At 45.7% G+C, this 57,266-nt stretch carries 50 protein-coding genes, 1 tRNA gene and 1 pseudogene; 16 read left to right on the top strand and 36 right to left on the bottom strand.

The features are described 5' to 3' along the window. Window positions 1-70: 70 nt before the first annotated feature. The 3 genes from QUA33_RS16130 to QUA33_RS16120 form a co-directional block, all read right to left on the bottom strand. Entirely contained in the window at window positions 71-592 is a 522-nt protein-coding gene (locus QUA33_RS16130; protein WP_333149462.1) for an HAD family hydrolase, read from the bottom strand. A gap of 233 nt (window positions 593-825) precedes the next feature. Beyond that, window positions 826-1,035 carry an acetyltransferase gene (locus QUA33_RS16125; protein WP_333094800.1) on the bottom strand — a complete coding sequence of 70 codons (210 nt, stop codon included), beginning with the start codon at window positions 1,033-1,035 and terminating at the stop codon, window positions 826-828. Window positions 1,036-1,062: 27 nt separating this feature from the next. Next, window positions 1,063-2,229 (bottom strand): zinc-dependent alcohol dehydrogenase, encoded by a 1,167-nt coding sequence (locus QUA33_RS16120; protein ID WP_333149460.1) that lies wholly within the window; start codon window positions 2,227-2,229, stop codon window positions 1,063-1,065. Window positions 2,230-2,975: 746 nt separating this feature from the next. Here QUA33_RS16120 and mutS point away from each other — a divergent pair. After that, window positions 2,976-5,603, top strand: coding sequence for a DNA mismatch repair protein MutS (gene mutS, locus QUA33_RS16115; protein ID WP_333149458.1), 2,628 nt, complete (start codon window positions 2,976-2,978; stop codon window positions 5,601-5,603). 191 nt (window positions 5,604-5,794) lie between these two features. Here the strand turns inward: mutS and QUA33_RS16110 are convergent, their stop codons facing one another. The 14 genes from QUA33_RS16110 to QUA33_RS16045 all read right to left on the bottom strand — a co-directional run bounded on the left by QUA33_RS16110 (window position 5,795) and on the right by QUA33_RS16045 (window position 22,927). After that, entirely contained in the window at window positions 5,795-6,505 is a 711-nt protein-coding gene (locus QUA33_RS16110) for a hypothetical protein (protein ID WP_333149456.1), read from the bottom strand. Between the two features lie 29 nt (window positions 6,506-6,534). Beyond that, window positions 6,535-7,212: an actin-binding WH2 domain-containing protein gene (locus tag QUA33_RS16105; protein ID WP_333149454.1), complete on the bottom strand. Its 678-nt coding sequence runs from the start codon at window positions 7,210-7,212 to the stop codon at window positions 6,535-6,537. A gap of 415 nt (window positions 7,213-7,627) precedes the next feature. Next, window positions 7,628-7,698 (bottom strand) — tRNA-Gly (locus QUA33_RS16100). A 151-nt stretch (window positions 7,699-7,849) separates the two neighbouring features. Continuing rightward, window positions 7,850-9,868 (bottom strand): excinuclease ABC subunit UvrC, encoded by a 2,019-nt coding sequence (gene uvrC, locus QUA33_RS16095; RefSeq protein ID WP_333149452.1) that lies wholly within the window; start codon window positions 9,866-9,868, stop codon window positions 7,850-7,852. A gap of 116 nt (window positions 9,869-9,984) precedes the next feature. Beyond that, entirely contained in the window at window positions 9,985-10,737 is a 753-nt protein-coding gene (locus QUA33_RS16090; RefSeq protein WP_333149450.1) for an amino acid ABC transporter ATP-binding protein, read from the bottom strand. Window positions 10,738-10,792: 55 nt separating this feature from the next. After that, window positions 10,793-11,992, bottom strand: coding sequence for an amino acid ABC transporter permease (locus QUA33_RS16085; RefSeq protein ID WP_333098453.1), 1,200 nt, complete (start codon window positions 11,990-11,992; stop codon window positions 10,793-10,795). Window positions 11,993-12,008: 16 nt separating this feature from the next. Next, on the bottom strand, window positions 12,009-12,608 hold the full coding sequence (locus tag QUA33_RS16080) for a hypothetical protein (protein WP_333149448.1): 600 nt from the start codon (window positions 12,606-12,608) through the stop codon (window positions 12,009-12,011). Window positions 12,609-12,658: 50 nt separating this feature from the next. Beyond that, the gene (locus QUA33_RS16075) at window positions 12,659-13,873 is read right to left on the bottom strand and encodes an ABC transporter permease subunit (protein WP_333149446.1); all 1,215 of its coding nucleotides are present in this window, start codon (window positions 13,871-13,873) and stop codon (window positions 12,659-12,661) included. Window positions 13,874-14,173: 300 nt separating this feature from the next. Then, a complete protein-coding gene (locus tag QUA33_RS16070; RefSeq protein WP_333149444.1) occupies window positions 14,174-15,259 on the bottom strand; it encodes an amino acid ABC transporter substrate-binding protein in 1,086 nt (361 codons plus the stop codon). 321 nt (window positions 15,260-15,580) lie between these two features. Next, complete coding sequence (locus QUA33_RS16065) at window positions 15,581-15,808, bottom strand: hypothetical protein (RefSeq protein WP_190656515.1); 228 nt, start codon at window positions 15,806-15,808, stop codon at window positions 15,581-15,583. Window positions 15,809-16,120: 312 nt separating this feature from the next. Continuing rightward, complete coding sequence (locus QUA33_RS16060) at window positions 16,121-21,226, bottom strand: PAS domain S-box protein (RefSeq protein ID WP_333149443.1); 5,106 nt, start codon at window positions 21,224-21,226, stop codon at window positions 16,121-16,123. 203 nt (window positions 21,227-21,429) lie between these two features. Next, entirely contained in the window at window positions 21,430-21,831 is a 402-nt protein-coding gene (locus tag QUA33_RS16055; protein ID WP_015178455.1) for a fasciclin domain-containing protein, read from the bottom strand. 306 nt (window positions 21,832-22,137) lie between these two features. After that, window positions 22,138-22,563 (bottom strand): hypothetical protein, encoded by a 426-nt coding sequence (locus QUA33_RS16050; RefSeq protein ID WP_333149441.1) that lies wholly within the window; start codon window positions 22,561-22,563, stop codon window positions 22,138-22,140. Window position 22,564: 1 nt separating this feature from the next. Beyond that, window positions 22,565-22,927, bottom strand: coding sequence for a hypothetical protein (locus QUA33_RS16045; RefSeq protein WP_333149439.1), 363 nt, complete (start codon window positions 22,925-22,927; stop codon window positions 22,565-22,567). Between the two features lie 6 nt (window positions 22,928-22,933). Here QUA33_RS16045 and QUA33_RS16040 point away from each other — a divergent pair, with 6 nt between their 5' ends. Next, window positions 22,934-23,104, top strand: coding sequence for a hypothetical protein (locus QUA33_RS16040; protein WP_333149437.1), 171 nt, complete (start codon window positions 22,934-22,936; stop codon window positions 23,102-23,104). 76 nt (window positions 23,105-23,180) lie between these two features. On the opposite strand, the gene QUA33_RS16035 is transcribed toward QUA33_RS16040, so the two are convergent. From QUA33_RS16035 to QUA33_RS16025, 3 genes are read right to left on the bottom strand one after another with little or no spacing between them, the layout of a single operon-like run. Further along, window positions 23,181-23,624 (bottom strand): Hsp20/alpha crystallin family protein, encoded by a 444-nt coding sequence (locus QUA33_RS16035; RefSeq protein WP_333098469.1) that lies wholly within the window; start codon window positions 23,622-23,624, stop codon window positions 23,181-23,183. A 14-nt stretch (window positions 23,625-23,638) separates the two neighbouring features. Beyond that, a complete protein-coding gene (locus QUA33_RS16030) occupies window positions 23,639-23,851 on the bottom strand; it encodes a hypothetical protein (RefSeq protein WP_333149435.1) in 213 nt (70 codons plus the stop codon). A 26-nt stretch (window positions 23,852-23,877) separates the two neighbouring features. Next, the gene (locus QUA33_RS16025; protein ID WP_333149433.1) at window positions 23,878-24,165 is read right to left on the bottom strand and encodes a hypothetical protein; all 288 of its coding nucleotides are present in this window, start codon (window positions 24,163-24,165) and stop codon (window positions 23,878-23,880) included. A gap of 185 nt (window positions 24,166-24,350) precedes the next feature. On the opposite strand from QUA33_RS16025, the gene QUA33_RS16020 reads away from it, so the two are divergent. From QUA33_RS16020 to plsY, 4 genes are all read left to right on the top strand, one after another. After that, the gene (locus tag QUA33_RS16020; RefSeq protein WP_333098473.1) at window positions 24,351-25,145 is read left to right on the top strand and encodes an MlaE family lipid ABC transporter permease subunit; all 795 of its coding nucleotides are present in this window, start codon (window positions 24,351-24,353) and stop codon (window positions 25,143-25,145) included. 63 nt (window positions 25,146-25,208) lie between these two features. Continuing rightward, window positions 25,209-25,601: a DUF3119 family protein gene (locus tag QUA33_RS16015; protein ID WP_333098475.1), complete on the top strand. Its 393-nt coding sequence runs from the start codon at window positions 25,209-25,211 to the stop codon at window positions 25,599-25,601. A gap of 59 nt (window positions 25,602-25,660) precedes the next feature. Beyond that, window positions 25,661-26,992 carry a DUF3086 domain-containing protein gene (locus QUA33_RS16010; RefSeq protein WP_333149431.1) on the top strand — a complete coding sequence of 444 codons (1,332 nt, stop codon included), beginning with the start codon at window positions 25,661-25,663 and terminating at the stop codon, window positions 26,990-26,992. Window positions 26,993-27,098: 106 nt separating this feature from the next. Beyond that, window positions 27,099-27,779 carry a glycerol-3-phosphate 1-O-acyltransferase PlsY gene (gene plsY / locus QUA33_RS16005; RefSeq protein WP_333149429.1) on the top strand — a complete coding sequence of 227 codons (681 nt, stop codon included), beginning with the start codon at window positions 27,099-27,101 and terminating at the stop codon, window positions 27,777-27,779. A 97-nt stretch (window positions 27,780-27,876) separates the two neighbouring features. On the opposite strand, the gene QUA33_RS16000 is transcribed toward plsY, so the two are convergent. After that, window positions 27,877-28,662 (bottom strand): calcium-binding protein, encoded by a 786-nt coding sequence (locus QUA33_RS16000; RefSeq protein ID WP_333149427.1) that lies wholly within the window; start codon window positions 28,660-28,662, stop codon window positions 27,877-27,879. Between the two features lie 177 nt (window positions 28,663-28,839). Between QUA33_RS16000 and QUA33_RS15995 the strand changes: the two genes are divergently transcribed. Both QUA33_RS15995 and QUA33_RS15990 read left to right on the top strand, forming a co-directional pair. Then, complete coding sequence (locus QUA33_RS15995; protein ID WP_333149425.1) at window positions 28,840-31,203, top strand: bifunctional serine/threonine-protein kinase/ABC transporter substrate-binding protein; 2,364 nt, start codon at window positions 28,840-28,842, stop codon at window positions 31,201-31,203. A gap of 117 nt (window positions 31,204-31,320) precedes the next feature. After that, on the top strand, window positions 31,321-33,768 hold the full coding sequence (locus QUA33_RS15990) for a bifunctional serine/threonine-protein kinase/ABC transporter substrate-binding protein (RefSeq protein WP_333149423.1): 2,448 nt from the start codon (window positions 31,321-31,323) through the stop codon (window positions 33,766-33,768). Window positions 33,769-33,804: 36 nt separating this feature from the next. Here QUA33_RS15990 and proC read toward each other — a convergent pair whose 3' ends face one another. The 8 genes and pseudogenes from proC to der form a co-directional block, all read right to left on the bottom strand. Then, the gene (proC, locus tag QUA33_RS15985) at window positions 33,805-34,650 is read right to left on the bottom strand and encodes a pyrroline-5-carboxylate reductase (protein ID WP_333073056.1); all 846 of its coding nucleotides are present in this window, start codon (window positions 34,648-34,650) and stop codon (window positions 33,805-33,807) included. A 206-nt stretch (window positions 34,651-34,856) separates the two neighbouring features. Continuing rightward, window positions 34,857-35,474 carry a cell division protein SepF gene (locus QUA33_RS15980; protein ID WP_333065646.1) on the bottom strand — a complete coding sequence of 206 codons (618 nt, stop codon included), beginning with the start codon at window positions 35,472-35,474 and terminating at the stop codon, window positions 34,857-34,859. Between the two features lie 117 nt (window positions 35,475-35,591). Continuing rightward, window positions 35,592-36,257 (bottom strand): YggS family pyridoxal phosphate-dependent enzyme, encoded by a 666-nt coding sequence (locus QUA33_RS15975; protein ID WP_333149421.1) that lies wholly within the window; start codon window positions 36,255-36,257, stop codon window positions 35,592-35,594. A gap of 72 nt (window positions 36,258-36,329) precedes the next feature. Beyond that, the gene (pipX, locus tag QUA33_RS15970; RefSeq protein ID WP_333058020.1) at window positions 36,330-36,599 is read right to left on the bottom strand and encodes a transcriptional coactivator PipX; all 270 of its coding nucleotides are present in this window, start codon (window positions 36,597-36,599) and stop codon (window positions 36,330-36,332) included. A gap of 42 nt (window positions 36,600-36,641) precedes the next feature. Then, window positions 36,642-37,100, bottom strand: a complete 459-nt coding sequence (gene acpS / locus QUA33_RS15965; RefSeq protein WP_333149419.1) for a holo-ACP synthase — start codon at window positions 37,098-37,100, stop codon at window positions 36,642-36,644. 497 nt (window positions 37,101-37,597) lie between these two features. Then, entirely contained in the window at window positions 37,598-38,593 is a 996-nt protein-coding gene (locus tag QUA33_RS15960) for a CbiQ family ECF transporter T component (RefSeq protein ID WP_333149417.1), read from the bottom strand. Window positions 38,594-38,771: 178 nt separating this feature from the next. After that, a pseudogene (locus QUA33_RS15955) lies at window positions 38,772-39,011 on the bottom strand (four helix bundle protein); the annotation flags it as partial. Between the two features lie 231 nt (window positions 39,012-39,242). Further along, window positions 39,243-40,604: a ribosome biogenesis GTPase Der gene (gene der, locus QUA33_RS15950; protein ID WP_333065638.1), complete on the bottom strand. Its 1,362-nt coding sequence runs from the start codon at window positions 40,602-40,604 to the stop codon at window positions 39,243-39,245. 356 nt (window positions 40,605-40,960) lie between these two features. Here der and QUA33_RS15945 point away from each other — a divergent pair, with 356 nt between their 5' ends. Then, window positions 40,961-41,548 (top strand): acireductone dioxygenase, encoded by a 588-nt coding sequence (locus QUA33_RS15945; RefSeq protein ID WP_333149415.1) that lies wholly within the window; start codon window positions 40,961-40,963, stop codon window positions 41,546-41,548. 92 nt (window positions 41,549-41,640) lie between these two features. On the opposite strand, the gene QUA33_RS15940 is transcribed toward QUA33_RS15945, so the two are convergent. From QUA33_RS15940 to QUA33_RS15925, 4 genes are all read right to left on the bottom strand, one after another. Further along, entirely contained in the window at window positions 41,641-42,459 is an 819-nt protein-coding gene (locus tag QUA33_RS15940) for a hypothetical protein (protein WP_333149413.1), read from the bottom strand. 428 nt (window positions 42,460-42,887) lie between these two features. Beyond that, complete coding sequence (locus tag QUA33_RS15935) at window positions 42,888-43,361, bottom strand: DUF732 domain-containing protein (protein ID WP_333149411.1); 474 nt, start codon at window positions 43,359-43,361, stop codon at window positions 42,888-42,890. 209 nt (window positions 43,362-43,570) lie between these two features. Beyond that, the gene (locus QUA33_RS15930) at window positions 43,571-44,185 is read right to left on the bottom strand and encodes a cupin domain-containing protein (RefSeq protein ID WP_333149409.1); all 615 of its coding nucleotides are present in this window, start codon (window positions 44,183-44,185) and stop codon (window positions 43,571-43,573) included. 152 nt (window positions 44,186-44,337) lie between these two features. After that, window positions 44,338-44,904 (bottom strand): sigma-70 family RNA polymerase sigma factor, encoded by a 567-nt coding sequence (locus QUA33_RS15925; protein ID WP_333149408.1) that lies wholly within the window; start codon window positions 44,902-44,904, stop codon window positions 44,338-44,340. 623 nt (window positions 44,905-45,527) lie between these two features. On the opposite strand from QUA33_RS15925, the gene QUA33_RS15920 reads away from it, so the two are divergent. The 3 genes from QUA33_RS15920 to QUA33_RS15910 all read left to right on the top strand — a co-directional run bounded on the left by QUA33_RS15920 (window position 45,528) and on the right by QUA33_RS15910 (window position 50,036). After that, window positions 45,528-46,742 carry a DUF4331 domain-containing protein gene (locus QUA33_RS15920; protein ID WP_333098500.1) on the top strand — a complete coding sequence of 405 codons (1,215 nt, stop codon included), beginning with the start codon at window positions 45,528-45,530 and terminating at the stop codon, window positions 46,740-46,742. A 123-nt stretch (window positions 46,743-46,865) separates the two neighbouring features. Continuing rightward, window positions 46,866-48,272, top strand: a complete 1,407-nt coding sequence (locus QUA33_RS15915; RefSeq protein WP_333149407.1) for a tetratricopeptide repeat protein — start codon at window positions 46,866-46,868, stop codon at window positions 48,270-48,272. Between the two features lie 261 nt (window positions 48,273-48,533). Further along, window positions 48,534-50,036 (top strand): HoxN/HupN/NixA family nickel/cobalt transporter, encoded by a 1,503-nt coding sequence (locus tag QUA33_RS15910; RefSeq protein WP_333149406.1) that lies wholly within the window; start codon window positions 48,534-48,536, stop codon window positions 50,034-50,036. Between the two features lie 120 nt (window positions 50,037-50,156). On the opposite strand, the gene QUA33_RS15905 is transcribed toward QUA33_RS15910, so the two are convergent. Both QUA33_RS15905 and QUA33_RS15900 read right to left on the bottom strand, forming a co-directional pair. Next, the gene (locus QUA33_RS15905; RefSeq protein ID WP_333040283.1) at window positions 50,157-50,594 is read right to left on the bottom strand and encodes a DUF6918 family protein; all 438 of its coding nucleotides are present in this window, start codon (window positions 50,592-50,594) and stop codon (window positions 50,157-50,159) included. Between the two features lie 370 nt (window positions 50,595-50,964). Further along, window positions 50,965-51,147, bottom strand: coding sequence for a hypothetical protein (locus QUA33_RS15900; protein ID WP_333149405.1), 183 nt, complete (start codon window positions 51,145-51,147; stop codon window positions 50,965-50,967). A gap of 371 nt (window positions 51,148-51,518) precedes the next feature. Between QUA33_RS15900 and QUA33_RS15895 the strand changes: the two genes are divergently transcribed. From QUA33_RS15895 to QUA33_RS15885, 3 genes are all read left to right on the top strand, one after another. Beyond that, the gene (locus tag QUA33_RS15895; protein WP_333149404.1) at window positions 51,519-53,159 is read left to right on the top strand and encodes a Ycf66 family protein; all 1,641 of its coding nucleotides are present in this window, start codon (window positions 51,519-51,521) and stop codon (window positions 53,157-53,159) included. A gap of 329 nt (window positions 53,160-53,488) precedes the next feature. Further along, a complete protein-coding gene (cobQ, locus tag QUA33_RS15890; RefSeq protein ID WP_333149403.1) occupies window positions 53,489-54,955 on the top strand; it encodes a cobyric acid synthase CobQ in 1,467 nt (488 codons plus the stop codon). Between the two features lie 61 nt (window positions 54,956-55,016). Then, window positions 55,017-55,253, top strand: a complete 237-nt coding sequence (locus QUA33_RS15885) for a 2Fe-2S iron-sulfur cluster-binding protein (RefSeq protein WP_006634188.1) — start codon at window positions 55,017-55,019, stop codon at window positions 55,251-55,253. Window positions 55,254-55,304: 51 nt separating this feature from the next. Here the strand turns inward: QUA33_RS15885 and QUA33_RS15880 are convergent, their stop codons facing one another. Next, a complete protein-coding gene (locus tag QUA33_RS15880) occupies window positions 55,305-56,639 on the bottom strand; it encodes a hypothetical protein (RefSeq protein ID WP_333149402.1) in 1,335 nt (444 codons plus the stop codon). A 96-nt stretch (window positions 56,640-56,735) separates the two neighbouring features. Between QUA33_RS15880 and QUA33_RS15875 the strand changes: the two genes are divergently transcribed. Beyond that, window positions 56,736-57,197, top strand: a complete 462-nt coding sequence (locus tag QUA33_RS15875; RefSeq protein WP_333149401.1) for an SDR family NAD(P)-dependent oxidoreductase — start codon at window positions 56,736-56,738, stop codon at window positions 57,195-57,197. Window positions 57,198-57,266 lie beyond the last annotated feature (69 nt).

Here is a 57,266-nt window from a genome sequence, read left to right as displayed (position 1 = left end):
AACTTTTGTTACATCTGTGGAAAAAATCCTGAAAGAATTTGGAGAAAACTATGTAATTAATTTTGTCTAGCTACTTATCGTAAGGAGTATCAGCTAACATCACAGTCTGACTCGCTTCCATCTGCAATTTGCTCAAAGCAGCTTCCACAATATCCGGTTCCGGTTTAGAAGCTTCCGCGTCACTCGATGTCGTCGCTCGATCCAATAAATCGTCAACTTGTGCAGCTTTCAGCAAACCGGAAAGTTCTTCAGTGGTAGCTGAAGTCGCAATAATTAGCCGCAATCCTTCTTGCTGCATTTTTAACAGCAAATCCCGCGAACCGGGGGTTGGAGAAAGTTCGGGAGCAAAGCGGTTAATAATCAGTTCTTTGCGCCGCTGTGCAATCTTTTTCCCGTCGCCTGCTTCGTCGGAAAGCCCTGATACCATTTTGGGTATAACTTTGTCGCCTCCCATACCAATTAGCGGGCGAACTTTCTCGAACGGCACCTCGTAGCCGTAAGCCACAAATGACTCTACCCAAGCTTGAGCGTGGGCGTCATTGCTGAGCGTGAGAGTACCGTCTATATCGAGAATTACTGCTTGCAATTGCATAACTTATTTGTTGTTAGTTATTAGACTTATTCCAAAAAACTATTTTGTAGTAAAAACTTTAGTCCACAATTATTTAATTAGTCAATCGGAGACGGAAGTCCCCACTACGAACCTTTAGACAGGGACTTCAGTCTCACAGCGATTTTTAGGGTTAAGTTGACACCTATGTGCCCTGTTCCTACCCCTAGCTTCCCCTCCCCCCTTGTTAAAGGGGATGGGGAGAATCAGTGGAATCAATGAGTTTGATAATTTTCCTCAGTCCAGCAGCGCGGCAGAGCTTCACCGGAAGGAAAGACTAAATTACTTTTTGGAAAAGTTGCTTTCTCTTGCTCTTCTTGACCAGCTTGATTTTTTCCCGGAACTTCTTGTTTTGTAGGGCTGATTAAAGCATCTACATCGAGGATTTCTATCAAGTCGCCTGATTCTTTTTCTTGTAAAAGCATAGTTTTTCCGTGAAGGGTAAATGCGAGTTAGGGTTTGAGGACAACTTTGATGCAGTTGTCTTTTTTGTTTTTGAAAATGTCGTAGCCGTGGGGCGCTTCATCCAATTTCATTCGGTGCGTAATTACGAATGACGGGTCAATTTCGCCTTTTTGAACGCGATCGAGCAAAGGCCGCAAATAGCGGTGAACGTGCGTCTGTCCCATTTTCAGGGTCAAACCTTTGTTGAAAGCTGCACCTAATGGCACTTTGTCAACGAAGCCGCCGTAAACGCCGGGAATTGACACTGTGCCGCCCTTGCGACACGCGACGATCGCTTGTCGCAGCGCCGTAGGTCGATCGCTCTCCAACCGCACGGCTTGCTTGGCTTTGTCGTACAAAGCGTCGAGACCGGTGCCGTGGGCTTCCATTCCCACCGCGTCGATGCAGGCGTCGGGCCCGCGTCCCCCCGTCATTTCGGTGACGGCTTCCCCGGCGTCCATTTCTTCGTAGTTGATGATTTCAGCTTTCGCCGCGGCAGCCATTTGCAAGCGTTCCGGTACGCGGTCGATCGCAATTACTCGATCGGCCCCCAGCATAAACGCGCTTCTGATCGCAAATTGTCCGACTGGCCCGCATCCCCAAACAGCTACAGTATCCCCCGGCTGAATGTCGCAGTTTTCAGCCGCCATGTAACCGGTAGGAAAGATATCGGTGAGGAACAATACTTGTTCGTCAGAAAGTCCGTCGGGAATTTTTAAAGGGCCGACATCTGCAAACGGAACCCGCGCGTATTCTGCTTGTCCGCCTGCATAACCGCCCGTTAAATGCGAGTAGCCAAACAGTCCCGCCGGCGAATGACCGAACATTTTTTCAGCCAGCCCAGCATTGGGGTTGGAGTTGTCGCACAGCGACCACAAATCGCGGTTGCAAAAGAAGCAACTGCCACAAGAAATAGTAAAAGGAATGACGACGCGATCGCCCTTTTTTAAGTTCTTGACTTGGCTGCCGAGTTCGACTACTTCCCCCATGAATTCGTGCCCCATGATGTCGCCCGATTGCATTGTCGGGATGAAGCCATCGTAGAGGTGCAAATCTGAGCCGCAGATTGCTGTAGACGTGATTTTAACTATCGCGTCGCGCGGGTTGATAATTGTTGGGTCTGGTACGTTATCAACTCGCACATCATTTGCTCCGTGCCAGCAAAGAGCTTTCATTATTTCGTTCTCCTCTAGTTAACTACTAGCTAGCAGATTTTTGCTTCTAAATCTTAAATTTACTACGCCGATAAATTACCTGCCGGGATGGTTTAATTTTAAGGATATAAAATATATTATCTCTCTATCCGAGGTATAATTTAAAAATCTATCTTCCGGCTGTTTTAAATAACAAAAATGTAAAGTTTATCCCCCAACTAAAGTGCGGAGGATTTAACGTTCTTCTGTTAACGCCCAACTGTTATACCAACCGCGCCCGACAGTTGGCAAGTTCTTAATTGCTGAAACCGTTGCCGAAAATTGCTTCTTCCTTCTCTCATAGATAACTAAAGCCTTCTTCCTTCTCTCCTAGATAACTAAAGCCTTTTTGCTTCTTCCTTTTCCCTTCTTCTTTCTTCCTCCAACATCTGCTATAACAGCTAACAACTACATAGCTGAGATTGTTTTTGTCGATCGCCGATCGCTCTCCTCTCACAATAAATAATAATTTCGCACTTGATCTCACTAGGGCGGAGGCTTAAGCTCACATTAGATAAAAAGCGACCCAAAAATTCTCAACTACAAGCAGGTTTATCGATTATTAAGTACGGTGCGTGACTTTTGTATAGCTCAACACTGTTCCCCAATATGGAGAATCACGCACCCTGCTTAAGGAGGATTAATCGTCAAATATTGTATATTAGTTATAGCTAAAAGCCGAGCTTGCGCTAAAGTTGTTAAAGATTAAAATTTATCGATCGCCTTTTATGCCTTACACTGCATCTACCCCAACAGACCCCACTCAACCCAACATCCGCAATGCCAACCACCGCCTACTAGAATTCACCAAGCTGACGCCGATGATGCAGCGGTATGTGGAAGTGAAAGAACAGTATCCCCACGCACTTTTATTGTTTCGAGTCGGAGATTTCTTTGAGTGTTTTTTCCAAGATGCAGTTACTATTTCGCAGGAATTAGAACTTGTTTGTACTAGCAAAGAAAGCGGCAAGGAAATTGGCAGAGTGCCGATGACAGGAGTGCCGCACCACGCCCTCGACCGCTACACTTCAATGTTAGTAGAAAAAGGCTATGCTGTGGTAGTTTGCGACCAAGTAGAAGATGCCTCAATTGCTGCGAAAGAAGGCCGCCAAGTCAAGCGAGAAATTACCCGCATTCTCACTCCGGGAACCTTGACTGATGACGGAATGCTCAAACCCAGGCAAAATAATTTTTTAGCCGCAATTGTGATAGCGGGGGAACATTGGGGATTGGCTTATACAGATATTTCTACGGGAGAATTCGTCACTACCCAAGCCGACACTTTAGAACAATTAACCCTAGAATTGCTGCGCTTGCAGCCTTCGGAAGTCTTGGTACCGACTAATGCGCCGGATTTGGTGACTATGTTGAGACCCGGAGAGAAATCCGAGCATTTACCCGATTGTTTGCCGAATTCGTTTTGCTATTCTTTGCGATCGCAAATTCCGTTTACTTTGCCCGAAGCAAAACAGAGAATCCTGCAAAAATTCAAAGTGCGATCGCTTGAAGGTATGGGATGCGGCCATTTGCCCCTCGCAGTGCGCGCCGCCGGGGGTTTGTTGCAATATCTCGAAGAAACTCAAAAGGAAAAAGCAGTTTCTTTGCAAAGATTGCATACTTACACTCTCACGGATTTTCTCATACTCGACTACCAAACCCGCCGCAATCTCGAAATTACTCAAACGGTGAGAGATGGGGTTTTTCACGGTTCGCTGCTGTGGGCTATAGACAAAACCAGCACCGCAATGGGAGGCCGCGCTTTGCGCCGCTGGGTGCTGCAACCTTTGCTCAACATTAAAGGCATTTGCGCCCGACTTGACACGATTCAAGAATTAGTAGAAAATAACGGCTTGCGCCAAGATTTTCAGCAGTTGCTTCGCCAAATTTACGACATCGAAAGACTGACAGGCCGCGCGGGTTCTGGAACAGCTAGCGCGCGGGATTTGGTCGCTTTAGCTGATTCTCTGGGAAAACTGCCGCAATTAGCCTCGATCGCAGCCCAAGGACGATCGCCATATTTGAAAGCGCTGCAAAATGTACCGCCAATTTTAGAAGAATTAGCAACTAAAATTCACGATCATTTAGTTGACGAACCGCCGATTCATTTAAAAGAAGGAGGCTTGATTCGAGCGGGAATCAATCCCATGCTAGATGAAATGCGCCACACTGCATCAGCCGACCAAGAATGGATTGCAAATTTAGAAGCAACCGAGAGAAAGCGCACGGGAATTTCTAATCTAAAAGTAGGCTACAATAAAGCTTTCGGCTATTACATCAGCATTACCAAATCAAAAGTAGACCAAGTGCCGAAGGACTACACCCGCAAGCAAACTCTCACCAATGAAGAACGCTACAGCACTGAAGAATTAAAAGAAAGGGAAGTGCGAATTCTGACAGCGCGGGAAGATTTAAATCAATTGGAATACGATATTTTTGCTCAAGTGCGATCGGAGGTAGGAGAACACGCCGAAATTATTCGCAACGTTTCCCGCGCCGTGGCGGCGGCCGATGTTTTGTGCGGTTTAGCAGAAGTAGCAGTTTACCAGAATTACTGCCGCCCGACTATGACAGAAAGTAGGGAAATTAAAATTATTGAAGGTTGTCACCCGGTGGTGGAAAAGTCTTTGCCGCCCGGATTTTTTGTACCTAATTCTGCTTTTTTGGGTCGGGAAGAATCGCTAAACCGCCCAGATTTAATTATTTTAACCGGCCCGAATGCTAGCGGGAAAAGCTGCTACTTGCGGCAGGTGGGTTTGATCCAGTTAATGGCGCAGATGGGCAGTTATGTGCCTGCGAAAGCTGCGAGTTTGGGAATTTGCGATCGTATTTTTACCCGCGTCGGCGCAGTAGACGATTTGGCAACGGGTCAATCTACGTTTATGGTGGAAATGAACGAAACTGCAAATATTCTCAATCACGCCACGCCGCAATCATTAGTTTTGTTAGATGAAATTGGCAGGGGAACGGCGACGTTTGACGGCCTTTCTATTGCTTGGTCTGTGGCCGAATATTTAGCAACTGAGATTCGGGCGCGGACAATTTTTGCCACTCACTATCACGAGTTAAATGAGTTAGCTTCTATTTTGGATAATGTCGCCAATTATCAGGTGACAGTCAAAGAATTGCCGGATCAAATCGTATTTTTGCACCAAGTTCAGCCGGGAGGCGCTGACAAATCTTACGGAATTGAAGCGGGCAGATTGGCTGGTTTACCGCCGTCGGTGATTGACAGGGCGAGACAGGTGATGAAGCAGATTGAGAAACACAGCAAAATTGCGATCGGGCTGCGGAAAGGTGTTAAAAAAGATGGCAAAAAACAGTCGGAGGGCGAACAGTTGGATATTTTTGATGATTAAAATTTACGGTGGTAAAAAAGTTGTAGTAACTTCTATATTGCACCATTTTCAATAAGCCTTTCAGGGGCGGGCAGGATACCCACCCCACAAGAAAATTTAATTTTTGTGGAACAGCCATCCTGCCCGTTCTTGAGCATGGTGCAAGATCTCAGTTACTACTTTTACAACAAACCAGGAACGCTGCAACAAATCTAACGTCCATTTTGCAACTTTCTTACCTCTTTGTGTACGCTCATCCCAATTTCCAAAGCCTCATTTAGCAACCGCCCGTATTCAGTCGCCCGATCGCTCACATCCAGCGCCATCAAAGCAGCTAAATTACTTTCAATATTAGCAAATAGCTCGTAACGGCGACCGATAAATTGCTGATTATCCCTGAGAATTCTTTCTGTTTTCAAAGCACAGACTAAACTTTCTCTAGTAATTTTTAATGCTTCAATTGCATCTCCTCGGTTAATTAAATTGGCTTGTAAATTGCCAGCATCCGTTAGGCGATCGATAATATCTAAAGCCTGAATTACCTCATGATACTTCTCAACTTCATCCAGCAGACCCGCCAGCGTTGCCAGAGGCTTTGCCTTAACCCATTTATAGACATTCCAAGCAACAGTAATCGCCAGCGACAAACCCAAAGTTATTTGTAAAACCCGGACAAATATCTCTGAATCGCTAAATAAACCAACATTATGTTTATTAGCCAGTAAAGCAACAGGCAGCGAAACAACTAATGTCACGCAAAATATCAGCAACTCATTCACCAAAAGAGAAAACAGCTTTTTGCCGTCCCGGAGCGCAGCAGGTCGGTAAAAATCCGCTGCAAAACCGTCGCTCAAAGCTATTCCACTCAAATCCTCCAACTCCTTCTCAGAAATTTTTAACTGTTCCAAATCCGCTTCTATCACTCTTCAAAATCTCCTTTAATTGGGATTAATTACGATCCTCCCAAAGACATAATTGATTGCCACAGACTCATATAAAAATTGCTTTCTCGGTCTCGGAACAGTTGAAAAGCCATTCCCGGCGACCCCAAAAACGGTCTCAGCGTCCATCCCAACTGAGTCCCAACAAACGCATAAAGTCCCAACCAAAAGCGCAAAATATTTAGCCTGATGTCTTTGCCTTCCGCATCTTGTTCTGAAAGAAAGTGCATTCCTTGATAAATGAAACTTACTCCCAAAAATCCTGTGATTGCCATGATAGCAACATTCAGCAACAGATAAAAATTGTAATTGGTACTGCTTATGAGGAAAAACAAACTAACAGGTGCAAATCCAAACAGCAAAACGCTAATCATCGCCATCGCTGTCATCAACAATGTCAAATACTGCTCAAAAGTTCGTTTTGAACCAAACATCACATTAAAAAAGTAAAGTGTGGGAAAGCAGATAATCAGCGTCAGCAAGTAAAGTGCTGGCAACTTAATTGCTGAAACCAGACATTGCATCCACGTACTAGATGCACCTAATATCGCTCCGTAAATGGCAAAAAATACGGTACTAGAAATCAACAAACCGAAAATTTTAGATTTGAGCTTTACACCTTGGCGAATTTCTTCAAGAAATTGTTGCCGTTCCCGCAGCAAATACATTACTACTGAAAAATATTTCACGGGCTCTCCTTGTGACTGATGCGACTCCGAATCAGTCATAACTCAAGCTGAGTTCGATCGGCAATCTTGCCAAACCAGGGCACTCTATGTTAACTAATTATTCTTGTACCCAGCTCACCGCAAGCTGAGAGGTGGAGGCGTTTTGAGAAATACTTGCCAAGCTAAACGGCTCAAACTGAATACAGTTATGCTTTGTATTCAATTTGTATTCATTTGTCTCCAAATTGTCTCCAAAAATGGCAATCGGGTAGTCATTGGATATTCACTTGATACTCAGTTTGGTCGTTCCGTAGTCAAATTGTATCCAATTTGTATCCAATTTCTAGTCAACTAGACCCCTGACAAACCGCAAAAATCAGCAATAAAAAACCTCAAACCGTTGATTTATCGTAGGTTTGAGGTTCTTATGGACGCAAGCGGGCAGCGGGAATCGAACCCGCATAGTTAGCTTGGAAGGCTAAAGTTTTACCACTAAACTATGCCCGCGCACAGAAACTAAACATACCACAAGCCTCTGGGAATTGCAAGAGATCTGTTCAAAAATTTTGAAGAGCTTCCTCACACTGGCTGAATCGGGACTTGCGCGCCGATCGCCCCCTCGCCCCAAAACTCCCCGTCTCCTATGCTGCGTAAGACTTTACGGGTGGAAATAATCGTAAATTTGCTGCGCCAGACGCGGGCCAATCCCAGAAACTTCTGCCAACTGTTCGGGAGTCGCTAAACGGAGATAGTCGATCGACCGAAAATGTGCCAACAATTGTTTTTGTCGGTGGTGTCCCAATCCGGGAATTTCATCAAGGCGCGATCGCTTCATTCTCTCGCTTCTTCGATCGCGGTGAAAACTCACAGCAAATCTGTGCGCCTCATCCCGCACCCGGCGCAATAATTGTACGCCCGGTTGCTCAGAATTAGTTGGCAGCGGCAAAGATTCCCCCGGCAAAAATATCTCCTCTCGCTGCTTGGCCAAACTGACAACGCGCAACTCTTCTAGCAAATTCATCTCCCGCAAAACTGCCACAACGGCTGACAGTTGGCCTTTGCCGCCATCTATCATGATTAAGTCTGGTTTGTCGGAAATAGCAGGAGAATCTGAAGATAAATTGCTGAGTTCTTTCGGTTCTTCTAAATCGCTAAACCCATCTTCCATCTTCCCTCTTTCTTCTTCCTTCAATCCCCGGAATCTGCGACCGATAACTTCTGCTAAACTAGCAAAATCATCAGAATGACCCGATTTAATTTCAGGATTTTTAATTTTGTAATGGCGGTAGTGTTGATTGGCCGGCAAACCGTCAATAAATACGACGCGGGAAGCTACGGCGTCAGAACCTTGAATGTGAGAAATATCGTAACCTTCAATGCGGCGAGGAACTTCTGGCAAATCCAGAATTTCGGCTAAATCTTGCATTGCTTGAGAATTGCGATCGCTCAATCTTTGCATTCTCGCCAATTCATACTCAGCATTGCGTTCCACCATCTCAATCAACTCAGCCTTAGTTTGCCGTTGCGGCGTCAAAATCGTAACTTTTCGTCCCTTACGGTTGCTCAACCAATCTGCCAATATTTCCGCTTCTGGCAATTCGTACTGCACTGAAATTTCGCTGGGAATTTCTACAGATTCGACATTTTGATAGTGTTCTTCCAACACCCGCTGCAAAATCGCTCCGGCCTCTACCCCCCCTCGTTCCCCCCCTTGCCAAGAGGGGGAGGAAATAGAAAGTTGAGATAACTCTTGATCCCCCTTTGCAAGGGGGGGTTGGGAGGGTATTTCCGCCATAAATCCCAATCTTCCGACCAATTGACCGGCCCGAATTTGGAACAATTGAACGCAAGCGTGCTGGGTGTCGGCCGCAAGTGCGATCGCATCCCTGGAAACCGTATCGTCGGGCAAAGACACTTTTTGACCCGCACTCAAAGACTGCAAACCCTTAATTTGGTCGCGAATTCGCGCCGCCGTTTCAAAGTTTAAATCTTCTGCTGCCTCTTCCATTTGGGGCTGCAAAATATCGAGCAATTCCTCAGTCCTTCCCTGGAAAATCATCGCTACTTTTTGGATGATTTTTCGATATTCTTCCGGCGAAGTTAACCCTTGACAAACGCCAACGCAGCGGCCGATGTCGTAGTTCAAACAGGGACGGTCTTTAAACAGCGGTTGAGGGCGCTGCCGCAGCGGGAAAATTCGCTTAATTAAATGTAGCGTACTCCGCAGCGCCCCTGTATCGACGTAAGGGCCGTAATAGCGGTCTTTTGCACTACCTGCGCGGCGTTTGCGGGTGATAAAAATGCGCGGGTATTCTTCTGACCAAGTTATGCACAAATAAGGATATTTTTTATCATCTTTGAGGAGGACATTAAAGTAAGGTTGGTGCTGTTTTACGAGGTTTGCTTCTAAGGCTAAAGCTTCTGCTTCGGTGTCGGTGGCGATGAATTCAATTTCGCGCACTTGCTGCACCATCATCGCGATGCGGGGACTGAGATTTTGGCTTTCGCGGAAGTAGGAACGGACGCGGTTTCGGAGTTTTTTGGATTTACCGATGTAAAGGATGCGATCGCTCTCATCGCGCATTAAATATACACCAGGAACCGCCGGAATTTCTTTGAGGCGACTTTCTAGGCGTTCCGAGTCTTTAACTAACGGCAGAGTTTTTGTGGATGGCATTGCAAGCTATCTCAGCAAAATAGAGACTGATTGTACACTCTTTTATTTTACCTTAATTAGGTCGATTTTGACTGCTGCGACCGTCGCCCAACCCACCGATTAAACTGCAAAATCAGTTACAATATCTGAGATAAAAACTTGCGGGTGCGTTCTTCCTTCGGGTTCTGAAAAAACTCTTCTGGTTGGGCTTCTTCCACTAAAACACCGCCATCCATCAATACAATGCGATCGGCAACTTCGCGCGCAAACCCGACTTCGTGAGTCACCACTACCATTGTAATTCCTGTTTGAGCCAAATTTCGCATTACATCTAAAACTTCCCGCACCATTTCCGGGTCTAATGCTGATGTCGGTTCATCAAACAGCATGATTTTAGGCTGCATTGCTAGAGAACGTGCAATAGCGACGCGCTGCTGCTGTCCCCCAGACAACTGTCCGGGATATTTTTTTGCTTGTTCCAAAATTCCCACTCTTTCTAACAGTTGCATCGCCACTTCTTCAGCTTTTTTCTTCGACCAGCGGCGCACCCACACCGGCGCTAGCATGACGTTTTGCAAAACTGATAAGTGGGGAAACAGGTTAAATTGCTGAAACACCATTCCTACTTCGCGGCGAATTGTCTCAATGTTGCGTAAGTCGTGGGAAAGTTCTATTCCGTCGATCGTAATTTTACCTTGCTGGTATTCTTCTAAGGCGTTGAATGTGCGAATAAACGTCGATTTTCCCGAACCCGAAGGCCCCATCACGACAACGACTTCACCTCGGTTTACGGTCATGCTGACACCTCGCAGTACGTGAAATTGTCCGTACCATTTGTGGACGTTTTCTGCTACGATTACTTGTTCTGGGGCTGTTAGTTGAGTTTCCATAATATTTTTTTTATTTTTTAACCGCAGATGAACGCAGATGAAAGTTGATGAGTTTTTAGCGCTGGCCTACTCCTAATGTTCGCTCTATTTTGCGGCTGGCTAGGGACATTGAGTAGCAAAATATCCAATAAATGATGCCTACGAATATGTAAACTTCGGCGTACCTGCCAATATAGGATGGATTTGCTAAAACTGCGCGGGATATTCCGATTAATTCTAACATTCCGAATAGAGATAGCAGGGATGTATCCATGAATAATCCGATGAATTGACCGCCGATCGCCGGAATGACTATTCGCAGTGCTTGAGGCAGTACAATGAGAATTGTAAGCAGGGGTGTATTGAGTCCGATAGACCTAGCTGCTTCTATTTGTCCCCTGGGCACGGCCTGCAAGCCACCGCGCACGTTTTCTGCCAAGTATGCCGCACTAAATAACGTTAATCCAGCAATGGCTCTAATCACTCTATCCAATTTCGGATATTCGGGCGGCAGAAATAATTGCAGCATCACTTGACCTAAAAACAAAATGCCAATTAATGGTAAACCGCGAATAATTTCAATGTATAAGGTTGATAACAGTCTTACAACTGGCAAAGAACTTTGTCTGCCGAGTGCTAGCAATACCCCTAAAGGAAAGGAAAGCACAATACTAATAACTGCTAAAAACAGCGTCAGTACTAAACCGCCCCAATCATTTGTTGACACTTCTGTCAAACCTAACCCGCCTTTAATTAACCACAAAACTATTGGGAAGGAAAGAACCCAAATTGCAGGCATCCAGCCCATGATTTTTGGGTGAATTTGCCTGCCGATGGCATAGCTGGCGGCGGCTGCGATAATAATTCCTAAGAGGTAGAGGCGAGAGGTTAGGTCGATCGGCGAAATGACCGCACCCACAACCGCAGCACCTAGTATAATTAGTAAAGGCGGATTCCAAAGACGTTCTTGCCGCTGAATATTTCCCCAAGTTAATCCTCCCAACAAGGCTATTATGGCCGTTACTATCCACAGCCGCCAGTAGGATTCGCGGGGAAATCTGCCGGCGAAAAATAGCGGCAAGTTGGCTTCTAACACGTGCCACTGAGCTTTTGTTGTTGCCCAAACGATAATTCCTCTAATAGTTTGGAAGGCGATAATTAGGCAAACTACTGTCAGAATGCTGTTGTACCAGGTACTAAATAGGTTTTTGCGCGCCCAATTCCAAGGAGTGGGCGATTCGGTGGCTGGGGGCGGTAATATCGGTATGGTTTCCATAGATTGTGAGTTGTTATTAATTTCTAATACTGTTCGCTAAGATTCCTAAAATTTTATTCACATCTCTCAAATAATATTCACCTAAATCAATTTCAATAATTTGTTCTTGCAACTTCAGGAATTTCCAAACAGTACCTGTAGTAACAGTCCCATAAATCGCAGGAATTTCGTTGCCTTCACGTTCATTAAATATTCTAGCAGCCAACATTTCTGCTACGCACTGTCCCAATCCGCCATTGAGATTTTCCTTTTTGGCTTCTACAATGATAATTATTGGCGCTCTAACAATTAGTAATTCTGGGGAATGGCTTATCAGAAAATCGCAACTTCCATTTAATCCTTTTTCAACATCTACTGTAAAGTCTATCCCCGAAAATAAACTAATTTCCAAGTTTAACTGTTTTCTAAGATCGATCAAAATCGGTGCGATAATCATTTCAGAGCGAGCTTTTTCTGTGTTGCTGCTCAAGGCTAACGGTACATTATCTTTGAGAATTTCTGCAAGTAAGGTACTCGACTCTAATTCTGATACATTAGCGAACATATCAATCTTATCGGAAATCGTTAAATCAAAAGTTTTAGTTACTCGGTCTAAGCTAAAGTCACTGTATGCCATTTAACGCGCTCTCCTTTTATCACCCTTAAAATATATTAAATTTAAACTATTTATCTTTCCTTGATTTGTACGGTTTTATTGTACCAATTCATGAACAGAGAAACTATCAAACTAATTGTTAGGTATGTTACCATGATAATTAACATTGCTTCGATCGCCCTACCGGTCTGATTCAACGTCGGAGACCCCACAACAAAATAAACGTCGGGATAAGCAACCGCAACCGCTAAACTCGAATTCTTAGCTAAATTCAGATACTGACTGGTTAAAGGCGGCACAATCACCCGCAAAGCTTGCGGCAAAATTACCATCCGCATCATTGTTCCCGACTTGAGCCCTAAAGACTTTCCCGCTTCCCACTGGCCTTTCGATACTGACTGAATTCCGGCCCGGACAATTTCTGCAATGTAACTGCCAGTATACAGGCTGAGTCCTGTCACCAAGGCGGCAAATTCTGGAGTTAATTTTAATCCTCCTTCGAGTTGCAATTCTGGTGTCAGGCGGGGGAAATCTAGCCGAAAAGGCAGATTTTTAGTGATAATAAAAGCTAAGATTGCACTCAGCCCGATCGCACCTAGAGCCCAAAACAACTGTCTTCCCGGCTTAGCTTCTTCCAACATCACCCGCGCCCGCCACATCCACAGCCCCGCCGCCGCCAAAACTCCGACTGTTACCAAAATCAACCAAATCTCAAAACCCGGCAAAGCCACCGGCGTTGGTACAGCAATGCCGCGATTTGTCAAGTAAATAGGCCCCCTCATCTGCTGATTGTCTTCGACTTTTGGCAGAGAAATGAAAACTGCAAAATACCAGAAAAATAATTGCAGCAATAACGGCGTATTTCGCAAAATTTCTACGTACAAACCAGCCAAATTCCGCAGCAGCCAATTGTCGGAAAGGCGCGCGATTCCTACAGTCAAACCCGCAACTGTTGCGAAAATAATGCCGATACCCATCACCCGCAGCGAGTTGATTAAACCGACAAAATAAGCTTGCCTGTAACTGTTGGCGGGACTGTAGGGGATTACACTTTCACCGATATCAAAAGATGCTTGGGAATTGAGAAAATCAAATCCAAATGCAATCCCCAGTTGCGAGTAATTGGCACTGAGATTATCCCAGAGAATGGCAATCACAACTATTACTAAAATTAGGGCGATCGCCTGTCCGGCTATTTTCCAGAAGCGATCGTCCCGCAGCAGTTTTGATATATCTTTAAATTTGGGCAATTTCTGCGATTTGCCCGATTGAGGTTCTGGGTTCATAACTTAAATTATATTTGATAAATCTGCTGGCAAATCCAAGCTAGATTGAGCTTTGGTGCGTGATATCGTTTCCGGTTGCATCGGAATGATTTAACCGCAGAGGGCGCAGAGAACGCAGAGGGAGAGAATACAGAGATGAATACAGGACGATGCAACCGGATTTGATATGACTTGATAGTTACTCGATTGGCGATCGGGATTTTTAAAGTCACGCACCCTACATAGCTTTGGTGCGTGACAGTTAACAGTTAACAGTTAACAGTCAACAGTCAACAGTTAACCGTCAACAGTTAACTAAAATTAACGGAACGGCGGCGAGTAAAGCAAACCGCCATCTTTCCAGAGTCTGTTTTGACCCCGTTCTAACTTGAGTGTACTTTTGGGGCCGAGGTTGCGATCGTACATTTCCCCGTAATTCCCGACTTTCTTCACAACGCGGACTGCGTAGTCGTTCGGGAGTCCCAAACCTTTACCTAAATCTCCTTCTGTTCCTAGCAAACGTTTGACGTTCGGGTCAGTAGTGCTTGCAACAAGTTGGTCTACATTTCCCGAATTAATTCCCAAATCTTCAGCTTCAATCGCAGCAAAAACGATCCATCTCACCGCGTCAGCCCATTTAGGATCGCCGCTTTTCACCGCTGGGGCTAAGGGTTCTTTTGACATCACGATCGGCAAAACAACATTATTTTCGGAATTCGGCAGAGTTGTGCGCTTCGAGACTAGCTGCGATCGATCGGCAGTAACACCTTGACAGCGACCTTCTTGATAGGTAGCAAAGACAGCATTCACATCTTCAAACACCACAGGAGTGTATTTAACTCCTAATTTTCGCATTTGGTCGGACAAATTTTGTTCGGTGCTCGTACCTGTCTGCACGCAGATAGATTTGCCCGCAAAATCTTTTAAACTTTTGATGCCGCTGTCTTTTTTGACCATGATGCTTTGAGAGTCATAAAAAATCACCGGGGCAAATTCCAGTCCGGTAGTGCTGTCCCGACTCGCCGTGTAGGTGGTATTGCGACTGAGAATGTCGATTTCTCCCGCCTGCAAAACTGTAAATCTATCTTTAGCGTTGAGTTTTCGGTACTCGACTTTTTCGGGGTCGTCAAATATTGCCGCCGCTACCGCCCTGCACACATCGACATCCAGTCCGGAGTATTTGCCCTTTTCGTCTACAAAGCTAAAACCCGGCAGTTCGCCGCTGACGCCACAAATCAGTTTGCCGCGGCTGACAATTGTATCTATCCGGCTGGAACCTTGTTGCGAGTTACCACCTGCAGCAGTTGTTGCTGTTGTTTGTCCGGTTTGTGCCGATCGATCCCTACAAGATGCCAACGGTGCCACAAATAACACGCTTGCTAGTAGCAGAAATCCCCATTTACGCATAGATTTTAGTAGAACGCTTTCCTGACAATCCTACCTTGTAGCTGTCGAGAACTGTGGCGACGATCTGCGAACTACAACAGCCTCCGGCTTCAAATTAGCCATTCTGCATCCGCTGCTGCACTGCGGCCACTGCACCGACTACCCGCCTGTTTTTTTGAGCAAACTGGCAGCCCAGAGTTGGAAACCCGGTTTCCGGCTGGAGGTCTGGTCGTCAAACCTAAGATTTATCCTTGAAACCCGGTTTCTTTTCTGCTATTTCTGCCCAGCGCGAGGGCTCATCGCCCTTCCCTGGAACATTTATACGATTTTGATTGAATTGGCTCACAGTAGCTCTGGTGCTAGCCGCTGCTCAGCTAAATCGCGGATTAGGGAAAGCCGAGACTGGATGTATTCGTCCAACACATCTGCTTCTTTGCCATTAAGCGCAGAGTTCGTCTTTAACTGCTTTAGCAGCCACTGTACCAAGGTCGCATCATCCAAATTGACTAACAAAGTAGCTTGGGTGGTCTCAATTAATGACCAGAGTTGGCGTAACATGACTGGAGTCATAAAACCTCGTTGAGCGTAAATACGCACTTAATGGGCGGGCCTAGCGAAAAGCTAGTCTTGGTGTCTCAAGCCGATAGACGAAAAGTAGCCTCAAAGCTATCGGCTTAATGATTATTTTATATTTGACCACAATAACTTAATACAGTAGTGTCATAAGTTACAACACACAAGATGTTATAAGAGTTCCCAATTCCTTCACATTGAGATAAATATCTTGATAAAAAATTAAAAATCTTTACACGCGCTCGCTCGCGGGGGCTGCCAAGAGCTGTCGGGGATCCGGCTGGAGAGCCCGGTTCAAAACAAAATTGATTAATCACGAGCCACCAACTTTTCAACCCCCGCCAGAATTATTTTTAATTCAGCGATGATTTTTGTAGCCCCCTCCAAATCATTTGATTCGGCGCGACTTTGAAGCCGATCTGCCATATCGGGCATTAACCGCACCGCCGCCGTAGCGCTGACACCTTTAATTTGATGAGCGTGGCGGGCCAGTGTCTCCATATCTCCCGAAGCGATCGCCTCCTTAGCAGCTTCTAAATAACTAGCAGTATCCACGACAAAAGTTTGCAATATTTCCCGCTCAAACTCTAAATCAGCGCCCGAAATTTCGTGCAGACGTGCCATATCGACTACCGATTCGATATCTGGCTCAGAATTTTGAAGTTCCTCGCCCTTAAACTTGGGAGTTTCAATTTTTAGCTTGGCGGACCAATTTTCTAGTACCGATTTTAACTTTTCAATCGCAATAGGTTTGCTAATATAATCGTCCATGCCCGCGGCCAGACACTTTTCGCGATCGCCCTTCAAAGCATTCGCAGTCATTGCAATCACCACCGTCTTTTGATGCGGCTGCATTTTTCCAGCAGCAACATCTGCTGCTTCTAGGCGGCGCAATTGCAGCGTTGCTTCGTAACCGTCCAAAATCGGCATCTGACAGTCCATCAACACAATGTCATACTTTTTCAGAGCAACCATAGATAGTGCCTCTGCACCATTATTGGCCACATCCGCCGCGCATCCCAAAACTCTGAGTTGATTGAGACCAACTTTTTGATTGATTGGAGTATCTTCAACTAACAAAATCTTTAAACTTGCTAAGTCCCGGTTGTCAATAGCTGAAGCTCGATTGGACGTTGGATTTGCTCGCGGCTCATCAATCAGCGTCATCGGGGCGATCGCGTTCGCCAAGCAATCAAATAGTCGGTGAGCTTTCACAGGTTTAGTTAAATAGCCACTAAAACCGCTATCTACCAAGCGTTTCGCCTCTCCAAGCTGAGTCATTGAAGTCAGCACCACCCACTTTGTCTGCTGCATTGCCGGCTCAGAAATCCTCAAGCGTTCGAGACTTCCCGCCACCATTTCCGGCAACTGAATATCAACCAAAACGATATCGTAAGGGGAATTAACGCTGACAGCTTTGTACAGAGATGCGATCGTCATCCAACCGTTCTCAACCTCCTCAACCTCCATTCCCCACAAAACAGCCATTCTCACTAGCACTTTTCGCACTGTCGGCTTGTCGCTGGCAACTAACATTTTTCGCCCGGCCAGCACCGTTTCAAAATTCACTTCGCACGCTGTCCCGACAGCAGTTAAATTTTCATTAACTGTCGGCACAGTAAACCAAAAAGTCGAGCCTTTGCCAGGGGTACTTTCCACACCGATTTGCCCACCCATTAACTCCACCAACTCCTTAGAAATAGCCAGCCCCAAACCTGTGCCACCATATTTTCTTGTTGTAGAGGCATCAACTTGAGTAAAAGATTGAAACAGCTTTTTTTTGTTTTCTGGAGCAATCCCAATTCCTGTATCTGTCACTTTAAACAGCAGGAGCATCGACTCATTATTTTCTATTTTTAACGGTTCGATATTCTCTAAAATTTTCTGAGTATCGCTGTCTGCCAATAACCCAGGATTACTAGCATTAGCAACCTCTATTACCACTTCTCCTGCTTCTGTAAACTTAATAGCATTGTTGATCAAATTAGTGAGTATTTGCCGCAACCGTGCTGCATCGCCTTTAATTTGCAGCGGCACGTCGCTGTCAATCAGTGCCACCACTTCTATATCTTTTTCTTGTGCGGGAGTTGCCAACAAATCCAGCACTTCATTCATACAGATACTCAGGTTAAATTCTAGTATTTCTAAGCGCATTTCTCCAGCTTCCAGTTTGGAGAGGTCTAGAATATCGTTAATGATCGAGAGTAAATTTTGACCGCTGAGTTTCAGCGTCTGTACAAAGTCAAGCTGTTCGGGAGTAAGATTCGTTTTCAGCAGCAAATCCGTCATCCCCATCACTCCATTCATCGGAGTACGGATTTCGTGACTCATATTTGCTAAAAATAGCGACTTCATTCGAGACGCTTCCAGGGCTGCTTCTCGGGCCTGCTGCGCTTGTTCAAAAAGAGTAGATTGCTGAATGGCGATCGCCAACTGCACGCTCAACCTTCCCAGCAAATCCATCTCAGAATCAGTCCAAACACGCGGAGCACTGCACTGATGGGCAATCAGCAACCCCCACAACCGATTTTGACTCGTTTCCAAACTCCTTCCCGGCGGTTCAATTCGAGTTTCCGGCGAATATTCTGCTGCCAACCCCTGACTTTCATCGCCTATAAAAATTGGTACAACTAAATTAGCCCTTACCTGCAAACTAGCAAGTAAATCTCGGTGTTCCTCGCTCAAATTTGCCGTATAAATATCGGCCATTGCTTGAATTGTTTCTGCACTGTACAGCCATACATAACTTTCCCCAAAGGATGTTCTTTGAACTTTTCTGCCCAGCAGGGGCATCCAATCATCCCCTACTGATTCCACAACAACCAGCGCTGTTTCCTCGGACTCAAAACGATAAATTACCGTGCGGTCAGTTGCCAGCAACTGTCGCACTTCGTGTACAGCAGTGCTCAGAGTTTGAGTGAGGTTGAGAGACTGGCGGACTCGCTGGGCGATCGCCGAAACCAAGCGTTCTTGTTCTGCTTGTTCCCGCAGCATTCTCTCAGCTTTCTTGCGTTCGGTGACATCGCGAATTACCGCAGCAAAGCACAGGGGTTCGGTGGTTTGAGGGTGCTTGACCAGAAAAGCATTCATCACAACATCAATTGGTTGTCCGTTGCCCAAGTGCTGCATTTGACCTTCGCCTTGCCACTGGCCGTGACTGATAATTGTTGGTAAAATTTCTTGACCGAATTTATGTTGAAAATAGGGCCCAATATAATCCCATATCTCCGTATAAAGCACTGCCGAAAGATTCTCTACACCCACCAGTTTTCGTCCGGCTTCGTTGACAAACAGTGTTTTGCCTTTCAGGGTAGCCATACCGATAAAATCGCTGCTGTTTTCAATCAGCGACACAAATTTTTGCCGTTCTTCTTCTCCTTTTTTGCGTTCGGTAATGTCGCGCTTGACGCAAACGTGACAAATTACATCATTGGCGTTGTTAATCACAGAGTATGCCGCAACGTCGATCGCCAGCGTCTGGCCTTTTTTAGTGCAGTTAGTAATTTCGCCCCGAAAACTTCCTGTTTTCGCTAAACTTTGGGCAATTGCCGAAAAACACTCCCCCGCAACCAGTGGCGAAGCTTCTGCTTCTAATTCCGCGTCTGTGTATTCTAGAAGCGTTTGGTGAGCAAGATTTTGTTCGAGGAAAAACCCGTCAGCATCGATAATGACGATCGCATCGTTGGAGTTTAAAAATATTTCTCGGTAAAGTTTTAGTTTTTCCTCAGCTCGCTTGCGTTCGGTGATGTCTCTTTTGACGCTTACGTAACAAACTACATCCCCATCATCATTTAGAACCGCAAAGGCCGAAAGCTCCACCTCAACTATTCCTTCTTGCACAGCCTTAATACAGGTCATTTCGCCCCGGTAACTCCCTGTTTCTGCCAAGCTTTGCATTACCGACGCAAATACCTGTTCTCCCATCTGATTTGCAGGGGTTTTTCCCCACAATTTGGACGAACTGTAACCCAGCAAAGCCGTGTGAGCTTGATTTGTTTCTAAGTAATAGCCTTGGGGGTCTAAGATCGCGATCGCATCGTTGGATTTCAAAAAGATTTGTTGATAAAGTTGCAGCTTCCGTTCAGCTTGTTTCCGGGCGCTAATATCCGTGAACAAGCCGTAGTAAACTATCTCGCCCGATGCTTGGAATTCTGGCTGGGAAGCTCCTTGCACCCATTTAAGTTTTCCTGACGGAGTGACAATTCTTCCTTCCCACCGCCAAGGCTGCAAATTTTCAGCAGAAAGCGTCACCGAGTTGAGAAAATCATCTCGATCTTCGGGATGAATCATGTCAACAATTACATTAAAATCCTGCTGAGCCACCTCTGGTTCTATTTCATACAATTCCCGGCAGCCTGCACTAACAAACGAGAATGCCATCGAGCCGTCTGGATGCAAGTCAATTTGATATACCGTACCGGGTACGCTAGCAGTAATTTTTTGCAGTTTGGCTTGGCTTTGATTCCTTGCTTCATCTGTGGCCTGCAATTGACCAATCTCTCTAGAAAAACCCAAAACCCCAAATATATTACCCTCTGCATCGCACAGCGGCACTTTTTGCGTATCAAAGACGTGCTGTTTGCCACTTTCAAAGACGATCGCCTGGTAGGGATTGCGAATCCTCTCCCCAGCCAGCACAGCTCGATCTTCCTCGCGGATGCCCTTAATTTGGCGGTTGCGATCGCCAAATACTAATTCGGCTGAAAACCCTAATTGAATATCATCTTTGCCGATAATTTCCTCAACATTTTTCCCCACATATTCAGCAAAACTTTTATTTACAAAAATGTATCTCAAGTTTCTATCTTTCGCAAAAACTCCGTCCGGGGCCTCGTCCATTACAGCCCGCAATAATAGTTCTTGACTTTCCGAATCCAGAGCAAAATTATTTTTAATTTCATCCTTGACACTGCTCGTTTTACGTGCTAAAGTTATTAACTGTTCCGCACAAATTTGAGCGGCCGTGTGGAGCAAACAAAGATGTTCCAAATTAAAAGCATTTTCCTGCTCTGCACCGATGAAAAATACTCCCAACAATTCTTCAGTTTCATCCGAGTTAGCTGATGCCATCAAGACAGACTGAAACTGAGTAATTGGTGGCGGAGCGATGTTGTGCGCCCAGTCCCGATTGCCAGCAAGCCATTCACTGCGAGCAGCTTGCAAGCGCCCTTCTATTTCGGCTTTGGCGCTAGCACTTAACGGCTGTAAGTGTTCCAGGTATATTCGATCGTCCGGTAGCGTCAAAATGGCGATCGCCTCTGTGGGAATGAGGCGATCGAGATGTGCTAGACACGCAGACCAAATTTCCTCAACACTGAGAGCGGCTTGAACTTTTGCAGTAAGTTCGTTGAGAACTTGCAGTTCCAAGGTACGCTGGCGGACTTGTGCTTTGAGGCTGGCGGCTAGGATTTGCATAATGCTCACCAAACTGGTTTGCTTATATTATAATTATTGATTTTTAAACTTTTTCAAACAATCATCTTAAAATACATCCGCCGAAAAGACAACTTTTTTATATTGAAATTACCTTCAACCGATAAAAAACAAGGGCGCGATCGGGAGCAAAGCGGCACCGCAAAGCACCTGCTTGGCTCCCGCAGCGAGATTAAACGGCGAAATTATCCCATTAAAATTACGTTATCGATCACATGGATCACACCGTTATCAGCTTCGATATCCGCAGCGACAACTGTAGCATTTTTCACCTCAAAACCGTCAGAACAATCAATTTTAATCGGCGAACCTTCCAAGGAAGTAACAAAGCCGAGTTTTGCCAAATCAGCTTTCATAAACTTACCGGAGACGACATGAAACATCAAAATCCTAGTCAGTTGGGGAACGTTCTGCACTAGGGTTGTGATAGTTCCCGGTGGCAATTTCGCAAAAGCGTCGTCATTGGGTGCAAAGACAGTAAAAGGGCCCGGACTTTTGAGCGCGTCTACTAAATTAGCTACTTGCACGGCTGTTACGAGGGTTTGGAACGAACCCGCACCTACGGCAATATCAACAATATCAGGCATTGTGTTTTACCTCATCTGGGAAAAAAGTTCTATTAAGTATCGTAAACTGAGGCGGGCAACAATACCTACTGTCTTTTTTGAAAAATTGGTAATTCTTTTGTAGTGAGGACTTCCATCCTCAGATTTTTGATGAGGATGGAAGTCCTCACTACAAACCTAATAATATAGGACTTACATATGGGGGCCCAGAAACCTGGTTTTTTACGAAAATACTTCGTTAAAACCCGCAGATTCGATAAATAACCCAGTTTCAAGGAGTCGGAGTGCGTAAATCCTGTAATAGTTATTTTACCAGATATAATATTACTAACGCCTTGGCAATTTAACCGGGCGGGGGTTTCCAATTGGTACAATACTGCTAGCGATTGTGATACCAAGATCCTTTGTTTCTAAATCTTCAGCATTTAGGTTTTCTTCCTTGTGAATGCTAAAACTGCCGTACAAAATTGAAATTTCAAAAATGTCAGTATGAATTAAAGCTGCTTTCCGGTGCGCGTCTTCACCCAAATGAAAACCAATCAAATCAGCTAATGGTTCTTTTACTTCCTCTTCATCATGCACCTCCCACATAATTTCTCGGCAGTCTTGAAAAACTAAAGAGTAAGGCAATTGATCGCCTGTAGGATCGTAGATACATTCCAGTAATACTTCATTCCCCCACAAAGACACATTGACATTTTTCACGAGGGATGTAAGTCCACCTAAATTAAGCAAGTTGTAGTCATCAGGCATATTAATTACTCACTTTTTCTCCAGTAATGTGCGTATCAGGAATCTGATTGCCAAATTCATCCCGTGTTTGGAGTACGCTACCATCTTTGCCAAGACGCAAACCCCAGTTTATTCTTCTACCATCTGAGCCATATCGCGGTGCTGGCAGGCGAACAACTTCACTATTAGTGCGGATTATGACTTTTGACCTGTCAGAAAATTTGTATTCAACATAATTTCCTAAAGAACTTTTTACCTTAGCACCCAGTCCGCGCAAAAAATCATCGACTTCTTGGCGAGTCATCCCGGTTAAGTCTCCAAACTCAGATGCAATTCCATTTTCTCCCACTCCCTGACTCGGCACGCAAGTCTCCTCACCAACCATTGCTTATTGGAGTTTAGCACGGTTGAAGAATCGGAACAAGGAAGTTCGCCAACGGATTCGCTTTCTGAGGATGTAACGGATGTCAGTTCGATGGAAGTCGGAAGAAGGAAGAAGGAAGAAGGAAGAATCATTGCTCAAACTCGCAAGGCCCAATTATCAATTTCCAATGACCAATAATCAATTTCCAAAACAAATAGGGGGGCCTTGGACCCCCTACTAATTAACTAAAACTAACTAAAGTAGGAAACAATTATTAGCCGCCAATTTGAACTTTCACGACGCGGTTCTTTTCTGCTTCCGCTTTAGGCAAATTCAGGTGCAAAACTCCATTTTTGTACTCAGCTTCTACGCTGTCATTTTGAACCCGTGCGGGTAGGGGAATCACGCGGCGGAACGAACCGTAACGGAACTCAGAGCGAGTCATGCCTTTATCTTCACTCTTAGTTTCTTGACGGCGTTCGCCGCTAATAGCAACAGCTTCTGCGGTTACTTGTACGTCCAAATCCTTAGCTTCCATGCCCGGAACTTCTAATTTAAGGTGGATGGCTTCGGGAGTTTCATCGAGTTCGGCGGCGGGTAGAAAAGCAACACCGTTAGATGCGCGATCTGTTGCCGGTGACAAGCTATCAAACAACCGATTCATTTCTCGTTGCAAGGAGTCCATTTCCCGCAAAGGTTCCCAACGAATAAGTGCCATAACTAATACCTCGACTATCTGAAGTTTTGATGGTTGAGAAACACTTGACTCAACCTGTATTTAATATATTCCAGCTCCAGAAATAGGGGGAGTCGGTTTTCCGCAAAAAGGGCGATCGCATTTCCGAACATTCGCGATCGGTATTGTAAAATCATCCCCGGTGCGGGTATCCGAGCCAACCCGAACCCAGCAATTTTAGATTTTAGATTCGAGGCAGGAATTCCCATCTAAGAATCTAAAATCGAAGATTCGATTAACTCCACCGCGAATGCTGATAAGAAGCGTAGGTATCAAACAAAGCACCCACCAAACCAAAAGTTAGGCCGATCACTAAAAAACCCTGGAGGGGACAGCCGCTGCCGAAAGTAGCTAAGAACTGCAAAATCAGGTCTTCTCCAGAACGACCAACTCCTTGGAGAGCAGGGACGAAGCCGATCAGCAAAAAGCTAGTCAATCCCGCACCGATTAACAATAAGGGGGCGACAAAGCTCAACAGGCTGGTCAGCAGTAGAGAGCGAAGAAAATTGGGAAAAATGCTCATAAGAGTCAGTAAATTCAGCTAAACTGCCGAAAGGTACAAGCAAACAAAACTTGTCCTTTTCTACGATAGGCAGCGATCGCCCTCAGCGGCCAATTATGTCAAAAATCTTAAATCTTAGAGAAGAAAGTTGTTTAAGATTTGTAGATAGATTTCATTTTTGGCAGTTGTTCTACACTCGAAATCCCTTGAGCACAACTACACCATCGAGCCTCAGTTTGTGGAGTCAGCGGTTGCTGGCAGCAATTTTATTGGGCGGCCAAGTCATGCTGCACTTGCTGAAGGGCAAAATTCACCGCCGTAACACCCTCGACCAAATGGCAGCAGTCGGCCCGGAATCTCTGCTGATTGCTTTGCTGACTGCGGGTTTTGTCGGCATGGTATTTACTATTCAGGTAGCGAGGGAGTTTATTAACCTCGGTGCCGGCAATGTCGTCGGTGGCGTTTTGGCTTTGTCTTTGACTCGCGAACTCGGCCCCGTCTTAACAGCCGTCATCGTGACGGGACGGGTAGGTTCGGCTTTTGCAGCGGAAATCGGCACGATGCAGGTAACAGAACAGATAGATGCCCTGCTGATGCTCAGAACAGACCCGATCGACTATTTAGTAATTCCCCGCGTCCTTGCTTGCTGCTTGATGTTGCCAATTTTAACCATCATGTGTCTCGTCACCGGCATCGTCGGCGGACTGCTGATTGCTACGACAATGTACGGCATCTCTCAAAGCGTGTTTTTAGAATCAGTCCGCAATTTCCTGAGTCTGTGGGATATTTGCAGCGCCGCAATTAAGGCTTTTGTATTCGGTGGCTTGATTGCTGTAATCGGCACTAGCTGGGGTTTGACCACCACCGGCGGGGCAAAAGGCGTCGGTCAATCGACTACTACGGCGGTGGTGACGGCTTTACTGGCTATTTTTATTGTGAACTTTTTCCTGACTTGGCTGATGTTTCAGGGGACGGGCTCTAGCGTACTCAAAGGCTTGTAAGCTAGGAAACATATAAAATATGAATAATCGGCAACATTCCTTTACTACCCTTGATTTAAACCCGTGAATACCACTGCCTCTTCGACTGCGCCGACAAGTACGATCGAACTCGCTCCGAGTTATGCGATTCCCCTAGTCTTGGTACTGGCGGCCGTACCGCTGCTGTTTGTTCAGAAGTGGGTGAGTTTGCCGCTTTCTGTGTTCGGCTTGTTTCTGATGTACCAAGCCGCCACCCTCCGGCTGCAATTTACCCCAACAGATTTGGATATTTATCGAAAGTCCAACTTAATCCGCCGCTTTCCTTACCGAGAATGGCAAAATTGGCGGATATTTTGGCCCGCTGTGCCGATTTTGTTTTATTTCAAAGAAATTAACAGCATTCACTTTCTGCCGGTTCTGTTCGATCGTAAAATGCTACAGACCTGCTTAGAACAGCGCTGTCCCCGTCAAGACTAAAAAAGTTGTTAATTTTTAATTTTTAACTTTTCCGTGCCCTACGCCGAACTAAATTTCCCATGAATTCAGACGAATCTCCAACCCAAGAACCGCAACCACAGCCACCCGCCCCAAGCGGTGAAGGCGAAGTCGATTTGCCCGTGAATGAGAGGGAGTACCAACTTCTATCTCAAACAGAGGATTTGTGGCTGGACGAAAATGAACTTCCAGCCCAACTCCCGGCAGAAATAGACCAGCCGCTGGACGAGGAAGATGCCGAAATCGCCCAATTCGTGGACGAAGCAGGCGCAATCGCCCAAATTCCGCCCACCACCGACGATGCCGAATCAAAAAGTCCGATCGCTCAAATCGAGCCTCCAACAGACTCCCAGCCAACAGTAACCGCAGAAACGGTAACGCCCATCCCAGAAAATGTTACCGAACAGTTGGCCCTGAGAGTCAAAGAATTGCAGCAGCAAGAACAAGCTTTGACAGAAAAAATTGCCGCCTTGGAAGCCGACAAAGCCAATGCTATAGAAGCGTTGGGCCAGGCTCAAGCCTCGATCGGGCGTTTGGTACAAGACGGCTTGATTCAATTAGATCAGCGCAAACAAGCGCTACAAATCGAAGTAGAAAAACTCGAACGCCGGCGCGATCGAATTCAAAAGGAAATGCGAACCACTTTTGCCGGCGTTTCCCAAGATTTGGCAATTCGAGTCCAGGGTTTCAAAGACTATCTAGTAGGCAGTTTGCAGGATTTGGCCGCTACCGCCGAACTCTTAGATTTGACGCCACCAGTGCAAGAGACACCCAAGCAAATTCCTGCTGAGGAGTCTCAATCCTCAGCACCAGTAAATCCCAAATTTGCCGAACAGGGATTTCAAGAACAAGCCAAACAAATTCGCCGCACCCTCGATCAATACCGCACTGTCCCCGACTACTACGGCCCGCCTTGGCAACTTCGCCGCACTTTTGAACCCATCCACGCGGAACGAGTTTCTAACTGGTTTTTCACCCAAGGAGGAAGGGGTGCTTTGCGGACTATGGGTTCGCGCTTGCAAAATATCTTGATTACTTCGACTATTATTTCTGTACTCAGAAGCGTCTACGGCGGACGGGTGCGGACTTTGGTACTCGCCAACAGTCCCGAACGTTTGGGAGAGTGGCGGCGGGGTTTGCAGGACTGTTTGGGCATTACTCGCAGCGATTTTGGCCCAGAACGGGGGATTATTATGTTTGAGTCTGCGGAGGCTTTGGCTCAAAAAGCCGATCGACTGGTGAAAGATGGCAAATTGCCACTAATTGTCATTGATGAAACTGAGGATTTAATTAGTTTGTCAATCCTGCAATTTCCGTTATGGCTGGCATTTGCTGCCGATCCGCAAACTTTAATGGCTGCTAAGGATTTTTGATTGGCTAATTGCTAATTGCTAATTGCTAATTAGTAATTAGCAATTAGCAATTATGCTAGGGGAAAGGTGGCAAATTTTAAAAGTACACGAAATCTCAAAGTAAAAAATGACTAGCTGGATAATTTTAAATGGCGCACTGCTAATAGCAGCTTATCTGCTGGGTTCGATTCCGACGGGGTACGCCTTGGGGAAATGGATGCTGGGAATTGATATTCGACAGGTTGGTTCGGGTTCGACGGGTGCGACTAACGTACTGAGGACTTTGGGGAAGTGGCCGGGGTTGGGGGTGTTGCTGGTTGACGTGTTGAAGGGGGTAAGTGCGATCGTCCTAATCCGCTACATTTATTCTCTCAGTTTTACCCAGCAGCTAGCAACCGCCGCAGGTTTAGAAAATACTGCAACTGTCATCCCTTGGATGGCAACTTTGGCGGGTTTCTCTGCTGTTTTGGGCCACAGCAAATCAATCTGGCTGGGGTTTACCGGCGGTAAATCGGTGGCTACGAGTTTGGGAGTTTTGCTTGGTTTGTATTGGCCAGTAGGTTTGGGAACTTTCGGAATTTTCGGGATAGTATTTGCGGTATCGCGAATTGTCTCTTTAAGCTCGATTATCGGGGCAATTAGCGTTGCTGGATTGATGTTTGCTCTACATCAGCCGCTGGCTTATGTATTGTTTGGAATTGCGGGCGGTGTGTTTGTAATTGTGCGGCATCGGAGCAATATTCAGCGGCTGTTAAATGGTACGGAACCCAGGATTGGAGAGAAATTAGAAACAGCAGCGAGCGATTGATCGGTAATATTGTTGTACTCCTGGTTGCAGATTACCATTTCTCTGTCCAATCTTCGATTTAAGCTTTTGGAGGAGGCTTTGCAGCGCATTCTACAGCTTAGAATCCCTGAGCAGAGATAATACTCCCTTGAATCTCAGCCACACTTACATTTGCCACAAAGCCTACTATGTCGCCGGAATTCCTAACTTTAATTAGAGTGCCTTGACTCTGTATCGGTTGAGGATCGAATACACCTGGCGCGAAAACTTGATTGAAACTTTCTGGTGCATCAAACCCCAATAAGAGTGTCACGTTTGTCACGTATTGCAAGTCTACATCGCTAGCAGTCAAACCGCCTGCCAATCCAATTCGATCGGCACCTACTCTGAAACCGGCAATAGCATCGGCATTATTGACATCTGTAACTCCGGGTTCTGCTTGGAGGACGTACAAGTTGCTGCCCCCGATTTTGATTGAATTATTTTCATTCAAGGCGGCTAAAAAGTCGCGACCCAAACCTCCCACTAGAGTGTCATTTCCGTTACCGCTGGCTAAGAAATCATTGCCTCTACCGCCCAAGAGAATATCGTTTCCCGCATCACCCGTAAGCAAATCTGCATCTTGACCGCCGCTGAGAGAGTCATTTCCCTCATTTCCATCAAGTAGATCTATTCCTTTTCCCCCAAATAAAGAATCGTTGCCCAACTCCCCGCTGATAAGATCTTCCCCTTCATTGCCAAATATCAAATCATTAGCTGTTGAGCCGGTGACTAGATCGTCACCTCCGAGCATCCAACCTCCCAAAGGAAAATTAGTTGCATCTGCGATCGACAAAGTAACGACTTCGGATGTATTGTCGCCAATTAATCGCCGCTGTTCTGACGGATCGGGTTTTAAAGCCATAAAAAATTTCCGCGTAAAATCTCAGATGTCAACATGATTAAATAAGCAGTTTTCAAAGTCAATTCATAAATTCATAACTTTGAGTTCATAAAAGTCATAACTTTGAGTTCCTAAAAGTCATATTTGTGGTAAAATCAACACCAACGGGTGCAGCGAGTCGAGGGAATAGAACAATTTATGTGTCTGAATCCAGGGGATATTCTGCGCGATCGCTACCAAATTATCGGTCAATTAGGTGAGGGAGGATTTGCCAGAACCTATACGGCTAACGACGCTTTAGGCCACCCCGAAAATCCCCTGTGCGTCGTCAAGGAAATTGGGCCTCCTCCATCGAAAGATCCCGATGTTTTGCACAGGGCACAGGTGCAATTTGAAACAGAAGCTGAATCCCTGATATCTCTGGAACAGTGCTCGCGCATTCCCAGGTTAATCGAGCACTTTCAAGAACAGGGAAGATTTTACTTAATTCAAGAATATATTGCAGGAAATCCGCTGAACAACGAGATCGGTTCAGGCAGGCAGTTTAGGGAATCAGAAGTTATTGATTTATTGCAGGATATTTTAGAAGTTTTAGATTGCGTCCACAAAAAACATATTATTCACCGCGATATTAAACCGTCAAACTTAATCCGGTGCAACCGCTCCGGCAAAATTGCTGTGATTGACTTTGGGGCAGTCAAAGGTATTAGCAATTTGGCGATTCAGGGCGGTCAAATAACTCAAACTCGCGTCATCGGTACAGAGGGTTATATGCCGGCCGAACAGTGGAAAAATCAGCCAAGATTTAACAGCGATATCTATGCTGTGGGAATCATCGGCATTCAAGCGATCGCAGGTTTAGATATTCCAGACTTTTTTAATCATAAAAAAACTGGGGAACTCGTCTGGCACTACTCAACTGACGATCGCCCGATGGTACAAATTAGCCACAAGCTGGAAAAAGTTTTAAATAAGATGGTGCGCTACCACTTTAACGATCGCTATCAATCCGCTGCTGATGTTTTGCAGGATTTGCGATCGGTGGTGGTATCGCCCTCAGCGCCGATTGAGACTGCGACGCAGGTGGGAGTGGAATATTCGATCGCCAGTGACAGCAGGACACCTGTGGACTCAAACCCTCGTTTAGTCCTCCCAGATAATTTAAGTGCCGGAGAAAGAATTCTCTTTACCAGTTCTCGTCCTCGGTTAAAGCAAAGAGGAGTTGAAAAATTTGCAGCTTCAAATTCAGAGCAAGCTTTTAATTTATTCAAACAATCGTGGCATAAAGAATACGGCAAAGATCCAGAAACTTTAGTTTACCTGAACAATGCTTTTCTGGAGGTCAGCAACGCTCCTTATTACACAATTGCTGTAGCCCTTCCCATTTGTGGGAGAAAGCCGGACAGTTTTGCTCTGCTTGGTGCTCAGGCAAAAGAATTTCTGCGCGGAGTGGCTCAAGCGCAAACAGAAGTTAATTTGGGACTGTCCAATGCTAGCGATCGGGACTTTACCGGTCGAGGTTTTTTACCAAGTCAAGCCATTAACGGCAAAGGACTTAAAGTAATTATTGCTGACGATGGGAACGATAAAACAAGGGCAAGACAAAGAGCAATCTCACTGGTAAATCAACCGGATATTTTAGCAGTTGTCGGTCACGCTAGCAGCGAGATGACGATGTACGCTGTAGATATTTACAATAACAATAATCTGGTTTTGATGTCTCCGGGTGCAGCCACGGAAGAGCTGACAGATGAGCCGAAAAAATTTTTTTTTCGGACTCAATATACGACCAGTTTAATCGCTAGAGATTTAGCGGACTACCTCCTCGCACAAAATCAAACACAAGCAGCAATTTTATACAATCAGGAAAGCCCATTTAGCGCATCTTTTAAGGAAGAGTACACAACGTATTTTCGAGACCGCAAAGGAGGGGAAATAGTCTGCATTCGCGATTTCGATTTATTTCAAACAGACTTCAACGCCCAAAGAGCGATCGAGGAAATCCAGGCGAACGCAGAAACTGCGATCGTGTTAGTTCCAGACCCTCATGTTACAGGAGCCTTAAACAGCGCATTTGAGATAATAAAACTTAACGCCGATCGCAATTGGATTGCCGGGGCATGGATGCTGATGTGTCCGCAAATGTTAGAATTTGTATCTGGGCAACCGAAAAGGTTGTTTAATAAACTAATCCTTTCTGTCGGCTGGCATCCCTTAAACAGCCCCAACAAAGAATTTCCTCAACAGGCTCGATCGCTGTGGGGAGAAGAGGGAAATACTCGTATAGCTTCAGGTTACGATGCAGCGCGCGCACTCATAAAGGCATTGGAAATGCAGCAGGAACCCAGTCGCGAAGGAATGCAAAGAACGCTTTCATCTCCTGATTTTATGGCTTGGGGAGCAACAGGAACCATTCAGTTTAACTCGCCGGAAAATGGCGATCGGAAAAATCATCCCAGCGATCTAGTACATATTGTAGAGTGTCCAAAAGAGCGGTTCGGCCTCGCTTTTGTTCCCGTCAAGTACCCGACAGGGGCAGCGGCCGGTTTAAAGTGCGATTGAACTCGTTTCTGATTGATTCAATTTTCTTGCGTTAGCCGCCCTCGCTCGCGGTACATGAACCGCCAGAGGGCGGCGTTACATACTCGTGAGTAAACTATATAAACCAGTTCCCGCCCGATGGTAAAATCAACGTCAACGAGTGCAGCCAGTCGGGGAATCGGAGAATTTATGTGCCTAAAAACAGGGGATATTCTGCGCGATCGCTACCGAATTATCGCTAAATTAGGTGAGGGAGGGTTTGCTAAAACCTATACGGCTAACGACGCTTTGGGCAGCCCTGAAAATCCCCTGTGCGTCGTCAAGGAAATTCCGCCGCCTCAATCTAATGATGGGCGGCTGTTGGAGGAAGCACAACAGCAATTTGAACAAGAAGCTAAAACCCTGAAGTATCTCGATAAGTGTCCGCATATTCCCCAGTTAATCGATCGCTTTCTGGAAAATGGAAAATTTTACTTAATTCAAGAATACATCGACGGAAATCCGCTCAACAAAGAACTCGTTTCAGGCAGACAGTTTCAGGAGTCAGCAGTTATTGATTTATTGCTGGACATTTTGTCAGTTTTAGAGTGCGTACACTCTCAAGGTATTATTCACCGAGATATTAAACCGTCAAACTTAATCCGGCGCAAGCTTGACGGCAAAATTGTGTTAATTGACTTTGGGGCAGTAAAAGCGATCGGCACTTTGGCGATCGAGAACGGTCAAATAACTCAAACTCGCGTCATCGGTACTGAGGGTTATATGCCGGCGGAACAGTGGAAAAATCAGCCCCGATTTAACAGCGATATCTATGCTGCGGGAATCATCGGCATTCAAGCGATCGCAGGTTTAGATATTGCAGATTTTTTCAACCATCAAAAAACTGGCGAACTCGTCTGGCATTACTCCACTGACGATCGCCCGATGGTACAAATTAGCGACAAGCTAAAAAAAGTTTTAAATAAGATGGTGCGCTACCACTTTAACGATCGCTATCAATCCGCTGCTGAAGTGTTACAGGATTTGCGAGCGCTAACAGGATTGCATTCACCACCACCGAAACGCAGGCTGTTTTCTCGATCGATCTTTGGTTTGTTACCATTGGCAGTTGCGGGAATGACAGCGGGACTGGCAGCCCCTATTTTTTTACGCACAATTACACCTAAAACTTGTCCTTTAATGCAAGGAGATGCTTTGAGTTGCGGCGAAGAAATCCTCGTCAAAACTTCTTCACCTCGGTTAAAGCAAAAGGGAGTTGAGGAATTTGCCCAATCAAATTATCAATCTGCTTTTGATTTATTCAAAAAATCCTGGAACGAAGAAGACAGCATCGATCCCGAAACTTTAATTTACATGAACAATGCTTTGCTGAAGGCTAAAAATGCTGATTATTACACAATTGCTGTTGCGGTTCCCATCCTGAGAACTCAGGATGGTTCTGTAATTAATGCAGATTCGGCAAAAGAAATTTTGCGCGGCGTGGCCCAAGCCCAAACACAAGTTAATTTAGGATTAAGCGCTGCTAATGAGAGGAATAACAGCTTTCCCGGTCAAAGCTTTCTCGACGCCAAAGCTATTAACGAAAAAGGTCTGAGAGTCATCATTGCTGACGATGCGAATCTCAAAACAGAGGCAATTAAAACAGCAAATGCACTGGTTAAACAGCCGGATATTTTAGGGGTAGTAGGTCATTATGCCAGTGAAATTACCCTATCAGCGATAGATATTTATGACCAAAATAATCTGGTGCTGATTTCTCCTGGAAGCACAACGGAAGAACTGACAGAAAAGCATCGAAAAATTTTCTTTCGCACATCCTATTCGAGTCGGTTTGCAGCTCAAAGTTTAGCAAATTATCTGCGGTCAGTAGGTAAAAATCAAGCAACAGTTTTATACAATCCCGGCAGTTCGTCGGGTTCTTATTTTACACAAGCATTCAAAAGGCAGTTTCAAGATGACAAAAAAGGAAAAATAGTCAGAACTCGCGACTTCGATTTATCGAAAAATGAATTTAACGCCCAAACAGCTTTAAATGAAATTCAGCGGACAGGAGAAACAGCGATCGTGTTATCTCCAGACGGTCAAATTACCAATTCATTAAATAACGCGATCGCAATGGTTAAAGCCAACCGCGATCGCAATTGGATAGCCGGAATTTGGGTACTCTACAAGTGGAGAACTTTGGAAGCCGTATCCCAGTTAAAATCTTTTGAAAAACTAATCGTGTCTGTCCCCTGGCATCCCTTAAGCAGTGTTAATAAAAAATTTCCTCAACAGGCTAAAAAGTTGTGGGGAGGAACGGTAAATACCGATACCGCCTTAGCTTACGATGCAACTATTGCACTGATTAAGGCAATGGAAATGCAGCAGCAGCCCAGCCGCGAAGGAATGCAAAAAACGCTTTCTCTTCCGAATTTTATTGTGGAAGGAGGAACAGGAACTATTCAGTTTGGAAAGAATGGCGATCGCAAAAATCCCCCCAGCGAATTGGTGCATATTGTCAAGTGTCGAAAAGAACAATTCGGTGTAGCTTTTGTTCCCGTCAAGTATCCGACAGCAAAAGCGGCAGGTTTAAAGTGCGATTGAACTCATTTTTGATTGTTTCTGTGCGTCATTCCAGACTTATTTCCCTAATTCTTGAGAACGCAAAGAAGCTGCTTTCACTGCTTCGATCAGTGCCGAACGAAAGCCGTTACTCTCTAATTTAGCAATTCCGGCAATAGTTGTGCCACCGGGACTCGTAACTCGATCTTTCAATTCTGCAGGGTGCATTCCTGTTTCTTGCAACAGTTTCGCTGTACCGAATACTGTTTGCAAAGCTAATTGAGAGGCGATCGCCCGCGGCAAACCTGCACAAACCCCCCCATCTGTCAAGGCCTCTATCAAAATTGCTACATAACCAGGCCCGGAACCCGAAAGCCCAGTCACCGCATCGAGCATACTCTCAGGTACTTCTACCACTTCTCCTACGGCCTGAAAGATGCGCTTTACTAATTCTAAATCAGCCGGTTGCACGAGTTTTCCCGGAGCGATCGCGCTCATTCCCGCCCCCACCGTCGCCGGAGTATTCGGCATCACCCGCAGCACTCCCCGCCCGGGAAAAGCTGGTTCGAGCTTGCTCAGTGGCACTCCTGCCAAAATCGACACTACCAGCGCTTCTGGCTGGGAATTAGCCGTTTCTCCATTATTTCCCTGTTTGCGATCGCCTGCCACGGCCAATTCCAAAGCTACGGTATCAAAAACTTGCGGTTTAATCGCCAAAAACAGCACTTCTGTAGCTGCAGCAACTTCTAGATTGCTGGCTGTTGTTCCAATCCCGTATTTGTTAGTCAAAAACTCGCGGCGCTTTACCCCTGGCTCGCTCACCAATATTTCTGAAGGCAAATAAACTTTTTGTGCAATTAAGCGGGATAAAAGAGCTTCTCCCATTACCCCGCCGCCGATCGTACCAAATTTTATGTTAGTCATTAGTCATTAGTCACTTGTCACTTTTGAGTTATCAGTTGTCAGTTGTCAGTTGTCAGTTGTCATGGGTTACTTAGTTGTTAGCTAATGTTATTAATCCGCAGTGTTTATTCCACAGTTATTAGTTGTTAACTATTGACTACTGATTACTAACTACTGACTACTGACTACTGACTGCTCACCACTGTCAACTGACTACTAACTACTAACTACTGAGCGATGGGAGCTTGTTCTGCCGGCCAGACTGTCGGTGCAGGAGCAGCAGCACGAGGCCGTCCTTGAGCAGGAGGCACTTCGTGAACCACACCAGACTGAGTTCTCACCTGCACGCAGCTAGGCGTAAACAAGAAAATACTTTCGCCAATTCGCTCTTGATGACCGTCAAGGGCATAAGTACCGCCCGCCACAAAGTCCACAGCTCTTTGCGCTTGGTCTGGGTCCATCACCGTCAGGTTCAAAACCACAGACTTCCGTTCCTTAAGAGCTCGAATTGCTGCCGGCATCTCTTCAAAAGTGCGCGGCTCCATTACTACTACTTCCGAAATCCCGTTCATAGCTCCAGGCATTCCTATCACGTTATTCATTACTGACCCTACTCCGCCGGTTGGTGCAACGACATCCATACCTGTCGATCCTACTACTGACCGCTCCCGCATTCTACGATTTTGACGACGTTCTTCTTCGGCTGCTGCGACGGCAGCGGCGTTGGGTTCAGGCGCTTGGTAGAAGTTCTGATAGCGCTCCCCTTCCGTTTCGTCGTACACGTCATCGTACTCAGGCTCATTGTTGATGCCTACAAAATCTCGCAGTTTAGAAAAAATATTCATGATTTACGCTCCTTCACGACTTTGCTGCCCCGACTATACTCGCGTTGCGCGTTAGTCGCGGGTGGCTGACTATTCTATATTTAACCCAAATTGTCTTTATCAGAAGATTTCAATTACTTATCCCCTCCTAGAGCCAAATAAGGTTTGTCCTAGCCGTACCATAGTAGCACCTGCTTGAATTGCCAAATGATAATCTCCCGACATCCCCATCGAGAGCTGCTGCATTTGAATGCAGGGCAAGTTTTGCTGCTGGATTTTCTGTGCAAGTTCGCGGGTGCTGTTAAATAATTCTAGGATTTGCGAGTCATCTAATCCCAGCGGAGGAATTGTCATCAAACCTTGAATTTTGATATGCTGACATTTGTTGAGTTCTGGAAGGTCGGCAAGCAGTTCTGGAACGCTCCAGCCGTATTTGTCCGGGTCGGGCAACATTTTGACTTGCAGGCAGACTTGGGGAGAACAGGACATTTCCCCCGCCAAGCGCGAAAGTCGCTGAGCGATTTTTAAATTGTCGAGAGAGTGAATCCACTGGAAATGCTCTAGGGCTTTGGCGGCTTTGTTGGCTTGCAAGTGGCCGATCAAGTGCCAGTTGATATCCGGTAAATCTTGCAGTTGGCTTTGTTTTTCGGCAGCCTCTTGAACCTTACTCTCGCCAAAATCCCGGATACCGGCGTCGTATGCTTCGCGGATAGCATCAGTCGGTACCTGTTTGGTAACGGCAATTAACCGCACTGATTCGGGCAAGTGTTGGCGAATGCTGTGAATTCGAGAGGCAATGGTCATGGGTACTCAGCGCTCTTGACGGGAGGGAAGGAAAATTAAGACAGTTACCAATTACCAAATTACTGGTTTTCGCTATTGAAACGTGCGCTGGTGAATGGTTTGCAATTGGTCGTACTCGTGATATTGACCGCTGCGACGCAGGGTTCTCAGGCGAATTTCGACCATGAGGCGAGCGTCGGATCGGCTGATTGGTTCAAACCTCAGCCCGCCAGGGCCGTTTGTCACCAAAAAAAACAGGCGCTGGGCGTATAGGGTGGTAAATAATTCTTGGCTGTCTTCAACCTGGGATACCCTGAAGAGGAGGCCAAAGTTTGGATGATTCAGGTAAGTTTCGGTAGTCATTCACGCTCACAATCGATCAATTTTAGATTAAAGATTTAGATTTTAGATTTTAGTTTCGCTCGATCGCCCGACGGCGTTGTTTGACGGCGGGATACAAAGAGCGATAGCCGTAGCCGTGCAATAGTCTCCGTCGTGGCTGAGGCTCAATTGCCACTGGCAATTTCCCCAAACAGAGGCTTGTGCTGCTGCGGTTCCGTGGAGTTGCACGTTGGGAGCACCGTTTTCGGAGCGCCGAATTTCCACATCTGCATACCGTATTCCTCGCCATCCCGTCCCTAGAGCTTTGACAACGGCTTCTTTTGCTGCCCAGCGCCCTGCTAGTTGGTTGCAGGAAACTCGATTCATTTTACCTTTAATGCTGCTGTGTTGAGAATTTAGTGACCTACAATCCCTTTGTTCGGCGGGCGTGTAAACTTTTTCGAGGAAGCGATCGCCAAACCGGTCTAATGCGGATTGTATGCGCGGAACATATACGATATCTGTCCCAAGATAGATGTTCAAGGTCTTGGTTCTCTAAATATTTGTCTCCATTACTTTAGCAGGACTGTCGCGCACCAGACAAAACTTACTCAAATGTCAATACGCTTGGGTTAAGGAAAATTGTAGCGAAAATGTTGGGTTTCGTTCCTCAACCAAACCTACGCACGATCGGTTTTTTTAGCACTAACCCAAGCGTATTGACTCAAATGTAGGCCCGTGCTTCAAAGCCCGCTCGAATCTTTCCTTCCCAATTCTTCAATCTCAAATCTAATCAATCTAAAATCTAAAAACTAAAATCTAAAATCGCAACATCTGTCCCAAGATAGATGTTCAAGGTCTTGGTTCTCTAAATATTTGTCTCCATTACTTTAGCAGGACTGTCGCGCACCAGACAAAACTTACTCAAATGTTGGCCTGTACTCCCAACGACGAGCTTCATCAGTCATTCCCAATTCTTCAATCTCAAATCTAATCAATCAATCAATCAATCTAAAATCTAAAATCTAAAATCTAAAATCTCAACTGTCCCAACCCCAAACCAAGCGGGCGCTCCAGAGGAGGAGCAAGCAGCCGAGGGCGATCCAGTCTCGGATTTTCAATTGCAACTGGTGCCATTCTACACGGTGTCGATCGGGACTGGTGAAGCCACGAACTTTCATGGCGCTGGCTATTTGTTCAGCTCGCAGGAGCAAGTTTTCTAACAGTCGCTCGGCTATCATCAACCAAACTTGAGCGGCGCGGCGAAATCCTAGTTTTTTCCAGTTTATGGCTCTAGTGCTGACCGATCGCACTAAATTTTGTATTTCTTCCAATACTAGGGGAATGAATCGCAAAGATAAAGTTAATGTTAAGGCTATTTCGGTAACAGGCCAGTTCAAGCGGCGCAGCGGCTGCATTAAGTTTTCTATAGCAGCGGTGATTTCTTCGCTTGCTGTGGTGAGAAGGTAGAGGTTGGTGCTGTAAATTACTGTAAAAAATAGGGTGCTGACGTTGATAGCTAAATCTAGGGATTTGCGGGTGATTTTAATCGGGCCTTGTTTGAATAAAACGTAACGGTAGTTTGTGGGTTGCGGGAGTTGATTTGGGCTTTGGGCTTTGGAATTGGGAATTGGGGAGTTTGAGCCTAAATTAAAAGGTTTGTACCAGGGTTTTGGTTGGGGCGGGGGTGGAAGAGTTGCGGGCTGTTGGGAAAATGTTAATTCGTCGGCGGGGATGCGGGGCTGGTGCTCTGAGGGGAGTCCGTCGGGGGCGATCGCGCTGAGGCAAAATACTAAAATGCAGAATAGCAGCAGCATTCCCATTTGCTGTTTCCACACCCGCAAGGGAATTGCTGCAGTTAGTGTCAGTACGATTAACATTCCTACTAGCATCAAGCGCCAGATGGGATTGGCGAGTATTGGCGCAATCAGAAATGTCATCAACCAGGCTAGTTTTACGCGGGAGTCTAGCCGGTGAAGCCAGGTTACGGGTTGTTCTAGATAAAGTCCAATAGGGAGCGATCGAAGTAAATCCATCTTGATATTTTAGATTTTAGATTTTAGATTTTAGATTGGGGATTGTTTGATTGGGGATTGTTTGATTGTTTGATTGTTTGATTGGGGATTGTTTGATTGTTTAATTTATGATTCTTTGATTGAGGGTTGGGATTCTTTGATTTTAACTTGGCAATTTTTGTGGAAATTTGAGATTTTTTTATTTGCGATTTGCTGTTGGGTTTTTAGCAATTAAAGTTTTGATGGAGGCAACTGTCATCGCTAAAATTTCATTTGTTTCTGACATGATACTCCTAAAACTAGCGACCTCTACTAATTTAGCTTCAACTATCAGCTCCATCCAGTAAAGACATTCATCTGCTTCTTCTTCCACTATTCTGAGTTTGGCAATTAAGTCTGCTGTTGACCTAGCGCGACAAGCTGCTCGATAGTTAGCCCCGACAGAAGTTCCTCAACGAATTAACTGCTTGCCAATTACCTCAGAAACGGTATTTTTGGGCAGTGAACTTACTAACTTAATCACTCTTAATGCTAGCTGCTTCGTTCTTTGTTTAAACTCTTGTTCGTTCATCGGATATTTAGATTTTAGATTAAAAAATTTGCTGTAATTGGCAAGCGATTATATCATATAACCGCCTTTTTTCTTCAATCTAAAATCTAAAATCTAAAATTACTTGACGCGCAGTGCTCTGTTTGTTGTACTCATTTCTGTGGCACGAACTTTTTTGCCTCTCCAAAGTAGTCGCATTGGTGTACCGGTAAAGCCTAGGTGTTTGCGGAATTGGCTTTCCATGTAGCGGCGGTAATTTTCGGTGAAGCGTTTGGGATCGTTGACAAATAGGGCGATTGTCGGTGGCTGCGATCGCACTTGAGTACCGTAATAGATTTTGCCTTGTTTTCCTTGGCGGGTAACTGGGGCTGAGTGCCAGCTTGTGGCTTCTTCTATGACTTCGTTAATCACGGCGGTAGTGACGCGGCGCTTGTGTTCGTCGGAGGCTTTGTCTACTAATTCAATGATTTTTTCAACTCGCTGTCCAGTCATGGCGCTAACAAAAATCATTTCTGCCCAGTCGAGGAAATAAAGTCTGGTTCTTACTTCTCTTTCGTACTCGTAGATGGTGTCGGAGTCTTTTTCTACGGCATCCCATTTGTTGACGACTATGATGCAAGCGCGACCTTCTTGGCTGATGCGATCGGCTAATTTTTGGTCTTGATCCGTAACCCCGTCAATTGCGTCAATTACTAGCAGTATAACGTTGGCGCGGCGGATGGCTTTGAAAGCGCGGTTGATGCCGAAAAATTCTGCACCGTATTCAACGTTTTTCTTTTTGCGAATTCCTGCGGTGTCAATCAGGCGGTAGGTTTGACCGTTGCGTTCTACTAAGGTGTCGATCGCGTCGCGGGTTGTGCCGGAAATCGGGCTGACTATGGCGCGATTTTCTCCGAGAAATGCGTTTAACAAACTCGATTTGCCGACGTTGGGACGACCGATAATGGCTACTTTAATTTCCTCAACTTCTGGTAATACTTCTGTGGGAAGGTAAGTAATTAATTTGTCAAGCAATTCACCGGTGCCGTTGCCGTGAATGCCTGAAATTGGGTAAGGTTCTCCCAGTCCCAATTGCCAAAAGTCTGCTGCTTGGGTGAGTCCTGTATTTTCCGATTCGCACTTGTTGACGGCGAGAATGACGGGGACTTTTTGCAGTCGCAGCCAAGATGCGATCGCTTCGTCGCCACCGGTGAGTCCGGTTTTTCCGTCTACTACGAAAATGGCTGCGCTGGCTTCTGCGAGGGCCGCCATTGCTTGTTCGCGAATTAAAGGCAGAAATTCTGTTTCGTCGTCGAATACTAGCCCGCCGGTATCTACGACTTGATATTCTCGATCGCCCCAGTATGCTGGTCTGTAAGTGCGATCGCGCGTGATTCCTGGTTCGTCGTGGACGATCGCGTCTTGGGTGTTGGCTAAACGGTTGACGATCGTCGATTTGCCTACATTGGGGCGTCCAATAATAGCAACTATAGGTAGAGACATAAAAGTAGCAGCAATTAGGCTGCGCCGTAATTTTGAGGTTTAGTCTTGTATTGTAAGCTAATCTGACCGGAATTTTATAGATTGAGCCTGTGTTTCTGTCTTTTCATGCTGTAGGTGCTGTTTTACCGATCGCCCGTTTAAACATCGAACCCTAAAAAATAGCCACAGCCTATGGATCTGCATTCCCAGCCCGACTCTGAGAATTAGAAATAAAACTTAAATAACTCAACAAATCATCTCATGTGTGGTAATTCTTTGATGATTGTGAAGGTAGATATAGGATTTTAGCGATCGGCTATTATTGGAAATAAGCAGGAGTTTAGTTTTTGACGAAAGCTTAAAACAGCAGCTTAAAAATGGAAACTAAATTTCCCTCAAAGCTCAACACATTAGGTGGTAATATGGCTGTTCTGCAACTAGAAGACGGTAGAACATATACGGATATCCGGGCGATTGCGAGTCAACTGGCAGTTTTAAATATTGAGATCGAGTCCCTGCCCACAAACGAAAATCCGGCGTTTCAAGAACTGCTCGTTCAAGACATTCTCAATGTTACAGAAAAACAGCAGATTCTCGCAGCCTTTAATAGCGAGTTTGAACAGTTCAAGCGCGCCAGCGGATATCGGTGGTGCGACTTAAAAGTGCTGCATCCAGGTTCGCAGCAGATTTACGCGCTGATGACTCAAAGCGATCGCACTCACACCCACACAGATGCAGAAGTTCTTCACATTTTAGCTGGGGAATGCGTTTTTGGGTTTGTGTATTCTAACGGCTCTCAGGTACAATTAATGCTGCAAGCTGAAGAATACATTAAAGTGCCGGCGAATACCGAACATTGGTTTTATCTCACTCCGTCGCTGTACTTGAAAGCCTTGCAGTATTACACCACTGCTCAAGGCTGGGTTCCTCAGTATACTAACAGGAAACTAAAAATTAAAAACTAAATTTAGGGTGCGCCGAAGCGCACCTTCCTCTATCAAAAGAGGCAATTGAAATGGCAACTAGACCAACAAAATCTCTCTCTAAGAGACTAAGATTAAATGATCTCTGCTTCATTAGGTGTGGCCATTTCAATTTCTTCGCAACGCTGCAAAAGTGCTTCTATTTCCTGAGCTAAAAAAATTACTTCCGGCCAAGAAGAACCGTTAATTAAATCTTGAGCGTGAGCTAATTTGTTTCTCAATGCTTCTGCTGACTTTAAAAAACGCTCCCCGTAGCGTTTGGATTTGAGCCCCAGCCGATCGACTATTTCAGCAGAAGTCAGGATTAAATCTCGCTTGTCGCAGAATTGCAGGTAATCAATTAAGTCAATTGCTTCATTTCGCGATCGCCCCAATTCCCAAAGGTGTTTTGCTGCTAAAATGCGATCGCCTTTCAGCAATTTCTGCCAAGAATCTTGGGGAAAATAAATCCGCACGATCCGCAATAAATTCATTTCCAAAAGCGTCACTAATCCAAACAGCAGCATCCGAACCGGTGCTTTTTGCAAATCGCCACAGGTAACAATCCCGTCGATCCTGTTGCTTTCCAATACAAATAATCTCGGTTTTTCTCGCAGCAGCGGCAGCAATTCCATCAAAGGAGTGGCGGCGGCGATTAATTGTGAGGGGTGAAAAATTTGCTGGTAGTCGCTGCACTTGCCTTTACCTAAGTGCGATCGTTCTACATAGCCGCAAACCGTGCCGTTTTCTTCGATACCGAGCACGTCAAAATCGCGGGCCTCCATCCACGATCGCAATTTGGCTGCGTCTTCGCAAGCGGGGACAGCTTTCAGCGGTTCCGCGAGGTATTTAACTGTAATGCTGTCTTTGAATAAATCCCGCAAGTCGGCGGAACTTGATTTTAAATGTTTCATCTCATGTCTGGTAATTTCATGGATCGTTGCGCGACAAGAGGACAATTAATATTGTAACTGCAACTAAAGACGCCGTATTAGCGTGGGAGAATCTCAGTTTTGTAAAAAGCGTTTTTTAGGAGTGCGATCGTCCTTGCACTCCTGTAAAATCCAAACTGAGATGCAGCCTTACCCAAGGCGTGTCAACAAACACGTTAAACCCTCAGTCTCGCAGCGCTTGAAACCCCTACCTCAAAGCGAAAGTCCTCTTGCATAGGACTGAGAAAAATACTTTTAAACTTATTCTTATTAGTCCTCTTCAGAGGACTTTAGCTATGAGACAGGGAATTCATTCCCTGGCGGAATGCCGGGTGAACGGGAGGAATGGCGGACTAAAAGCTTAAGTTGACACTAATATGCCTTACCATGTCCCTACAGATTTCATGATATTACTTACTGGCTAATTCCGGGCAATAATGATTGGCGGCAAGGGTGGTAATAATATCGGCATCGGCGAGAAAACTTTCTTTGAGACTTGGATTGTCGATACTGGCAGCTTGCCCGATCGCTCTTAATTTAACTTCCGGCAGAGAAACTCCAGATTTTGCTTCCGCACACATTCTTTTAGCGGCCGCAATTTTTTGACCGGGCGCCCTTTGGATTGCTTGCAGTAAATTGTCCGTTGCTTCGGGAGAGTAGCTTTTTGCTAAGCGTTTGTAGTCTTCGAGAAATTTCCCATCGTTTCCTGTCAGCTTAATGTCGGATTCTTGAGGCGAACACAACAAATTTAAGTTAATTACTTCGCCCGCTGAATTAACAAGAAAACATCCTTCGCGTTCTTGGGCGATCGCGCTTTGGTTGCTGGGTACAAATTGTATAATAACGGCAGACAGAACAGCAGTTAAACAGGAGTGTTTTAGCATGGGAATTACGTGATATATTGGGAATTTTTAACCGCATAATGCGGAGCAATATGGCGTTATTGAGTTAGAGCGTGTCCGGTAAATTAACCGAAATACTTGGAAAGGCTAGTTTCAGCAACCCTCTATAATTTCTACTAAAAATCGGCATACATAAACCAGCCCCGACTAAGCGAAAAGAAATCATTGCAGGGAAATCAACCGACATAATATCAGACGAACATTTCGTTGTCTAGGGAAGTTTTCATTAACAGCAAACATCCCCCTCGTGTGAGGGGCGAATGTGTGGAACCGGGAACCGATCGAATGTAGTCGCCTTGATGGCAAATTTCCCCTTCTACAATTAAGTCTCCTTCTAATACAAGCACTTCCTCCGAGGCAGCGTGTCGGTGCAGGGGAAATGTTACTCCAGGTTCTAGTCGCATCAAGCAGGTAAGTTCGCGCTTTTTTTTGTCAATGTAAAGCTTGCCGAACGAAACTCCCGGAACTTTATAAGATTTCCATTTGACCTCGTGCGATCGCACGATTAAAGAGGGAGCATTGTTTTCCGTTGGGGAGGTCACAATGGGCTTTAAATTGACTGATTCTGTCGGGGTTGGCTGCTGTTCGGCTATGCGCTGGAACAGGCGGTTTTTGAGGTCGGGTGCGACGGGCACTGGCGGGGCTGTGTAGGCGATCGCGGCAATTGTTGATTCCAAAGCTGCTAATTCACTTGTAAGTTCTGCGGACTCTTTCAATTTCTCTGCAAATGCGCCGCGTTCTGACTCGTCGAGGGTATCGAGAGCTTGAAGGGCTGCAAGGATTTTATATTCCTCGTCTGGCATCATTTCCATCTGTTTTGCGCCATTAATTAAGTAATTCAGCCTAAGTTGATTTTAACTTTTAGATTGGTGTGCTACCCTCGCACTCAAGATGGATGATTGGAGATACCATAATTTTAGATAGATGTTAAACAAATTAAATTTTGTTTTTTGACTATCTAAAATTCTTCGCTCAAAGCTTGACGCAATTTGGAAATACCCAACCGAATTCTGGTTTTGATTGTACCTGTCGGGATACCAGTTTTAGTTGAGATCGCCGTGCAAGTCAGCCCTTGGTAGTAGGCGAGTTCGATCGCCTCTTGCTGTTCCTTTGGCAGTTTTTCTAAGGCTGCTTTGACTTGTTCGCTGCGTTCTTTAAACATTGCATCTTCCATCGGTTCTGCAACGCTAGAGATGGGTATCTTCGCATCTTCCAGACAAGCTTCAGCAGCCCGGACTGTTCGCTGCATCGCTCGCAGGCGATCGAGGGAACGACTGCGCGTAAGCATGAACAACCAGGTATCTGCTCGACTGCGAGAAGGATCGTAAGTTGCTGCTTTTTGCCAAATTTGGGAAAAAACATCGAGTACAACTTCTTCAGCTTCTTCTACCGAACCCAGAATTTTGTAAGCGAGAGCGTAACTTGGGCGACCGTAGCGATCGTAAAGTTTAGCTAATGCCGTTTGGTCTTTCTGGGCAATCTGCACTAAAAGCAGCGATTCATCGCCTGACTTCTGGCCTGTCATTTCAGTGTACCCAAAATTTTTGTTTTGACGGCACAGATCCAAAATTAAAATTTCGGCGTATATCACTACAGAACATAATTGTAAGTTTGAAGTCTGAGGTACAACCTGGAGTATGCCTTTTCAGGCTAATTTTGTCGTGCTTTGAATTTTCAAAATCCCAAGTTATCTTGAATTTTACCACCTGATTAGTAATTTTTTTGAGACTTAACAATCCGCTTGATGCAGAAAGAAGAAATGCGCTCAGCCTGAACAGTCAAACCAGGGTCATTTAATCGTTCCTAAGCTTGGGAATGCTCGCTGCCAAGCAGAGCCTGGGAACCCATACAAGCGATGCTCTGGTTCCACTAGATCGAATGAGGCTCTGTCTCGGATCGGGCATTCCCAAGCAGAGTCCGGGAACGAGTAAATCCTCAATAACGCACTTTTTTACATAAATTAATCTGGCAGCACAGATCCAAAATTGCCAAACCTTCGTATACCACCAATAGGAGAAGGCTCAGCAACAGCGCAAAAACGCCACAGGTTGACAGATTTCAACCTGTTGCTACAAAAGTAAAACCCGCGACTGCGGGGTATTTGCCATTGATTTGTGCAAAAAATTCATTGAAATAAAGGTGCTAATTGTGAAGCTCACGAAAAAAATTCGCCGAACCATACTAGCTATTGAAGTAGCTCTAATTGCTCTATTAACTCCAGGGATAATTGTCGCTTCCGACCACGACGACGGCGAAGTAGATATCAAAGGTCGCGCTGTAAATTTAACTGACCTGTACGTATATCGCGAAAAAGACCAAAACTCCGGTGCTGCGGACGGGGATTTAGTATTTACCATGAATTCAAATCCCAGGTCTGTTGCCCGTTATCAATATTATTTCAGCACTACAGCCCTCTACCAATTTCACATCACCCAGGTAGGTGACGTGAATTCTACACCTACTGGACGCTCTGATATTATCTTGCGGTTTGCCTTCAGTCCGCCTAACAATCAAGGTATGCAAGCGGTAGCTGTAACGGTTGTTCGCGGTGGCTCGGAGACAACTACTAAGACTACAGTTAACGGCGGGTTAATTGCCACAACTCCGCTGAATTCTAATGCTGTTTTGAATACAGTACCTGTGGGCGGTTCTAACTTGACTGTATTTGCCGGTTTGCGGGAAGACCCGTTTTTCTTTGATGTGGAACAATTTTTCCGAGTCCGCGCTGGGGCTTTAGGAACGGGGCCGAAAGTAGGTTTCAAGCAACCCAACCAAGCTATCGACTTTACTAAAGGTTACAACGTCAATACAATTGCCGTGCGCGTTCCGAAAGCGTTTTTGCAAGCAGGAACTGGGGCGAATACTTTTGATGTTTGGTCAACAGTTTCGATTCGCGATGGAGCTGGCGGTTTCAAACAATTCGAGCGTTTGGCGAGACCTGCAATTAATGAGGGTTTGATAGTTACTCCCGCTTATCTGGAAGCATTCAATAATATTCCTCCGAGATCGGATTTGAGCGCTGCTGCTGCTCCGGTGCGCCAGGAAGCTGTTGCTACCCTGAATGCTGTGGATCTTTTGGACGGCAAGGATAACGTCGATCCAAATGCGATCGCTGGAGCTTTCTTACCCGATATCATGCGGATCGATACCACAAAAACCAGCGGCTACGCTAGCGCTACAAATGCTCAAGGAAGTTTGATCGGAGGTCGTATGCTGATGGACGACGTTATTGATATCACTCTGGGAGCTTTGGTGGGTTCTCCGGTTGGCGATAACGTTTCATATAACGGAACTCCGGGAAATCCGGCTCAGGGACACAAACCTTTAGAACCGAATTTTCCTTATTTGGCTTTGCCTAATTAGTTATTGGTTAGTTGTTATTGGTTATTGGTTAGTTGTTATTGGCTAATAACTAATAACCAATAACCACGCAACTTTATAGAATTTGAATGTTTTACCGCAGATGAAGGCGATGAACGCAGATATATGAAAACAAAAATAGGACAAGGAATAAAATCGGATGTTTTCGGGTGGTGGCTGCTGATAGTAGTTCCTGTAGTGGGTATTTTTGTTATTAATTTGCTGCCTAATTGGCGTTTGATTTCGGATATGTTTTCTGAAACAATTCCGGCGGATCTTGATGCTAATTACCGCTATCATTTCTCGGAAAGCTTGAGAAGTAATCCGAATCAAAAGGAAGCAATTGAGCAAGAGATTGCTTTTTACCAGCAGCGATTGGCTGTTGATTCCCGCAGCGGTTTGAACCGGGCGGCGCTGGCGGGATCTTATTTGAAAATGGCTCGCGCTACTGGGGAGGGAGGTTGGTTTTTATTGGCAGAACAAGCGGCTCAAAGGTCGATCGCCGATTTGCCTTTTGACAACAAAGGTGCGCTGTTAGTTTTAGCTCGAATTGCCGAGGCCAGACATGATTTTGCTACTGCTTTGCGCTTTGCTAAACAGGTGGGTTCTGACAATGAAGATGCGATCGCCCTTTCAGTTACATCTCACTTAGCCACGGGTAAAGTGAGCGAGGCAAATGCAGCCGCAGAAGCCTTAGTTAACCGGATTCCCAATTTGGGTTCTCTCACTTTAAGAGCTTTAGTGAGAGAGTCTCAGGGCCGAGATGCTGAGGTTTTGCAGGATTACCGCCAAGCAATGGCGGCGGAGGAACCGGGAGAGGTTGCTGGTTCGGCGCGGGCCCGATCGCTCTTGGGTCGATTTTACGCGCGTCGCGGGCAGTTTGTGCAGGCGAAAGCGCTGTTTTTGGAGGCGCTGCGGTTGGTGCCGCGATACCCGCTGGCGCTGATTTATTTGGCGGATTTGGAGACGCGGCAGGGCAATTATCGGGAGGCGGAAGGCTATTACAGGAAGGTTTCGGCCTATTCTGGCGGAGTTGCGACTGTGTTCGATCGCATTGTCGATCGCGGTATGGCGAGAGTTAAAGAGTTCGAGGGAGATGCGATCGAATCCCGGCGACTTCGGGACAAAGCAGAAGCTGGGCTGCGACAGGAACAGGTTTCTGGATCTACCGGTTTTGGCCACCGCAGGGATTTGGCAACTTTGCTGCTGGAAAAAGGTCGATCGCAGGATGTTGCGGAAGCGCTGGCGTTAATGCAGGAGGAGGTGAAAATTCGGCGGGATGCGGTGACGCTGGATACTTTGGCTTGGGCGCTTTCGAGTGCTGGGGAATGGCAAAAGGCCGATCGAGTGATGGCCGAAATAATACGATCGGGGATTCGCGATGCGGGGATGTTTTACCGGGCTGGTGCGATCGCTCGGACTTTAGGTAAAGATACCGAATCTCGCGCTTATTTTCAAAAGTCCAAGGAAATTGACCCGAGTTTTGACGATCGATCCCGCCAAGCATTGGGCTTGGGAAGTTATGAATTTTGAGATTAACTAATAGCAGCCATCCTGCCAAGTTCGCTATTCCGTCAATCCGCCAGGGGTTGAAACCCCTGGCTAAAAGCTTAAGTCCTCTTGCATAGAACTAAAAGATTTCAATAAAAAGTAGAAAATCTTTTAGTCGGTTTCAACCGACTTTCGCTATGAGACGGGGATTTCAATCCCCGGCGGGCTTGCGGGTAAGCGCGCCGGAAAAATCACAACACCAACAAATAATTCATCCGAAAATTACTAACAAAACAGGTATTTATGCAGTACAAACTTAACCGAATATCAAAATTATTCATCCTATTTTTTCTAACACTTTCATTCTCACTAACAACCTCAACCAGACCAGTTTACTCGCACTGGTCAGACTTATCCGTAGCAGAAATAGTAGTCAACGATTTGCAAACCGAAATAACATTAACATTCCCAACCGGTTTAACAAACTTCGCCGACGACAATCGAGACAGCCAGCTACAACCTGCTGAAGTTCGCAGCCACAAAACACAGCTAGAAAAGTTTTTCAGCCAACAAATCCGCCTCACCAACAGTAGCAACATTCAAGGCACCATAGCAGTAAAACCGCTAGAAATAGCAGCTAAAACCGCCAGCTTAATCCAGCAGCCGAATACCCACAGCACCTTAATCTTAAACTACACCTGGCCCGCACCTTCTCAAGATAAAACCCCCCGTTTACCTGACTCAATTTCCATCTCCAAACCAGAGAAATTGCGTATTAATTACAATCTGTTTTTGCCCGAAGTTCCGACAGCTAGCTGCCAAGCTACGATTGTACAAGCCGGTGCTGTAAAAAGCTTTGTATTTACGCCGCAAAACCGGGAGTTTTTGTTAGCAGGAAAGGAATCTATCTGGGATTCAGGTTGGAGTTTGCTGCTCGCAGTAGCGGGAGCATTTGCTTGGGGATGCGTGCACGCGATGTCGCCCGGACACGGAAAAACTATAGTCGGCGCTTATTTAGTGGGTTCGCGGGCTACTCCGATACACGCTTTATTTCTAGCAGCGACGACTACAATTACTCACACGGCCGGCGTGTTTGCTGTGGGCGGAATTACTTTGTTTGCTTCTAACTTGATCGACCCCGAAAAATTAGATCCTTGGCTGAGTTTAATCTCTGGTTTATTAGTAGCCTTAATCGGGTTTAACTTACTCTTATCAAAAATTAAGACTAGGTTGGTAGTGAGGACTGAAGTTCTCAAAAAAATCAAGACTAAAATTTTTAATAAAAACTGGTTTTTAAGGAGTAAAGTCTTTACTGCGGAATGTGAAGAACCAGTGAATCTTTTGAGTAGAGGAAGTTGGGAGCGAGAATTCAAGCCTGTCAAACCCGATATATCTCACCACTACCACCATCACGGAGACGGCCGGATTCATTCGCATTTGCCTCCCGGTGCTGACGGTTCTGCTATTACTTGGAAAAGCTTATTGGCGTTGGGAATTTCCGGCGGTTTGTTGCCTTGTCCTTCCGCTTTGGTGATGCTGTTGAGCGCGTCGGCTTTGGGCAATGTTGGTTTGGGAATGACGCTGGTGGTAGCCTTTAGTTTGGGATTGGCTTTGGTGCTGAGTGCGATCGGATTGATTTTAGTTTATGCCAAACGTAGTTTTAATAAACTGCCAAAACAGATAACAGCAGTCAAATTTCTGCCGGCGATTAGTGCGATGTTTGTAACGTTTTTGGGGTTGGGAATTACCGGACAGGCGATGTTGAAAATATTTGCTGCAAATCAGTGGGTAATTGGCAATGGATAAGCATAAAATTAGGACTCTTTCTCCTAACTGCAAACTTACGAATAAGTCTGCTTGTAGATACCCGATTTCTGGAAGAATCCGGGTATCTGGGTATCCTGTTTTTTAGCCGTTGCTCACTTATCAGGCCGCACTATGTTTATTAATAATTTGGGCTAAATCCGGTACTCCCTTTTCTACGTAAGTCTTAGCTGAGGGGCGGAGTTTGGCATAGGCGCCTTTAACCATCCCTCTTGTGCTTTTCTCGACCCTTTTGTCACTTATCTGGAGCAATTCGTCTGCTACTTCACCTTTTCTTTGAGCAAAATATTCGACTGGGTTGCCATTGTTTACGGCTTCAGTCCACATCGGATCGAGTGCGATCGAGATTTCTGGCAGAAGTTGATCGACGACTTGGGCGCAATAGTCAGCCCGTATCCCCTTGACAGTAGAGTAGGCAGCTTTAAGAGCCATACCACCCAATCCTGACGCTGCAGCAACTTGTTGGTCTATCAACTTTACACAGTCATCAACAAAAGTTTCTCTGTGGTTTTCATTCAAGAGAATATCGCTAAGTCCCATTTTCACTTTCCTTGATTTAATAGTCAATGTGCTTATTAGCTTTAAGCTCAATCTGACATCATATATCTATTTTGAGTCTTTACTCAAGGTTTCCCAAGTTTTTTAAGGTTTAAATGTGTCTATGACACAACCTAATGTTGAGATTTGTTTAGTATGTTATGGGAATTAATGTTCTATCTGCTACTAATTATTTGCCTAGGGTTTGTAGTAAGGGCTTGAGTCCTTATTAGGTGATATTAATGAGGACTAAAGCCCTGACTGCAAACTGATGAGTTGTGAACAGTCACATAAAAAAGAGAACAGCTAGAAAAAAATATTAGAAAGGCTCTGCCTAAGTCCGATCGCACTTGCAGGTATCTTGCAACTATCATTACGATTGGACGTTCGGCTTGAGGGCCGCAGGTACTGCAACGATGGGAAGTTTCTGGGTTTGAGCCGGGCGATCGCTCGATCGCAATACCAAATTTTTCGGTAACGGCGCGGAAGTGCTTAGTCCGGGAAATATGTGAAGCGATAAGGTTAAGCCGGCCGCTAATAATAGTTTTTCTAACATGGCATTGTCTCCCATACATACGCCCTAGGGCATAATTCCTCTTACACCTACAACATATAAACATCCTCAGTCCCTTGGTGCGATCGCACGGGCATAGTTAAGTGACATCTATCACCACTGATAAGGGGGTGATGGGGATAGGGGGTGTGGGGATGGGGGGTGATGGGCAGTAGGCAAGTGGGGGAGAGTGGGAAATCTTTCATCGCACTTCTGGCGTCAACATCCGTTGAACGTGTTAAATTCCTTACACTGGTTCGTTGGCAAACTTCCCTACAAATCAAGAATTGTCCTAGAGAAAGAAGCCGTTGAGTCTCTCTCAAAGGTAGAATTAGCGCGTAGAAGTTATTTGACACAGCGGAGGTACCGACAAGATGCTTGCATACATTCTGGCGTTGGCGGTCGGTCTAGGCAGCTTCAGTATTTACATGGCGGCATTCTTTTTTCCAGAAGTGCACCGCAAAAGTGATTTTACCTGGAGCGGGGTAGGGCTTTTTTATGCGTTAATTTTATGGGCTTGTGCGGGACGAATCACTGGTGCTCTCCTGCTTGGTCAAATGGCGGGTGTGGCGATGTTGGGCTGGTTTGCCTGGGAAACTCTGACTTTGCGCCGGCAGGTGACGCCCGTTGCTGAGCAAACGCCGATTCCTCAGTCGGCGAATTTGGCGGCAGCAGGCGTGCCGTTTGCTGGCTTGTTTGCCAAGAAAAAAGAACCAGCAGCAGCGGCGAAAAAACCTAAGTTTGTTCGATCGCCCAAACCGAAAACTGATGTGGTTCCAGCACCCATTCTGGATAAGGGCGAGGTAAAGCTAGAGGAACAGCCGGCGATTTCCCCCATAGCTGAAAGTATTGCTGAAAGTGCGCTCGACGAGGCAACTGCAGAAAGTGCGATCGCCCCTGACTTGAAAATTCCCGACTCGAAACCACCTGCAATTGCAGAAATACCAGTGTTTTCAGTCGAAACTCCTGCTGCTGAGACTTCACAACCCCTAACAGAATCAGCAGCCAGCAGTTTCACTCCTCCACCTCTACCTCTAGAAATTTCAGAAATAGCCGTTGCACCAAGTGTGGAGCCAGCAGAGGCTCAGCCAGAGCCTCAACAGCAGCCAGAAGTCGATGATTTTGACGAGGAAACAGAATGGAGGGCAGCCGTTAAAGAGTCGCAGGCGGCAGCGGCAGCGGCGGCGGCCCCAACTCCTCCTACTCCTCCTAAACCAGCTAAAAAATCCGGCGGTTTCGGAAGTCTGTTCGGCAATTTCAAAAATAGTCTCGGCGGTATGTTGGGACTCGGTGCGGGTAAAAACAAGTCTGATGTAACTCCCCAGACGCCAAAACCTTCAGCGACTCCAGAATCGATCGTACCTGAATCTAAAATAACGGCAACTCCTGCACCGGGTATCGACCAAATTCTCGAATCCGAATTAGCCCAGGCGGCTGCGGAAGTGGCAGCCGAAAGTAGCAACACTGTTGTGGAAACAAGCCCAGGAGTGCCGTTTCCCAACGATGTTGAAGCAATGGCATTTTTGATGGCAACAGAAACCGCGAGTTCTGACAAAATAGGGGAAACTCCGATCGAAGATCGATCGTCCGCTGAAATCCAGACACCGCTGGCTGCGGTTGGTGAAGCGGAAGCAGCAGCAGGCGTACTAGAAGCAGAAGCCCCTGCTGTATCTCAGGAAACCCAGACACCGCTGGCTGCGGTTGGTGAACCGGAAGCAGCAGCAGGCGTACCGGAAGCAGAAGCCCCTGCAGTATCGATAGAAATGACTGTGGTGGAAATGGCAGAGCCTGTAGAGATAGAAGTACCGGGAGAACCTGGGTTGAGCGTGCAGGTGGAAACGGTTTCAGTATCAGTGATCTCGATCGAATCTACAGGTGAAGAACTCTCTTCTGAGGCAGAAAAAACTGAATTGAGTCCCCCGAATCACCCCGATCCGAATCTAGTCGAAACTGCTAAACCGGCCACTGAATCCAAGTCTGAGAAGGTATCCGGCGAAGATCAACCGTCATCTTGAGGCAGAAAGTAAAAGGTAGAAACCAGAATTTTTTTTATTCTGCCTTCTGCCTTCTTACTTTTTACTTCTTACTTTTTACTTCTGCCCTCTTCCTTCACGCTTGACTTCAGTCCTCAACATCGATCGGTTAAATCCGTTATATCCGTTATATCATTTCCGGTTGCATCGGAATAATAAAATCGAGTCAACAGTTAACACTCAACCATTTAGTTTGTAGACGCCGAGTCAACAGTTAACACTCAACAATCAACAATCACGGACGGTGCAACCGGAATAGATATTAAATCCTTTACACGGCGCGTTGCCGAACTTCCTTCTCCCTTAATATTATGAAAGCAATTATGGTCGTGGGAACAACATCTCACGCAGGGAAATCTTTACTCGTGGCAGCTTTGTGTCGAATCTTTGCTCGGCGAGGCTGGCGGGTAACTCCGTTTAAAGGTCAGAATATGGCGCTGAATTCCTATGTCACAGCCGCCGGTGGAGAAATTGGTTACGCTCAAGCAGTGCAAGCTTGGGCTGCGCGCGTCGCACCTTTGGTAGAAATGAATCCGATTTTGCTCAAGCCACAAGGAGACATGACTTCTCAATTGATTGTCAAGGGCCGGGCGATCGCTAATGTGCGAGCATCTCAATATTATGAACAGTATTTCGATATCGGCTGGCAAGCTATTCGGGAATCTTTAGAATCTCTCTGCCAAGAATTTGACATGATTGTGTGTGAGGGAGCCGGTAGCCCTGCTGAGATTAATCTCAAACACCGCGATTTAACAAATATGCGGGTAGCTAAATATTTAAAGGCTCGAACTTTGCTAGTAGTTGATATCGATCGGGGCGGTGCTTTTGCTCACATCATCGGTACTTTGGAATTGCTAGATCCCGACGAACGAGCTTTAATTAAAGGATTCATTATTAATAAGTTCCGAGGACAAAAATCGATCTTAGATCCGGGCCTGACTTGGCTAGAAGAAAGGACGGGAATCCCGGTAGTTGGGGTGATTCCTTGGATAGACGAAGTGTTTCCCTCAGAAGATTCTCTCGATTTGCTCGATCGGCGTTCCCCCAATTCTCAAACCGACATCAATATTTCGGTCATCCGCCTGCCCCGAATTTCCAATTTTACCGACTTTGACCCCCTAGAGTCGGAAACTAGCGTCACAGTCAAATATGTCAGCCCAAAAGACCAGTTAGGCCATCCAGACGCCGTGATTTTACCAGGCTCTAAAACGACAATTGCCGATTTGCAGGTGCTGCGCCAAACAGGTATGGCAAAAGCTATTCAAAATTATTTAATAGCTGGCGGTACAGTCATGGGAGTTTGCGGTGGCTTTCAGATGCTGGGACAAAGTATCACCGATAAAGAAGGCATTGAGGGAGAAAAGGGAGAATTCCCAGGATTGGGATTGCTGCCTTTGAAAACTGCGATGGCACCGAACAAAATTGCGCGCCAACGAATCGTAACATCTAACTATCCTCAACCGGGTTTGCCAGTTTTCGGTTACGAAATTCATCAAGGAAAAACGCAAATCCTAGAGTCAGATTTGACTCAACCGTTATTTGACGATGCTAGTTTAGGCATTGTCAATACTTCTCAATCTATTTGGGGTACATACCTGCACGGCATCTTTGACAACGGAGCTTGGCGGCGAGCTTGGTTAAATCACTTGCGGCAGCAGCGGGGACTCCGCGCATTGCCTACAGGTATTCCTAATTACCGAGAACACCGAGAAGCTCTGTTAGACTCTCTAGCAGATACCGTGGAAAAGCACTTAGATATAAGGCATATTTTAGGTTAATTAGTTGACTGTGGGCTGTTGACTGTTGATTATTGTTTGTTAGATTTGAGGTTCAAATTCAATGACAAAAGTTTGTTTTTTACCTGATAACGTGACAGTTGAAGCTGAACCGGGAGAGCTTTTATTAGATGTAGCCAAACGTGCAGGGGTTTCTATTCCTACTGGCTGCCTCATGGGTTCTTGTCACGCTTGCGAAGTAGAAATTGATGGCGGAGATACGATTTGTGCTTGTATTTCCGGCATCCCTTCGGGGAAAAAGCAAGTGACAATTAATCTGTATGTTGACCCGACTTGGTAATTTGTTAGTTGACGGTTGACGGTTGACCGTTGACTGACAACTGACAACTGACTAATTTTTTTGCCATTCTTGCTGTTTCTTGCGAGCAGATTGCAGCCATTTTTGGGATTCGGGATAAACAGTGGTTCCGGGTTTGACAGATTCTAATTGATTGATAATTTGTTGCAACTGGCTGAGGGAATAACCGGGATTTTGAGAATTCACATCTTTTTGCAAGTTTGCCAACAAGCTTTTAGCTTCTTGCAAAGCTGTTGCAGAATCTTTTTCTGCTTCCAGTCTAATCTGGGTAATTCCTAAATTTTTTTGATATTCAGCAAGTTTAGTTTGAGCGTCGAGATAACCAGGGTTATCGACAGAAATCAATTTTAGTCGGTTAATTCCTTCTTGCCACAATTCTGCTATTTGCTCCCACTGTGCGGCGGGATGGGGAGGTTTTTGGGAGGCGACGGCGGCGGAGAGAGCAAATTCTTTAGCAGCTTCAATTAAGTTGTCAGCCTGCAAAGAACCGGTGGCGACGCCGCCCATTGCTTGAAAGTCTCTTTCTGCTGCTTTGAGTGTTTTCTTAGCCGTTTCTCCCGCGAGGGTTTCAGCGGGAATTTGATTGAGTTGGTCGATCGCACTTTGCCAATTTACCGTCGCTTTTTGTCTATCCGCAGCAGTTTTGGCTTGCTGATACTGCTGTTTCGCCGCCTTTAGCGTTTGTTCGACTTGATTTAACTGAGTAAAAGCATTTTTTTGCTGGAAAATCTGAGCCTCCATCCGCCCCACATTTTTGCGGGCGGCTTCAAATTCATCGAGTGTAAACCGCCAACGGCACCTAAAAAAAGAGCAGTACCTCTTTGGGTAATAGCCGAGGAACCACACCGGCAAGGCGTCGAGGTGTTTTTGCGCCTCTTTTGCTTTTATTTCGCCCAAGTCAAAATCTGCGACAGCCGTCGCTTTATTCACCAGTTGATCGGATTGTTCCACAAGGGCGATCGCCTGCCGGTAATTGTGATCCATACTCATAAAACTCGGCAGCAATAATATCGGCATTGTTTTCGCCACGGGCCAGCGAATCATGGGAAAAGGTAGGTTAAGCAGCCAAATTATCCCCGCAGCACTTCCCAGCAAACTCCCAGCAAAGATAATTTTACCGAACAATCCCGGCGGGCGGTTGGCTTTGACGGCAGCTTTGAGAACTTGTTCGCTGAAGTTGGGAAATTCGTCTTTGAAGGTATCGCGGATTTCTTCTCTTGACGCGAAAGTGCCGTTTTGCGATCGCAATTTCTCCAACCGCTTGATTACCATCCGTCGGTAAACTTCACCCCCTAGACTATCAGCCGCCGCGCACTTGTCAACTTCGGCCCGCAAAATTTCAAAAGCTCGATCGGTAAGACGCGCCATAAAACTCACCTATTCCCTTTTAATTATTTTACAGGTTCCAGTCAAAATAATTGTTAAAATATATAAAGTTTATATCAAATAATCCGAATTAAGTTCATGCCCACTGCTTTAATCACCGGTGCTTCTGGCGGAATTGGTGCAGCCTTTGCCGCCGAATTAGCCAAACGCCAGCACAATCTAATCTTGGTAGCTCGTTCCGAAGACAAATTGCAACAGCTAGCTGCTCAACTGCAACAGGAGTTCAATATTTTGGTCGAAATTATCGTTCAAGATTTGACGGCACCAGGAGCCATAAATACTGTATTTGACGCGGTTGTTAAAAAAGGTTGGACGGTTGATTTGTTGGTGAATAATGCGGGTTTTGGCGATTACGGTGCTTTTGCCGATCGCCCGCTTGCGAAACAACTAACAATGGTGCAACTAAATATTGTAGCATTAGTTGAACTTTCGCACTTATTTTTGCAGGGAATGCGGCAGCGAAAATCAGGAAGTATTATCAATGTTGCCTCCATCGCAGCTTTTCAACCGATGCCGTACTTGTCGATGTATGCAGGGTAAGCTCATCTAATTTGGTATAAATTGTACTTGACAAAAAGCCGCCAATAGGCTCTATATCTGTGCACCGAA

Source organism: Microcoleus sp. Pol14D4 (assembly GCF_036701245.1).
Lineage (GTDB): Bacteria > Cyanobacteriota > Cyanobacteriia > Cyanobacteriales > Microcoleaceae > Microcoleus.
This window is presented reverse-complemented; position numbering and strand designations above follow the sequence as displayed.

Bases quoted from the DNA above. Each gene is read 5' to 3' on its own strand.
- QUA33_RS16120 (WP_333149460.1), bottom strand. From the start codon at position 2,229: ATGAAAGCTCTTTGCTGGCACGGAGCAAATGATGTGCGAGTTGATAAC.
- QUA33_RS16035 (WP_333098469.1), bottom strand. From the start codon at position 23,624: ATGGCACTTATTCGTTGGGAACCTTTGCGGGAAATGGACTCCTTGCAA.
- QUA33_RS15995 (WP_333149425.1), top strand. From the start codon at position 28,840: ATGTGTCTGAATCCAGGGGATATTCTGCGCGATCGCTACCAAATTATC.
- QUA33_RS15905 (WP_333040283.1), bottom strand. From the start codon at position 50,594: ATGGGACTTAGCGATATTCTCTTGAATGAAAACCACAGAGAAACTTTT.
- QUA33_RS16000 (WP_333149427.1), bottom strand. From the start codon at position 28,662: ATGGCTTTAAAACCCGATCCGTCAGAACAGCGGCGATTAATTGGCGAC.
- QUA33_RS15940 (WP_333149413.1), bottom strand. From the start codon at position 42,459: ATGAAACATTTAAAATCAAGTTCCGCCGACTTGCGGGATTTATTCAAA.
- QUA33_RS16010 (WP_333149431.1), top strand. From the start codon at position 25,661: ATGAATTCAGACGAATCTCCAACCCAAGAACCGCAACCACAGCCACCC.
- QUA33_RS15900 (WP_333149405.1), bottom strand. From the start codon at position 51,147: ATGTTAGAAAAACTATTATTAGCGGCCGGCTTAACCTTATCGCTTCAC.
- QUA33_RS15980 (WP_333065646.1), bottom strand. From the start codon at position 35,474: ATGAATATTTTTTCTAAACTGCGAGATTTTGTAGGCATCAACAATGAG.
- QUA33_RS15990 (WP_333149423.1), top strand. From the start codon at position 31,321: ATGGTAAAATCAACGTCAACGAGTGCAGCCAGTCGGGGAATCGGAGAA.
- QUA33_RS16070 (WP_333149444.1), bottom strand. From the start codon at position 15,259: ATGCGTAAATGGGGATTTCTGCTACTAGCAAGCGTGTTATTTGTGGCA.
- QUA33_RS15915 (WP_333149407.1), top strand. From the start codon at position 46,866: ATGAAAACAAAAATAGGACAAGGAATAAAATCGGATGTTTTCGGGTGG.
- cobQ (WP_333149403.1), top strand. From the start codon at position 53,489: ATGAAAGCAATTATGGTCGTGGGAACAACATCTCACGCAGGGAAATCT.
- QUA33_RS16075 (WP_333149446.1), bottom strand. From the start codon at position 13,873: ATGAACCCAGAACCTCAATCGGGCAAATCGCAGAAATTGCCCAAATTT.
- QUA33_RS16125 (WP_333094800.1), bottom strand. From the start codon at position 1,035: ATGCTTTTACAAGAAAAAGAATCAGGCGACTTGATAGAAATCCTCGAT.
- QUA33_RS16065 (WP_190656515.1), bottom strand. From the start codon at position 15,808: ATGACTCCAGTCATGTTACGCCAACTCTGGTCATTAATTGAGACCACC.
- QUA33_RS15895 (WP_333149404.1), top strand. From the start codon at position 51,519: ATGCTTGCATACATTCTGGCGTTGGCGGTCGGTCTAGGCAGCTTCAGT.
- plsY (WP_333149429.1), top strand. From the start codon at position 27,099: ATGACTAGCTGGATAATTTTAAATGGCGCACTGCTAATAGCAGCTTAT.
- QUA33_RS16090 (WP_333149450.1), bottom strand. From the start codon at position 10,737: ATGGAAACTCAACTAACAGCCCCAGAACAAGTAATCGTAGCAGAAAAC.
- QUA33_RS16050 (WP_333149441.1), bottom strand. From the start codon at position 22,563: ATGCCTGATGACTACAACTTGCTTAATTTAGGTGGACTTACATCCCTC.
- QUA33_RS16130 (WP_333149462.1), bottom strand. From the start codon at position 592: ATGCAATTGCAAGCAGTAATTCTCGATATAGACGGTACTCTCACGCTC.
- QUA33_RS15910 (WP_333149406.1), top strand. From the start codon at position 48,534: ATGCAGTACAAACTTAACCGAATATCAAAATTATTCATCCTATTTTTT.
- mutS (WP_333149458.1), top strand. From the start codon at position 2,976: ATGCCTTACACTGCATCTACCCCAACAGACCCCACTCAACCCAACATC.
- QUA33_RS15945 (WP_333149415.1), top strand. From the start codon at position 40,961: ATGGAAACTAAATTTCCCTCAAAGCTCAACACATTAGGTGGTAATATG.
- QUA33_RS15975 (WP_333149421.1), bottom strand. From the start codon at position 36,257: ATGACCATTGCCTCTCGAATTCACAGCATTCGCCAACACTTGCCCGAA.
- QUA33_RS15935 (WP_333149411.1), bottom strand. From the start codon at position 43,361: ATGCTAAAACACTCCTGTTTAACTGCTGTTCTGTCTGCCGTTATTATA.
- uvrC (WP_333149452.1), bottom strand. From the start codon at position 9,868: ATGCCATCCACAAAAACTCTGCCGTTAGTTAAAGACTCGGAACGCCTA.
- QUA33_RS15925 (WP_333149408.1), bottom strand. From the start codon at position 44,904: ATGACAGGCCAGAAGTCAGGCGATGAATCGCTGCTTTTAGTGCAGATT.
- QUA33_RS16080 (WP_333149448.1), bottom strand. From the start codon at position 12,608: ATGGCATACAGTGACTTTAGCTTAGACCGAGTAACTAAAACTTTTGAT.
- QUA33_RS16055 (WP_015178455.1), bottom strand. From the start codon at position 21,831: ATGCCTGATATTGTTGATATTGCCGTAGGTGCGGGTTCGTTCCAAACC.
- QUA33_RS15930 (WP_333149409.1), bottom strand. From the start codon at position 44,185: ATGATGCCAGACGAGGAATATAAAATCCTTGCAGCCCTTCAAGCTCTC.
- QUA33_RS16085 (WP_333098453.1), bottom strand. From the start codon at position 11,992: ATGGAAACCATACCGATATTACCGCCCCCAGCCACCGAATCGCCCACT.
- QUA33_RS15960 (WP_333149417.1), bottom strand. From the start codon at position 38,593: ATGGATTTACTTCGATCGCTCCCTATTGGACTTTATCTAGAACAACCC.
- proC (WP_333073056.1), bottom strand. From the start codon at position 34,650: ATGACTAACATAAAATTTGGTACGATCGGCGGCGGGGTAATGGGAGAA.
- QUA33_RS16030 (WP_333149435.1), bottom strand. From the start codon at position 23,851: ATGGGAATTCCTGCCTCGAATCTAAAATCTAAAATTGCTGGGTTCGGG.
- pipX (WP_333058020.1), bottom strand. From the start codon at position 36,599: ATGACTACCGAAACTTACCTGAATCATCCAAACTTTGGCCTCCTCTTC.
- QUA33_RS15875 (WP_333149401.1), top strand. From the start codon at position 56,736: ATGCCCACTGCTTTAATCACCGGTGCTTCTGGCGGAATTGGTGCAGCC.
- der (WP_333065638.1), bottom strand. From the start codon at position 40,604: ATGTCTCTACCTATAGTTGCTATTATTGGACGCCCCAATGTAGGCAAA.
- QUA33_RS15885 (WP_006634188.1), top strand. From the start codon at position 55,017: ATGACAAAAGTTTGTTTTTTACCTGATAACGTGACAGTTGAAGCTGAA.
- QUA33_RS16045 (WP_333149439.1), bottom strand. From the start codon at position 22,927: ATGGTTGGTGAGGAGACTTGCGTGCCGAGTCAGGGAGTGGGAGAAAAT.
- QUA33_RS15880 (WP_333149402.1), bottom strand. From the start codon at position 56,639: ATGGCGCGTCTTACCGATCGAGCTTTTGAAATTTTGCGGGCCGAAGTT.
- QUA33_RS16060 (WP_333149443.1), bottom strand. From the start codon at position 21,226: ATGCAAATCCTAGCCGCCAGCCTCAAAGCACAAGTCCGCCAGCGTACC.
- QUA33_RS16025 (WP_333149433.1), bottom strand. From the start codon at position 24,165: ATGAGCATTTTTCCCAATTTTCTTCGCTCTCTACTGCTGACCAGCCTG.